Genomic DNA, 56,306 nt, shown 5'->3' with positions numbered 1-56,306 from the left:
CCTCCTCAGCGTCGGAGAAACCTAGGAACACCGGGAACAAAGCGCCGCCACGCTTGAGCGTACGCAGGAAACGACCGGTTGTTGGACCGCCGAGTGTATCGATGACGAGATCAACGTCATGCGCGACGTCCTCGGGAGGGCTCTTGGTGTAGTCGATGAATTCGTCGGCACCGAGCTCGCGCAGGAACGACTCATGCTTGCCCGATGCCACCGCGATGACGTGCGCACCCTTCCATTTAGCCAGCTGCACCGCTAAGTGCCCCACGCCGCCCGCTGCACCATTGACGAGCACCGTCTTGCCGTTGAGCGGTACCGGGCGATGCTTCTCCAGTTGAAACGGGTTCGCTTCATTGTGCCCCAGCTCGATCAGGAACTGCCATCCGGTGAGACCTGCCATCGGCGCCCCTGCGGCGTGCACGTGATCGATGCCTGCCGGCTTGAGTGCAAGATCCGACGCTGGCGCGGCGACGTACTCGGCATAAGCAGCGCTCTCCCCAAGGCTAGGAAAGCGAACCATGCCGAAAACTTCATCGCCGACGGAGAAGCCTTGCACATCCGTGGCTACCGCCTCGACGACGCCCGATACGTCCGACCCCAGAATGAAGGGAAAGGATACCGTCGGCTGCCACTCAGGAGGAAGATCCTTATACCCCTCGCGCAGGTACCAGTCGGGGGGATTGATGCCAACCGCGTGAACGCGGACAAGCACCTCACCTGGCTTCAGCTCGGGAAACGGTGCCTCCTCGTAACGCAGTACCTCAGGGCCGCCGAATTCGTGCAGCCGAATTGCCTTCATCGTATCTATAGACATCTTGTTTTCTCCTCTCATGCAAATGAGTTATACTTACCAGAGCAGTGCTCCACATAAACGGATCACTGTTCTGTTTACAAATTATACGGAGCACCGCTCCGCTTGTCAAGGAGGAAGCATATGCGAGCCGATGCGAAGAAAAACTATGAGCACATACTAGCAGTCGCGAACGTCGTTGTAACCAAGCACGGTGCCGATGCATCGCTGCGCGATATCGCTCGCAGAGCGGGCGTCGGGCTCGGCACATTGTATCGTCATTTCCCGACCAGAGAGGCTCTGCTTGATGCATTGCTCCGCGCAGGCTTCGATGAGCTGACGGCAAAGGCACGTGAGCTCGAAACTGCGAGTTCACCCGATGATGTTCTCGTGTCGTGGCTACGCGACGTCGTTACATTCACGGGCAACTATCAAGGTGTTGTGGCGGCGATGATCGCAGCCATGGAGGACACGGAGTCCGCACTCCATGCTTCGTGCGTCACGTTGCGAACGGCAGGCACGCGGCTTCTCACTCGCGCTCAGGCCGAGGGTCTAGCGCGTACCGATATGAATGGTGATGACCTGTTCTCGCTAGCTGCTGCGCTCGCGTGGCTCGGCGACCAGCCCTCGTCCGCGCCACGAGCTGAACATCTCTTCAGTATTATCACGAGCGCGATCTTAACGAATCGAGCGAGCAGCGATTTCAGGCCGTAGCCATCGACCAACCAACAAAAAGGACACTACAATCGAGTGTCCTCTTTGCCTTTTTTATAATATCAAAGGTCTTATTTTCGCTGAAACGATCGTCAGCAGCCTGCTTACAAAAAATACCAAACGGAAGAGGATTTTGCTAACCGAATAAATGGTGGAAATAATTTTGTTTTTACGAGGGAAGATGGAATCCCTTTACGCTTAGCATATCTTAATGAAAAGCTAAATATTTTAATTAAGAAACACAATCTTCACTCTATAACTATACACGGTTTACGTCACACTCACGCCTCCTTATTATTTGAAGCTGGTGCGAGTATAAAAAAAGTACAAGAGCGGCTAGGACACACTGATATTCAAATGACAATGAATATCTACACCCACGTAACAAATACCCTTAAAGAGCAAACCGCTTCAAAGTTTCAAAAGTATATAGAGTTATGATTGGTGGTCAAATGTGGTCAAAAATTTTTTCGTGGTCAAAATGTGGTCAAAAGTGCTTTTCGGGAATAAAAAAGACCCTTTCCACAGAAGTGAAAAGAGTCTTGAAACGTTGATAATTAACGTTTTGAGAACTGAGGCGCACGACGAGCACCTTTAAGACCGTATTTTTTACGTTCTTTCATACGGGCATCACGAGTTAATAATCCAGCGCGCTTTAATGTTGGACGGAATTCAGGGTCAGCTTGAAGTAATGCGCGAGCAATACCGTGGCGGATTGCGCCAGCTTGACCAGTGTATCCACCGCCGCTTACGTTTACAAGAACATCATAGCTTCCAACTGTTTCAGTAGCTACTAATGGTTGTCTTACAACAACACGTAATGCTTCAAATGGGATATAATCTTCAATTTCACGACTATTTACAATAATTTTACCTGTGCCTGGTACTAAACGTACGCGTGCAACAGAACTTTTACGGCGACCTGTACCGATATATTGAACTTGTGCCAAGTTAATTCCCTCCCTCTTTATTAACCGCGAAGTTCGTAAACTTCAGGTTGTTGTGCTTGGTGCGGATGTTCGCTGCCAGCATATACATGTAATTTTTTAAACATTTGACGGCCAAGAGAATTCTTTGGAAGCATACCTTTAACAGCAAGCTCGATCATTTTCTCAGCATAGTTAGTACGCATTTCTAGAGCAGTTCTTGTTTTTAAACCACCTGGATGCATTGTGTGACGGTAGTAAATCTTGTCAGTTAATTTCTTTCCAGTAAGTTCTACTTTTGAAGCATTAAGAATAATTACATTATCACCAGTGTCAACATGTGGTGTAAAAGTTGGTTTGTTTTTACCACGTAAAATTGATGCTACTTCAGAAGCAAGACGTCCAAGAGTTTTGCCCTCTGCATCAATTACGTACCATTTACGCTCGATAGTGTTGGCATTTGCCATAAACGTTGTACGCATGAGTTTCCCTCCTAATTTAAATCCATAAAAGATTATTGTTTTCGCACTTTTAAAGTAATTAGAGTCCGATTCTGTTCCGGGAATGAACATCTAATACCCTTGTGCGGTTAAGTTTGTATTCATATATTTTCAATCACGATGAAGACTTTCCGGGGCTTTATCGTGGGATTAAAAACACGCACATCTAATATAATAAAACCTGCAGGTCAATATGTCAAGAAAATGTTACACCAGGTAAAGTTGTTTACATCATTTTATTCATAAAAGACTTCCCAAAGATATAACCCATGACCTGGAGCTGTCTTTCCCGATAGCCTCCGGTCTTTATGGGCTAATATAATCGGAATATCTTCAGGACTGCGTTCACCTGATCCCACCTCTAATAAAGTTCCAACTAAAATACGAACCATATTATACAAAAAGCCATTTCCAACAAAACGGATCGTCAGTAACTCATCCTTACGTGTAAAGTCAATCGATTCAATCGTTCGAACTTTATCAACTACTTCCGTCTTTGCCGCACAAAAACTAGTAAAGTCATGTGTACCAAGGAAAAGTTTACTTGCCTCCTCCATCGCCTGGAAATTTAAACGGTATGGATATTGATAAGCAAATTTCCGCTGAAAAGGATCTCTTTTTTGAGATAAATGAAGAACATAGCGATATTCCTTCCCTTTCGCGTCGAAGCGAGCATGAAAGGACTCGGTGACAGTAACAACCTTTAGAACGGAAATATCTTCAGGCAGCATGGAATTCAATGCTTTCTCCCACTTGTCAGCTGGAATCAGTAGTGGTGAATCAAAATGAATAACTTGTCCTTTTGCGTGGACACCGGCATCCGTTCGACCTGAGCCGACGACTTTCACCGTATCACCCTTATGCATTTTTGATAAAACAGCTTCTAATACAGACTGTACGGTTCGCTTATTTGGTTGGACCTGATAGCCGGAAAAGCCCGACCCGTCATAGGAAATAATACATTTATACCTTGCCATGGTTTCGCTCCATTATGAACGTAATAAAAATAGTAGGATCGATAGAAGGACTAATATCCCCATCTGTAAGGAATCCGTTATTTTCCAGGATAATTCCCGGTATTTTGTTCTTCCTTCCCCGCCTTGATATCCTCTAGCCTCCATCGCGATCGCTAATTCCTCCGCTCGTTTAAAGGAACTGACAAACAATGGGATAAGCAGTGGAATGACGGCTTTAATGCGTTCCTTAAAAGGGCCGCTAGCAAACTCAACGCCACGGGCTATTTGCGCCTTCATTATTTTATCCGTTTCCTGCATAAGTGTTGGAATGAACCTTAAGGAAATAGACATCATTAATGCCATTTCGTGGACAGGGAAGCGGACCTTATTTAAAGGATGTAACAGCGTTTCAAGGCCATCGGTAATCTCAATTGGGGTGGTGGTTAACGTCAACAACGACGTCATTAAAATTAAGAAAAAGAATCGCAAGGAAATAAAAATCCCCTGTCTGACCCCTTCCTCGTAAATTTTTACTGGACCTAGTTCAAATAAAAGGGTACCTTCTTTCGTAAAAAAAAGTTGCAGCACCAAGGTAAAAAGAACGAGCCAGATGACTGGTTTAAGACCGCCATATAAAAAGCGTACCGGGACCCGCGACAATCCAAGCATTAAAAAAGTATAAATTCCAATAAGTGAATAGGTTACGACATTGTTTGCTAAAAAAATAACACAAACAAATAGAAAGATGATCATTAATTTTGAACGAGGGTCCATTTTATGAATAATAGAATCTGACGGGACATAGCGCCCAAAAATCATTTTTTCCATCATGAGTGAACACCTCTACTTAATACCTTAGTAACAGCAGCTGACAACTCATCAATGGTTAGAAAAATTTTCTCAAATTTCATGCCAAGTTTCTCCTCAAGCTTCAGTTGAAACCGAACGACCTCAGGAACATCAAGTCCCATTTCAACGAGCTCAGTCGGTGCGGAGAAAATCTCTTCTGGTGTCCCTTTATTGGCAACCTTCCCTTGCTGCATGATCACAATTTGGTCTGCATATCTAGCAGCATCTTCCATACTATGTGTAACAAGAATGGTAGAGAGCTTTCTTTCCTTATGAAGAGAAAAGAACATATCCATAACTTCTTTTCGGCCTCTTGGATCTAAACCCGCAGTAGGCTCGTCCAGGACAATAACATCGGGCTCCATTGCAAGTACTCCTGCAATTGCGACGCGGCGCATTTGTCCACCAGAGAGGTCAAACGGTGATTTATTTAGTATATCTTCCTCTAGACCCACTTGTTTTAAAGCAACCCGTGCCCTTTCCTTTGCTGCTGTTTCAGAAACCCCAAAATTCAACGGCCCAAAAATAATATCTTTTTCCACCGTCTCTTCAAATAATTGGTGTTCAGGAAATTGAAAGACGATGCCAACTTTTTGCCGGACTTTTTTTAAGTTCTTATTTTTTTGCAATGCTTTAATTTCATGTTCGCCAATTGCTACAGTTCCTTTTGTTGGTTGAAGGAGAGCGTTTAAATGCTGTAGGACTGTTGATTTCCCTGACCCGGTATGACCAATAATCGCCATATACACACCTGAAGGAATATCAATAGACACATCCTCAATGGCCAGTCGTTCAAAAGGAGTATTGACTTGATAACGATAATCTACATGTTTGAGCGAGATGTCCATAACTCTTTCACCAACTCTTCTTCCGATAAATAGTGCCTAGATAGATCGATTCCATCATTCCTTAAAGCATTCATCATTTTCACTGAAAAAGGAATATCTAACCCTAACTGAACCAATTGTTCATCCATAGAGAAAATCTCTTCAGGTGTACCCTCCCGGAAGACCTCCCCTTTGTTCATGACGATGATTCGATCCGCCTTAGCTGCCTCTTCTAAATCATGTGTAATCGAGATAACGGTCAATGATTTCTCTTCTTTTAATAATCGGACGGTCTCTAATACCTCTTCGCGGCCTCTTGGATCAAGCATGGAAGTTGCTTCATCAAGTATGATGATCGATGGCCGTAAAGCTAGTACACCAGCTATTGCCACACGTTGCTTTTGTCCGCCTGATAGATGGTGGGGCTCTTGATATAGAAACTTATCCATCTTAACTCTCTTTAACGAATCCTCGACCCTTGTGACCATTTCGTCTCTAGGAATACCGTTATTTTCTAGACCAAAAGCCACATCATCCTGTACTGTCGTTCCAACAAACTGATTGTCAGGGTTTTGAAAGACCATCCCTAATTTTTTACGGATATCCCAAATTGACTCTTCATCCAGCATTATTCCGCAAACTGTAATCTCACCTGTTTGTGGAAATTGCAGCCCATTTAGGAGTTTTGCCATCGTTGATTTTCCTGACCCATTATGACCGACAATCGCGAGCCATTCTCCCTCATATATATCAAAAGAAACATTGTTCAAAGCATAACGTTCTTGTGCGTCATATTGAAAAGATACTCCATTAAGAGATACAATCGAGTTTTTCACAGATAATTCCTCCTCTCAGCTAAACAATTCTCTGCTCATTATTTCTTTTACATATAAAAAAAAGCCTGCACCTCGTCCCTATGCAGTTTCGCTTTAAACTGCGATGTAAGGAATTTCTATAAAAGAAATGAGAGGAGGTGCATGAGCTAGACGAGACGTATTTATTAATTTCAATCTGCGCACCAATAGCTGCGAGATGATAAAAGATACAAGAAATCAAGTCACGTAGAAAAGCTAGATGAAATCAAGTAAAACTTTTAGATTTTCTCCAATGAATTGGAGTTACGCTCATCATAACACTCTTTTTTGGCTTGGGTCATCTTGATATAAGATTCATTTACAGAAAAAGGGCAAAGAACAAGTTTGTTTGTAAACTGTCCAGCGCCCTTGTTGTCTGTTAAAGCTATATTAAACTAACTCGATAATAACCATTGGTGCACCGTCACCGCGGCGTGGTCCAAGTTTCATAATACGAGTGTATCCACCTTGACGCTCTTGATAACGTGGAGCGATATCAGCGAAAAGTTTTTGTATTGCACTTGTATTATTTTCAGCATCAGCAACTTCGTTACGAACATATGAAGCAGCTTGACGACGAGCGTGTAAATCACCACGTTTACCTAAAGTGATCATTTTTTCAACAGTCACACGAATTTCTTTCGCACGAGTTTCTGTTGTTTCAATGCGCTCATTGATAATTAAATCTGTAGTTAAATCACGTAGCATAGCTTTACGCTGTGCACTTGTGCGTCCTAACTTTCTGTATGCCATGAAGGGTTCCCTCCTTTGTTGAAGTCATTAAACGGATTAACGCATGTGTATAACGGTAAACAAATCAGTCGTCTTTACGCAAGCCTAATCCAAGCTCTTCTAGTTTTGCCTTCACTTCTTCAAGTGATTTACGGCCTAAGTTACGAACTTTCATCATATCTTCTTCAGTCTTATTAGCTAATTCCTGAACAGTGTTGATTCCAGCACGCTTTAAGCAATTGTAAGAACGAACAGAAAGATCTAGTTCTTCAATAGTCATTTCAAGAACTTTTTCTTTTTGGTCTTCTTCTTTTTCAATCATGATTTCAGCATTTTGAGCTTCATCAGTTAAACCAACGAAAATATTCAAATGCTCGGTCAAAATTTTGGATCCAAGAGCGATCGCTTCTTTTGGCCCAGTGCTTCCATCTGTCCAAACATCAAGTGTGAGCTTGTCGAAATTAGACATTTGACCAACACGTGTGTTTTCTACTTGAAATTGTACACGAGAAACTGGTGTGAAAATGGAATCAATTGGAATAACACCTATCGGTTGATCTTCTCTTTTGTTTTGAACAGCCGGTGTATATCCACGTCCACGTCTAGCAGTCAAACGCATGCGAAGATGACCATTTGCAGCTAATGTTGCAATATGAAGTTCTGGATTTAAAACCTCAACATCACTATCATGAGTAATATTGCCAGCTAAAACCGGACCCTCACCTTGTACATCAAACTCAAGCGTCTTCTCTTCATCAGAGTAGATTTTTAAAGCTAATTTTTTAATGTTTAAAATGATGGATGTTACATCCTCCACGACGCCTTCAATTGTTGAGAACTCATGAAGTACCCCATCGATTTGAATCGATGTAACCGCGGCACCTGGGAGTGAAGATAATAGGATACGACGTAAGGAGTTACCCAAAGTGGTACCATATCCACGCTCAAGTGGCTCTACGATGAATTTGCCATACTTAGCATCATCGTTGATCTCAATCGTTTCGATTTTTGGTTTTTCTATTTCGATCATCAAATAACCCTCCTTCAAAACGTCGAAACTCTAAATCAGCATATTTGCTAATTAAAAGTCCCCATGTATAAGTTCCCGTTTTGTGCACAACAACTGGAATAAATCTTCTGTAAGAGTGCAAAAAATTAGTATCATATCCCATTATAGACGCATGATACAAAATCTATACAGAAAAATTAAACACGACGACGTTTTGGTGGACGGCATCCATTATGAGGAACAGGTGTAACGTCTTTAATTGCAGTTACTTCTAGACCAGCAGCTTGAAGAGCACGGATTGCAGCTTCACGTCCTGCACCAGGTCCTTTAACAGTAACTTCTAAAGTTTTCATACCATGTTCAATGGAAGTCTTAGCTGCTGTTTCAGCCGCCATTTGTGCAGCAAATGGTGTAGATTTACGAGAACCTCTAAATCCAAGCGCACCTGCACTTGACCATGAAATTGCATTACCATGTACATCAGTAATTGTTACAATCGTATTATTAAATGTTGAACGGATATGAGCGATACCAGCTTCAATATTCTTTTTAACACGACGTTTACGTGTATTCGTTTTACGTGCCATTTAAATTAACCTCCTTTACCGATTACTTCTTCTTGTTCGCTACAGTCTTACGAGGACCTTTGCGTGTACGAGCGTTGTTTTTCGTATTTTGTCCACGAACTGGTAAACCACGACGATGACGTAATCCGCGGTAGCAGCCGATTTCCATTAAACGCTTAATGTTAAGAGAAATTTCACGGCGAAGGTCACCTTCAACTTTTAATTTGTCGATGATGTCACGGATTTTGTTTAATTCGTCTTCTGTTAAATCACGTACACGTGTATCTTCAGAAACACCAGCTTCTGCTAGTACTTTTTGTGCAGTATTTTTACCAATTCCATAAATGTAAGTTAAAGAGATAACTACACGTTTTTCACGTGGAATATCTACACCAGCAATACGTGCCATAGAAAATGCGCACCTCCTTCAAAATTAACCTTGTTTTTGTTTATGTTTAGGGTTTTCACAGATAACCATAACTTTTCCGCGTCTACGGATAACTTTACATTTTTCGCAGATCGGTTTAACAGATGGTCTTACTTTCATTATTATCCTAACCTCCTTAGTAGTACGGAGTGCAAGCATTATTTAAAGCGGTAAGTAATTCTTCCGCGTGTTAAGTCATATGGAGAAAGCTCAACAGTCACTTTGTCACCCGGAAGGATCCGAATGAAATGCATTCGTATTTTACCAGAAACATGCGCTAGCACGGTATGACCGTTTTCTAATTCTACCTTAAACATTGCATTTGGCAATGTTTCAATGACTTTACCTTCAATTTCAATTACATCATCCTTGGCCATCGATCTCGTCTCCCTTCTATTTTCAGGATTGCGTTTATTCAAACTAGGTAGAGCAAGCAAAGCTATTCGCTCGTATGTCGTCCTGCAACCTTTCAATTCTAACATATTGAGCAGCATTCTGTCCTCAGTAAATATTACAAATTACCTAAAAGCGGACCAGAATTGATAACAACTATTGAAATCCACACAAAACTTATAATTTGGTTAGGATTTCAAATCCTGCATCAGTGATCGCAACCGTATGCTCGAAATGCGCACAACGCCTGCCGTCAACAGTTACAACTGTCCAATTGTCAGTCAATGTTCTCACATATCGGCTTCCGGCATTTACCATCGGTTCAATAGCAAGTACCATTCCAGGCATAGGACGCGGACCATTGTTTGGTGGACCAAAATGTGGAATATGAGGTTCCTCATGTAAGTCTTGCCCTACTCCGTGTCCTACATACTCGCGTACAATAGAAAAGCCATTTGCTTCCACATACGTTTGAATCGCATGAGAGATGTTCGAGAGTCGCTCGCCCGGTTTTGCTTCGTTTATGCCTAGATAAAGAGATTCCTCTGTTACCTTCAGCAAGTGCTGGGAATTATCATCAATCTCTCCTACAGCATAGGTCCAAGCTGAATCACCATGATAACCTTCATACTTAGCACCGATATCGATGCTAATAATGTCTCCTTCATTGAGGACACGATTACCAGGAATTCCATGAACAAGTCCTTCATTCACACTTGTACAAATGCTGCCGCGAAAACCATTATACCCTTTAAACGAAGGAAATGCATCTTGTGAGAGAATAAATTCTTCAGCAATCATGTCTAATTCCTTTGTCGTAATCCCAGGAGCTACATGTTTTTGTAACTCTTGGTGGGTTAGGGCCACAATCCGCCCGGCCGCGCGCATGATTTCAATTTCCCTAGGGGTTTTGCAAATGATCATTATAAGCCCCCAAGTAATTGCTCGATATCAGCGAATACCTTGTTAATATCCTGCTGACCATCAATCGTGCGAAGATAACCTTTTGTTTCATAAAAAGTTAATAATGGTTCTTGTTGTTTGATATTTACGTCTAAACGATTTTGAACAGTTTCTTCATTATCATCCGCTCTTTGGTATAACTCACCGCCGCAACGGTCGCATACGCCCTCTTGTTTTGGAGGATTAAAAACTAAATGATACGTAGAACCACATTCTTTACAAATACGACGCCCTGTCAAACGCTCCATTAATAAATCCTTATCCACATTAATATTAATTACATAGTTAATTTTTTTATTTAAATCAACTAAAAGATTTTCCAACGCCTCTGCTTGAGGTACAGTTCTAGGAAAGCCATCTAAAAGGAATCCTTTTTGACAATCTTCCTTGCTTAATCGTTCACGAACGATACCGATTGTTACTTCATCAGGAACAAGTTCGCCCTTATCCATGAATGATTTCGCTTGTAAACCTAGTTCTGTTCCTTCTTTCATCGCTGCACGGAACATATCTCCAGTAGAGATATGAGGGATGCCGTAATTTCCGACGATTCTTTCAGCTTGAGTACCTTTTCCGGCACCTGGAAGCCCCATTAATACTAAATTCACACGTGTTCCCCCCTCGTGCTATAAATTGGTTTTAGGGAGCAGTGGCCCCTAAAACCTTTACTTTATAAACCCTTTATAGTGACGTTTAACTAATTGTGCTTCAAGTTGTTTCATCGTATCTAATGCTACACCGACAACGATTAGTAAACTTGTTCCACCGATTTGAGCCGATTGCGGCAGATTGGCTAAATTAATAAATAACATAGGCAATACAGCAATCACTGCTAGGAAGAGTGCACCAACGAAAGTTAAACGATATAAGACGCGTGTTAAGTATTCTTGCGTGCTCTTTCCTGGACGGATCCCTGGAATATAGCCGCTTTGCTTTTGCAAGTTTTCCGCTGCTTGTTCAGGGTTAACTTGGATAAATGCATAGAAATAAGTAAACGCGATAATTAACGCAGCATATAACGTCATCCCGATTGGATGAGAATAGTCAAATACTTTTGTAATCCAAAGTGTTACATCATTAGTTGGAAAAAATGATGCGACCGTTCTTGGTGTTACAATGAATGAAACCGCAAAGATTACAGGAATTACACCCGCAGCATTAACTTTTAATGGCATGTGAGTGGATTGTCCTCCGACAGGATTACGTCCAGCAACCACACGTTTAGCATATTGAATAGGTATCTTACGATTTGCTTGTTGGATAAAAATAACACCAACTACGATAGCCACAACAGCAAGTGCTATTAAGACTACAGTAATAATACGTAAGAATAATGCCTCTCCTGCATTCTCAAATTGCTGTACATAAATTTGATTAATAGTTGATGGCATTCCAGCAACGATACCGGCAAAGATGATAATGGAAATTCCATTACCAACACCTTTTTCAGTAATCTGCTCCCCTAACCACATTAAAAATGCTGTACCTGCAGTTAAGACAACTGCAATAAGCAGATACGTAGCAATACCGGGATTTTCAATCAGTTGACCGCTGGCTAAATTATTAAAGCCATAGGACATACCTAATGCTTGGATAAAACCAAGCACTATTGTGAAATATCGGGTGATTTGAGCAATCTTACGACGACCTGATTCCCCTTGCTTAGACCATTCCGTAAATTTCGGTACAACGTCCATTTGCAGGAGCTGTATAATAATCGAAGCAGTGATATATGGCATGATACCCATTGCAAAGATGGAGAATTGTTTTAATGCTCCACCGCCAAAAGTATTTAAAATACCGAAAACACTAAGCTTATCTTGATTAGCAAGTACATCTGCATTTACATTGGGTACTGGGATAAATGTACCTAATCGAAATACAACTAACATTAAAAGGGTGAATATGATCTTCCGTCTTATCTCACCCACGCGCATAAAATTGGAGATTGTCTGGAACATTAGATCACCTCAGTGTTTCCACCAGCAGCTTCGATCGCTTCCTTAGCAGCAGAGGAGAATTTGTGAGCTTTGACAGTCAACTTTTTCTCTACGTTCCCTTTTGCAAGAATTTTGATTCCTGCTTTTTCGTTACTTACTACACCTGATTCGATAAGAAGTTCTGGAGTAACTTCTGTACCTTCAGCAAAGCGGTTTAAAGCATCAAGATTTACAACTGCATATTCCTTACGGCTGAAGTTTGTAAATCCGCGTTTTGGTAAACGACGGTATAAAGGTGTTTGACCACCTTCAAAACCTAGACGTACACCGCCACCCGAACGAGCGTTTTGACCTTTATGACCTTTACCGGCAGTTTTTCCTTGACCAGAACCGATACCGCGTCCTAGACGCTTACGATCTTTACGAGAACCCTCAGCAGGTTTTAGTTCATGAAGTTTCATATTGGCACCTCCTTATGAAAGAAAAACAATTAATTATTGTTCTTTAACTGTAACAAGGTGAGCAACTTTGGTAATCATACCGCGAATAGCAGCGTTATCTTGATGCTCAACTGTTTGATTTAATTTACGTAATCCTAAAGCTTTAACTGTTTCACGTTGGTCGCCAGGACGGCCAATTACGCTGCGAGTGAGGGTAACTAATAGTTTATTCGCCATTTTATTTCCCCCCGTATCCTAACAGTTCTTCTACTGATTTACCACGTAGTTTAGCTACGTCTTCAGCACGTTTTAATTGTTTTAAACCATCAATTGTTGCACGAACCATGTTAATAGGAGTATTTGTTCCTAATGACTTAGAAAGGATATCAGCTACTCCGCCTAACTCTAGTACAGCACGAACTGGTCCACCAGCGATAACTCCTGTACCTTCTGAAGCAGGTTTTAGAAGAATTTCACCAGCACCAAAACGTCCGATTACTTGGTGAGGAATGGTTGTTCCAACCATAGCTACTTCTACTAAGTTTTTCTTTGCATCTTCGATGGCTTTACGAATAGCATCAGGTACTTCTTGAGCTTTACCAGTACCGAAACCAACGTGACCGTTTTTGTCGCCTACAACAACAAGGGCTGTGAAGCGGAAACGACGTCCACCTTTAACAACTTTCGCAACACGGTTAACCGTGACTACGCGTTCTTCTAGTTCAAGTTTGTTTGGATCAATACGACGCATCTTTTTGTGTCCCTCCTTTGTCTTTTAGAATTGTAAGCCGTTTTCACGGGCAGCATCAGCTAATACTTGAATACGTCCATGGTATAGGTATCCGCCACGATCAAAGACAATAGAAGTGATACCTTTTTCTACCGCACGTTTAGCAACTAACTCACCGATCATTTTAGCAGCTTCAACATTATTAGTTGATTCTAAAGTAAAGTCTTTATCTAAAGTAGAAGCACTTGCTAAAGTTACACCATTAATGTCATCAATTATTTGAGCATAAATATGTTTGTTAGAACGAAACACATTTAGACGTGGACGAGCTGAAGTTCCGCTAAGTTTCGCACGAACACGAGCATGTCTTTTCTTGCGAGTAGCGTTTTTATCAAGCTTCGTAATCATTTACGTCACTCCTTTCGTTTACCTATGAGGCATTACTTACCAGTTTTACCTTCTTTACGACGAACAAATTCACCTTCGTAACGAATTCCTTTACCTTTATAAGGCTCAGGAGGACGAACTCCGCGAATATTCGCTGCTAATGCACCAACACGTTCTTTGTCAGTACCTTTGATAACGATTTTTGTATTAGCAGGCACCTCGATTTCAAGGCCCTCTTCAGGTTCGATCTCAACTGGATGAGAGTATCCAACGTTTAATACAAGCTTGGTACCTTGCTTTTGAGCACGATAACCAACCCCGATTAACTCTAAGCCTCTAGTGAAGCCAGTGGATACACCTTCAATCATGTTCGCAAGCACGGCACGAGTAGTTCCGTGTAATGCGCGGTGTTCTTTTACATCAGAAGGACGAGTGATTGTTACAAGATTCTCTTCCACGTTGATAGTAATATCAGGATGGAAAGTACGAGTAAGTTCACCTTTAGGTCCTTTAACTGTAGCAGTACTATTATTTAAAGTAACTGTAACTCCTGCTGGAATAACAATTGGTTTTTTTCCTACGCGAGACATTTAGTGCACCTCCATTCATTCAAAAGCTCAATTACCAAACGTAAGCTAATACTTCTCCGCCGATTTGTTTTGCACGAGCTTCTTTATCTGTAATAACACCTTGTGATGTTGATACTAATGCGATACCAAGACCGTTAAGAACGCGTGGTACCTCAGTTGATTTTGCGTAAACTCTAAGTCCAGGCTTGCTTATGCGCTTAAGACCAGTAATAACACGTTCGTTACTAGCACCGTATTTTAAGAAGATACGGATGATACCTTGTTTGTTGTCTTCGATGAATTCGACGTCACGTACGAAACCTTCGCGCTTTAAAATTTCAGCAATTTCTTTTTTCGTATTAGAAGCAGGCACTTCTAACTTTTCGTGACGCACCATATTCGCATTACGAATGCGAGTAAGCATATCAGCAATTGGATCTGTCATGACCATTATTTTTACCTCCTTCCCAGACTTGGGTTTTACCAGCTAGCTTTTTTAACACCAGGAATTTGTCCTTTGTACGCTAATTCGCGGAAACAAATACGACAAAGCTTAAATTTACGGTATACAGAGTGTGGACGGCCACAACGTTCGCAGCGTGTATACTCTTGTACTGCATATTTAGGCGTGCGCTTTTGTTTCGCAATCATTGACTTTTTAGCCACGTTTTCGCCTCCATTATTTAACGATTACTTTTGGAATGGCATTCCAAATTGAGTTAAAAGTTCACGAGATTCTTCATCAGTTTTAGCAGTCGTTACGATAACGATATCCATACCACGAACCTTGCTTACTTTATCGTAATCAATTTCAGGGAAGATTAATTGTTCTTTAATCCCTAATGTATAGTTACCGCGACCGTCGAATGCTTTTTTAGAAATACCACGGAAGTCACGTACACGAGGTAAAGAAACTGAAACTAATTTATCCAAGAATTCGTACATGCGCTCACCGCGAAGTGTAACTTTTGCACCGATTGGCATACCTTCACGAAGGCGGAAGCCAGCGATTGATTTTTTCGCACGTGTTACGACTGGTTTTTGACCTGTGATTGTTGCAAGTTCTTCAACTGCAATATCAAGTGCCTTTGCATTTGCAACTGCATCACCAACGCCCATGTTCAAGACGATTTTATCGAGTTTAGGAACTTCCATAACTGATTTATAGTTGAACTTGCTCATAAGAGCAGGAGTAACTTCTTTAACAAATTTTTCTTTTAGGCGGTTCACTTATTGTACCTCCCTTCTTAATTTTAAACTATTTATCTAAAATTTCACCGGATTTTGCTACGCGTACTTTTTTGCCATCTACCGTAGTGGAACCTACACGAGTCGGGTTACCAGACTTAGGATCGATAGGCATTACGTTCGATACATGAATTGGAGCCTCAAAGCTGATGATACCGCCTTGTGGATTCACTTGAGAAGGTTTAGAGTGTTTCTTTGCAATGTTCACGCCTTCTACTAGTACACGGCTTTCTTTAGGATAAGCAGCAAGGATTACTCCTGTTTTGCCTTTATCCTTTCCAGAGATGACTCTTACGTTGTCACCTTTTTTCACATGCATCATTAAGCACCTCCTTAAAGGCATTTGAATTTAAATTATAGTACTTCTGGAGCTAGAGAAACGATTTTCATAAAGTTGTTGTCGCGAAGTTCACGGGCAACTGGTCCGAAGATACGAGTTCCGCGTGGGCTCTTATCATCTTTGATAATTACACATGCGTTTTCATCAAAACGAATGTATGAACCGTCAGGTCGACGAGCACCGCTCTTTGTACGAACAATAACTGCTTTAACAACGTCACCTTTTTTAACAACGCCACCTGGTGTTGCTTGTTTTACTGTACAGACGATAACATCACCAATACCAGCAAACTTGCGACCTGAACCACCAAGAACTTTAATCGTTAGTACCTCACGAGCACCAGAGTTGTCAGCAACTTTTAAACGTGATTCTTGTTGAATCATGTGTGTAACCTCCCTTCGGAATGAAGCTTAATCCGAACAATTAAATAATAACTGCTTTTTCTACAACTTCAACTAAACGGAAACGCTTAGTAGCTGAAAGCGGACGAGTTTCCATGATACGTACTACATCGCCGATTTTTGCTTCGTTTTGCTCATCATGAGCTTTATACTTTTTAGAGTACTTAACGCGTTTACCATATAAAGGATGCTTTTTTTGTGTTTCAACAAGAACCGTTACTGTTTTATCCATCTTGTCAGAAACAACGCGTCCTGTGTAAACTTTACGTTGGTTGCGTTCACTCATTGTGTGAACCTCCCTTCAATTATCACTTGTTAACGTTGATTTCTCTTTCACGAACAACTGTTTTCATACGAGCAATCGCTTTGCGTACTTCACGAATGCGAGCAGTGTTTTCAAGTTGTCCTGTCGCCAATTGAAAGCGAAGGTTGAAAAGTTCTTCTTTTAAAGATTTTACTTTTTGTTCAATTTCAGCAGTGGTTAGGTCACGAAGTTCATTAGCTTTCATTTGATTCACCACCAATTTCTTCTCGTTTAACAAACTTACACTTAACAGGAAGTTTGTGCATTGCAAGTCGAAGTGCTTCACGAGCGATCTCTTCAGAAACGCCAGCAATTTCGAACATGATTTTTCCAGGCTTAACAACAGCTACCCAGCCTTCAGGTGCCCCTTTACCGGAACCCATCCGTACTTCTAGAGGTTTAGCAGTGTAAGGCTTGTGTGGGAAAATTTTAATCCATACTTTACCGCCACGTTTCATGTAACGTGTCATCGCAATACGTGCTGCTTCGATTTGACGATTCGTTATCCATGAAGCTTCTAAAGCTTGTAGGCCGAATTCACCGAATGTTACTTCTGTACCGCCTTTTGCGTTACCACGCATGTTACCACGGTGTTGACGGCGATATTTTACGCGTTTTGGCAATAACATGATTATTTGCCTCCTTCCGCATTTTTCTTCTTAGTAGGAAGGACTTCTCCCTTATAGATCCATACTTTTACGCCTAACTTACCATAAGTAGTATCGGCTTCAGCAGTAGCATAGTCGATATCTGCGCGAAGAGTATGAAGTGGAACAGTTCCTTCGCTGTAATGTTCAGCACGAGCGATATCTGCACCGCCAAGACGACCAGATACTTGTGTTTTAATACCTTTCGAACCAGCACGCATAGCACGTTGAATAGCTTGCTTTTGTGCACGACGGAAAGATACACGGTTTTCTAATTGACGAGCAATATTTTCAGCAACAAGTTTCGCATCAAGGTCAGCTCTCTTGATTTCAAGGATATTGATGTGAACACGTTTGCCAGTTAATTGATTTAGTGCTTTACGAAGTGCTTCAACTTCCGTACCGCCTTTACCAATAACCATACCAGGCTTAGCTGTATGCACTGTTACGTTTACACGGTTTGCAGCACGTTCGATTTCTACTTTAGAAACAGAAGCATCTTTTAAACGCTTCGTGATGTATTCACGAATTTTAAGGTCTTCGTGTAAAAGAGTAGCGAAGTCTTTGCCTGCGTACCATTTAGATTCCCAATCACGGATGATTCCAATACGCAAACCGACAGGATTTACTTTTTGACCCACAGCTTATCCCTCCTTCTTTTCTGATAATACGATTGTGATGTGGCTAGTGCGCTTTAAGATCTGGCTTGCACGGCCCATTGCGCGAGGACGGAAACGTTTCAACGTTGGTCCTTCGTCAACAAATGCTTGTGCAACAACTAGGTTGTTAACGTCCATCTCATAGTTGTGCTCAGCGTTTGCCATAGCTGATTTTAATACTTTTTCCACAATTGGAGAAGCAGCCTTAGGTGTGAGATTTAAAATCGCCACAGCTTCACCAATTTGCTTTCCTCGAATTAAATCTACGACTAAACGTGCTTTACGAGGAGCAATACGAACTGTTCTTGCAACAGCTTTAGCTTGCATTTGGATGCCCTCCTCTCTTAACGTCTTGTTTTCTTGTCATCATTACCATGGCCCTTGTAAGCACGAGTTGGAGCAAATTCTCCAAGCTTGTGTCCTACCATGTCTTCAGTAACATATACAGGCACGTGTTTGCGACCATCATATACAGCGATAGTGTGGCCAATAAATTGTGGGAAGATTGTAGAACGGCGTGACCAAGTTTTAATAACTTGTTTGCTTTCAGTCTCGTTCAACTTTTCTACCTTAACCATTAAATGATCATCAACAAATGGTCCTTTTTTTAAGCTGCGACCCATGAAGGAACCTCCCTTCGTGACTGTTCTACGGTTCTTTCTTTGAACCGTAGGAGAATCACGTTATTTTTTACGACGACGTACGATAAACTTATCTGATTTGTTTTTCTTTTTACGAGTTTTGTAACCAAGAGTTGGTTTACCCCATGGAGACATTGGTGACTTACGTCCGATTGGTGAACGTCCTTCACCACCACCGTGTGGGTGATCGTTAGGGTTCATAACAGATCCACGTACAGTTGGGCGCTTGCCTAACCAACGATTACGTCCTGCTTTACCAATGTTAATTAATTCGTGTTGTTCGTTACCTACTTGACCGATTGTTGCACGGCATTCAGCAAGAATCATACGAACTTCTCCAGAATTTAAACGTACTAGTACGTATTTTCCTTCTTTACCAAGTACTTGTGCGCTTGTTCCAGCAGAACGAACTAACTGGCCGCCTTTACCTGGTTTTAACTCGATGTTGTGTACTACTGTACCAACAGGAATGTTTGTTAGTGGAAGTGCGTTACCCACTTTAATATCAGCCTCAGGGCCAGACATTACTTCCAATCCAACTACTAGGTTTTTAGGAGCTAAGATATAACGCTTTTCTCCATCCACGTAGTTGATTAACGCGATATTTGCAGAACGGTTTGGATCGTATTCGATCGTAGCAACGCGTCCAGGTATGCCATCTTTGTTACGTTTAAAGTCAATTAAACGGTATTGACGTTTATGACCGCCACCTTGATGACGAACAGTTAACTTACCTTGGTTATTACGGCCGCCTTTTCTCTTTACAGGTGCTAATAGAGATTTTTCTGGAGTGCTAGTTGTGATTTCTGCGAAATCAGAAGTAGTCATTCCGCGACGACCATTGGAGGTAGGTTTGTACTTTTTAATCGCCATTTTATTTCCCTCCTCTTCTTGATAGGTTCTTATGCTTCAAAGAATTCGATTTCTTTGCTATCAGTAGTTAATTTTACAATTGCTTTACGACGTTTATTTGTGTAACCACCGAATTTTCCCATACGCTTAAATTTACCTTTGTAGTTCATGATGTTTACTTTCTCAACATCAACGCTAAAGATTTCTTCGATTGCATCTTTAACTTGTGTTTTGTTAGCTCTCACATCAACTTCAAAAGTATATTTCTTTTCAGCCATTAGGTCAGTAGTACGTTCAGTGATAACGGGGCGCTTAATGATATCGCGTGCATCCATTATGCAAGCACCTCCTCTACTTTTTCAACCGCTGCTTTAGTCATGATTAACTTCTCATGATTAACAACATCTAATACGTTAATTCCATCTGCTGTTACTACTGTGATACCAGGAATGTTACGAGCAGAAAGTGCTACATTTTCGTCAAGGTCAGCTGTAACGATTAATGCTTTTTTCTCAACAGAAAGACCGTTTAATACTGTTTTGAAATCTTTCGTTTTCGGAGTATCGATAGCTAAGATATCTAACACTAAAATGTTTTCTTCTAACACTTTAGAAGAAAGCGCAGATTTGATTGCTAAACGACGAACTTTTTTCGGTAATTTATAGCTGTAGCTGCGTGGTGTTGGACCGAATACAGTACCACCTCCGCGCCATTGTGGAGAACGGATTGACCCTTGACGAGCGCGTCCAGTTCCTTTTTGACGCCATGGCTTACGACCACCGCCGCGTACTTCAGAACGAATTTTAGTTTTATGAGTTCCTTGACGTAATGAAGCTCTTTGCATAACAATTGCTTCAAATAATACGTGCTGGTTAGGCTCAATACCAAATACAGAATCATTAAGTTCGATATCACCAACTTGTGATCCAGTTTGGTTTAATAATGCTACTTTAGGCATTCCTTTGTTCCTCCTTTCTTAAAAAGTGACTATGCTTTAATCGCACCTTTAATTTTTAATAAAGCTTTTTTAGCGCCAGGTACATTACCTTTGATTAAAAGTAAGTTACGCTCTGTATCAACCTTTACGATTTCAAGGTTTTGTACAGTGATTTGTTCTCCACCCATACGGCCAGGTAATAATTTACCTTTGAATACGCGGTTTGGAGCAACTGGTCCCATTGAACCAGGACGACGGTGGTAACGTGAACCGTGGGCCATTGGGCCGCGTGATTGTCCGTGGCGTTTAATTACACCTTGGAAACCTTTACCCTTTGAGATTCCTGTTACATCTACGATATCGCCAGCAGCGAAAATATCAACCTTGACTTCTTGACCAACTTCATAGCTTGCTAAGTCATCTCCGCGGAATTCGCGAACGAAGCGCTTAGGAGCAGTGTTTGCTTTAGCAACATGGCCTTTTTCTGGTTTGTTAGCTAACTTTTCACGTTTGTCTTCAAAACCAACTTGAACTGCAACATATCCATCGCTGTCAACTGATTTCTTTTGAAGAACTACGTTTGGAGCTACCTCAACTACAGTTACAGGAATTAAGTTACCGTTACTTGCAAATACTTGAGTCATACCAATCTTTCTTCCTAAGATTCCTTTGGTCATTTAAGTCACACCTCCTAGATTATTTATCATTTATTTTGATTAAAGTTTAATTTCGATATCAACACCAGATGGTAAATCTAAACGCATTAACGCATCAACTGTTTGTGGAGTTGGGTTAACGATGTCGATTAGACGCTTATGTGTCCGTTGTTCGAATTGCTCACGTGAATCTTTGTATTTATGAACCGCACGCAGAATCGTGTAAATAGTTTTTTCAGTCGGTAGCGGAATTGGACCAGATACAGCCGCACCAGAACGTTTTGCTGTTTCAACGATTTTTTCTGCAGATTGATCAAGGATTCTGTGATCATACGCTTTTAAACGGATACGAATTTTTTGTTTTGCCATTATTTTCCCTCCTTTATTCGCCTATTTTCTAAATAGACATTCTCAGTGAAAATTTCCCTCACACACTCGCCATGGCAAAGCGGCCGGGTGTGTCAGCAACCTTCCACATCATCGCAGTCAAAGACCAACATTGTCTATTATACATAAAACATAAAACAAACGCAACACTTATTACGATTTTTTTTTATGCTTCTATTTCGAACACTTTTCCTATTATAGCGGCTGATAAACACTTTATCAACTATTATTATCAATCTCCAGAAATATCCTAATATAAAGGTTGAGTTACAAATATTATGAATATATTTATATAGAAGAAACTCGATCTAAAACCTTTTTAAAAACAATGGCTGTGTTAAACTTGTCTGTTGATTTCCGCTCCAGGCAACAATGCCTTTAACACAGCCAAAACAACAAAAAAGCAGATGGATCGTCACCCATCTGCTCTTTATATGTTTAATAATTATCCACTCAGCACCAAAGTAGCTGCGGTTTCTAATTACTCAGTGATTGTAGTGATTGAACCTGAACCTACTGTACGTCCACCTTCACGAATAGAGAACTTAGTTCCTTCTTCGATAGCGATTGGAGCGATAAGTTCAACAGTCATTTCGATGTGGTCGCCAGGCATAACCATTTCAGTACCTTCTGGAAGCATACAGATACCAGTGATATCAGAAGTACGGAAATAGAATTGTGGACGGTAGTTTGAGAAGAATGGAGTGTGACGTCCACCTTCTTCTTTTGATAATACATAAACTTGTGCTTTGAACTTTGTGTGTGGAGTGATTGACTTTGGTTTAGCCAATACTTGACCACGTTCGATATCTTCACGTGCTACACCACGAAGAAGGGCACCGATGTTGTCACCAGCTTCAGCGAAATCAAGTAACTTACGGAACATTTCTACACCTGTTACAGTAGTAGATTTTGGCTCTTCAGTGAAACCTACGATTTCAACTACATCCCCAACTTTAACTACTCCACGCTCTACACGTCCAGTAGCAACTGTTCCACGGCCAGTGATTGAGAATACATCCTCAACAGGCATCATGAAAGGTTTGTCAGTGTCACGAGTTGGCGTTGGAATCCACTCATCAACCGCAGTCATAAGTTCATTGATTTTTTCTTCCCACGCAGCTTCGCCTTCTAATGCTTTAAGTGCAGAACCTTTGATAACTGGAGTGTCATCGCCAGGGAAGTCGTATTCTGATAATAGATCACGAATTTCCATTTCTACTAATTCAAGAAGCTCTTCATCGTCAACCATGTCACACTTGTTCATGAATACAACAAGGTATGGTACACCTACTTGACGTGAAAGAAGGATGTGTTCACGAGTTTGTGGCATTGGGCCGTCAGTTGCAGATACAACTAGGATACCGCCGTCCATTTGCGCAGCACCAGTGATCATGTTTTTAACATAGTCAGCATGTCCTGGGCAGTCTACGTGTGCATAGTGACGAGCATCTGTTTCATATTCTACGTGTGCAGTAGAGATTGTGATACCACGTTCTTTTTCTTCTGGTGCACCATCGATTTGATCGTATGCACGTGCTTCTGCTTTACCTGATTTAGCAAGTACAGAAGTGATTGCAGCTGTTAAAGTTGTTTTACCATGGTCAACGTGTCCGATTGTACCAATGTTAACGTGTGGCTTTGAACGGTCGAATTTAGCTTTACCCATTAGGAAATCCTCCTCTAAATTATAAAAATTTAAGTTTAGTTTTTTATGTAAGCCGTGAATAGGGTTGCCCAAATTCACGGCTTCCACTGCTTACAATTGTAGTTATACTTTATCAAAAGGTGAAAATCAATTATTCACCTTTACTTTTTTTAATAATTTCTTCCGAAATTGATTTTGGTACTTCTTCATAGTGATCAAAGTGCATAGAGAATACACCACGACCTTGTGTACTTGAACGAAGAGATGTAGCATAACCAAACATTTCAGATAGCGGAACCATTGAACGAACTACTTGAGCGTTACCTCGTGCGTCCATTCCTTCAACACGACCACGACGAGCTGTGATTTGCCCCATGATATCTCCTAAATATTCTTCAGGGATAATAACTTCAACCTTCATGATAGGTTCAAGTATTACTGGACTACATTTAGAAGCAGCATTTTTTAATGCCATTGAAGCAGCAATTTTAAAAGCCATTTCAGATGAGTCAACATCATGGTATGATCCATCAAATAGTCTTGCTTTAATATCCACTAAAGGATATCCAGCAAGAACACCGCGATCAAGTGAATCTTCAAGACCAGCTTGTACTGCAGGAATGTATTCACGAGGAACAACACCACCAACAATACCGTTTACAAACTCGAATCCTTTACCTTCATCATTAGGTGAGAATTCAATCCAAACATGTCCATACTGTCCACGTCCACCAGATTGACGCGCGAACTTGCCTTCAACTGATGCAGAAGAACGGAAAGTTTCACGATATGCAACCTGCGGAGCACCTACATTAGCTTCAACCTTAAATTCACGACGCATACGGTCAACGATAATATCTAGGTGAAGTTCACCCATACCAGCAATAATGGTTTGTCCAGTTTCCTGGTCAGTATGCGCACGGAAAGATGGGTCTTCTTCTTGTAGTTTTTGCAGTGCATTAGACATTTTATCTTGGTCTGCTTTTGATTTTGGTTCAACTGAAAGTTGAATTACAGGCTCTGGGAACACCATTGACTCAAGGATAACAAGGTTTTTGTCATCACAAAGTGTATCACCAGTAGTCGTATCTTTCAAACCAACAGCAGCAGCAATATCTCCAGCATAGACTTTTGAAATTTCCTGACGGCTGTTTGCATGCATTTGTAGGATACGTCCAACACGCTCACGCTTGCCTTTAGTCGAGTTTTGAACATATGATCCAGACTCTAAAGTACCAGAGTAAACACGGAAGAATGTTAATTTACCAACATAAGGATCAGTCATAACTTTAAATGCAAGTGCAGAGAATGGCTCTTCGTCACTTGAGTGACGCTCAATTTCTTCATCCGTATCTGGTAGAGTACCCTTAATAGCTGGTACATCTAATGGAGATGGAAGATAATCAATTACTGCATCAAGCATTAACTGAACACCCTTGTTTTTGAAAGCTGACCCGCAAATGACTGGGTAGAATTCAACATTAACAGTACCTTTACGAATCGCTGCTTTTAGCTCTTCTTTAGTGATTTCTTCGCCACCAAGGTATTTTTCCATTAATTCTTCATCTAACTCTGCCACAGCTTCAACTAACTTTTCACGGTATTCATCAGCTTGAGCACGATATTCTTCAGGAATTTCACGTACTTCAATGTTTTCACCTAAGTCGTCTGCGTAGAATACAGCATTCATTTCCACAAGGTCAATGATTGCTTCAAACTGATCTTCAGCGCCGATAGGTAATTGTACCGGATGTGCATTTGCACCAAGACGTTCATGTAATGTCTTTACAGAATATAAGAAATCTGCTCCGATTTTGTCCATCTTGTTAACAAAAACTACACGTGGTACACCGTAAGTCGTTGCTTGACGCCAAACTGTTTCAGTTTGCGGTTCAACACCTGATTGTGCATCTAGTACAGCTACCGCACCATCGAGTACACGAAGTGAACGTTCAACTTCGATTGTGAAGTCTACGTGTCCTGGTGTATCGATAATGTTTACACGATGGCCATGCCATTGTGCTGTTGTTGCAGCGGAAGTGATTGTAATTCCGCGTTCTTGTTCTTGCTCCATCCAGTCCATCTGAGAAGCACCTTCATGTGTTTCACCAATCTTATGGATACGACCAGTGTAATAAAGAACACGCTCAGTGGTAGTCGTTTTACCGGCATCAATGTGAGCCATGATACCGATATTACGAGTGTTTGCTAAGGAGAACTCTCTTGCCATTGGGTCTTTCTCCTTCCTAGTTTGAAAGTTTTTATATTGAAGGTTAGATTACCAACGATAGTGAGCAAACGCTTTGTTTGCTTCTGCCATTTTGTGTGTATCTTCGCGCTTTTTAACAGATGCACCTGTGTTGTTTGCTGCATCCATGATTTCATTAGCTAAACGCTCTTCCATCGTTTTTTCTCCACGGTTACGTGAATAATTCACCAACCAACGAAGACCTAGAGTTGAACGGCGGTCAGGACGCACCTCAACTGGAACTTGGTAGTTAGCACCACCTACACGGCGAGCTTTAACTTCAAGTACAGGCATGATGTTTTTAAGCGCTGCTTCAAAAACTTCCATCGGCTCTTTGCCAGTACGTTCGCGAATTGTATCGAACGCAGAGTAAAGAATTTCTTGTGATTTACCTCTTTTACCGTCAACCATCATTTTGTTGATTAAACGAGTAACTAATTTCGAGTTATAAAGTGGATCTGGTAACACGTCTCTTTTTGCTACAGGACCTTTACGTGGCATTATATTTCCTCCTTTCAAAGAAGCTTCTATTTAAGTTGTTTTATTTCTTAGCAGCTTTTGGTCTCTTTGTACCGTATTTAGAACGTCCTTGCATACGGTTATTTACACCAGCTGTATCAAGTGCTCCACGTACGATGTGATAACGTACCCCTGGTAAGTCTTTTACACGTCCTCCACGGATAAGAACAACGCTGTGCTCTTGAAGATTGTGTCCAATACCAGGAATGTATGCTGTTACCTCAATACCATTAGTCAAACGTACACGCGCATATTTACGTAACGCTGAGTTTGGTTTCTTTGGTGTCATTGTACCAACACGAGTACATACACCGCGTTTTTGTGGTGATGATACATTCGTTTGTGATTTTTTGAAACTGTTATAACCTTTATTTAACGCAGGTGATTTTGACTTTTCCTCTTTAGATTGACGAGGCTTGCGCACTAATTGGTTAATAGTTGGCATTTGTGTTTCCTCCCTTCATTATTTGTAAGCCCACACATCCAGGTGGTTCATTTTTTCGCAAAAACAAAGTTTTTGCAGACTCGCTATCTACAAAAACGCTTTTAGCTGATAATTGCAACAGTTGAAGCACCAACTTCAATCCCGCATGCCTTCCCGAGTTTTTTCATCGAGTCAACATATAGGATAGGAACATTTATATCAAGAGCTTCTTTAACAACTTCTGCTGTTACTTTCGCATCAGCATCACTTGCTATGATCAACTCTCGCACATTACCATCTTTAAGTGCTTTGACTGTTTGTTTTGTTCCTATAACGAACTTTTGTGCCTGCAATACTTTTTCATAAGACATAATTCATATCCTCCAAAGTATCAGGTGAATAGGAGCACCTTTGATATAGTACCATCTTTACAAATAGATGTCAACACGACTTTGAAAAATTTCTTAAAATAAGGAATCTGCTAGTTAGCAGATCCCTTATTATCATTAATCAATAGTAACTGTTTCTTCAGAAGTGGTATCACGGAGTACAGGCTCAGCTTTACGATAACGCGGCATTCCTGTTCCAGCCGGAATCAGCTTTCCGATAATAACATTTTCTTTTAGACCTAGTAATTCATCACGTTTACCTTTGATGGCTGCATCGGTAAGAACTCTTGTTGTTTCTTGGAACGATGCTGCAGATAGGAATGAATCAGTTTCAAGCGACGCTTTGGTAATACCAAGTAATACTGGACGACCTGTAGCCGGTAATTTGCCAGCTAACAATGCCTTTTCATTCGCATCAGTAAACTGATGGACATCAAGAAGCGTTCCTGGAAGAACATCTGTTTCACCAGCATCACCCACACGAACCTTGCGCAGCATTTGACGGACCATTACTTCAACGTGCTTATCACCAATTTCTACCCCTTGCATACGGTAAACCTTTTGTACTTCTTTTAATAGGTACTCTTGAACAGAGGTAACATCTTTTACTCTGATTAACTCTTTCGGGTCAATCGAACCTTCAGTTAGTTCTTCACCACGAGCGACATGATCATTTACTGCCACTTTCAAGCGTGCTGTATATGGAGCATTGTAGGTGCGTGATTCAACTTCACCTTGAACAACAATTTCATGTTGGCGATCACGGCCTTCATTAATTCCAACAACAACACCTTCAATTTCAGTGATAACTGCTTGACCTTTAGGGTTACGAGCTTCAAAAATCTCTTGGATACGCGGTAAACCTTGAGTAATATCGTCTCCCGCAACACCACCTGTATGGAAAGTACGCATTGTTAACTGTGTACCCGGCTCACCGATGGATTGCGCTGCAATAATACCTACAGATTCACCAACCTCAACCTCTTGACCAGTTGCCAAGTTGCGGCCATAACACTTCTTACATACACCATGACGGGTATTACATGTAAACGCGGACCGGATTTTTACTTGTTCAATACCTGCTTCGACAATAATTTCTGCTAAATCCTCAGTAATCAGGCCATTTTCAGGAACAAGTACTTCCTTGGTTTCTGGATGTCTAATCGCAGTTCGTGCATGACGGCCAATTAGACGTTCATCCAATCCTTCAATAATTTCAGTTCCGTCTTTTAATGCACTGATTATAAAGCCACGGTCTGTTCCACAATCATCTTCACGGACAATAACATCCTGTGCAACGTCAACAAGACGACGTGTTAAGTAACCAGAGTCAGCCGTTTTAAGGGCAGTATCAGCAAGACCTTTACGCGCACCATGAGTGGAGATAAAGTACTCTAATACGGTTAATCCTTCACGGAAACTTGATTTAATCGGTAATTCAATAATTCGCCCAGCCGGGTTGGCCATCAGACCACGCATACCAGCTAGCTGGGTAAAGTTAGATGCGTTACCACGGGCACCGGAATCACTCATCATAAAGATTGGATTCGATTTATTCAGGGATTTCATTAGTTTACCTTGAATGGTGTCTTTTGCGGCACTCCAGATCGCAATAACACGATCGTAACGCTCATCTTCAGTAATTAGACCACGTCTGAACTGCTTCAAAACGTTATCTACTTTACCTTGTGCTTCTTTAAGAATTTCCTGCTTTTCAGGAAGTACGACAATGTCAGCTACACCAACCGTAAGTCCTGCTTTCGTTGAATGCTTAAAGCCCAAGTCCTTCATGCGGTCAAGCATTTTTGACGTTTCGGTAATTTTAAAACGCTTGAATACTTCAGCAATGATATTTCCAAGGATTTTCTTTTTGAACGGATCAATTAATGGCATTTCTTGAATTTTCGCCTTAATGTCTTCGCCTTTTTCAACAAAATATTTTACAGGTGTTTCTACTTCCAAATTGTGTCTAGTTGGTTCATTAATATACGGGAATGATTTTGGCAGAATTTCATTGAAAATAAGTTTACCAACCGTTGTGATTAATAACTTATTATTTTGTTCTTCTGTGAATGTTTCATTTCCTAATGAGCCCGCATGGACAGCTACACGTGTATGCATGTGAACATAGCCGTTTTGATAAGCAAGTACTGCTTCGTTCGTGTCTTTAAAAATCATTCCCTCACCGACAGCGTCATCTCTTTCCAAGGTTAAGTAATAGTTACCTAAAACCATGTCTTGAGAAGGTGTAACAACTGGCTTACCATCTTTAGGGTTTAAGATATTTTGTGCTGCAAGCATTAATAAACGTGCTTCTGCTTGTGCCTCTGATGAAAGCGGCACGTGAACAGCCATTTGGTCACCATCAAAATCTGCATTGTATGCTGTACATACAAGAGGATGAAGACGAATCGCACGGCCTTCAACAAGTGTTGGTTCAAATGCTTGAATCCCTAATCTATGCAATGTAGGGGCACGGTTTAATAATACCGGATGCTCTCTGATTACATCTTCAAGTACATCCCACACATCTGGAGATACTCTTTCTATTTTACGTTTTGCAGATTTGATGTTATGCGCTAAGCCCTTTTCAACGAGTTCCTTCATAACAAATGGCTTAAATAGTTCTAACGCCATTTCTTTAGGAAGTCCGCACTGATACATTTTTAAGTTCGGTCCTACAACGATAACGGAACGTCCAGAATAATCTACACGTTTTCCAAGCAAGTTTTGACGGAAACGGCCTTGTTTTCCTTTTAGCATATGGGAAAGTGACTTCAATGGACGGTTACCTGGTCCTGTAACTGGACGCCCGCGGCGGCCGTTATCAATCAAGGCATCAACTGCTTCTTGAAGCATCCGTTTTTCATTCTGAACAATAATGCTTGGAGCACCTAAATCTAACAAACGCTTTAAGCGGTTATTACGGTTTATTACACGACGATAAAGATCGTTTAAGTCAGATGTCGCAAATCTCCCCCCATCCAATTGAACCATTGGACGTAGTTCAGGAGGTATAACTGGAAGAACGTCAAGAATCATCCATGAAGGCTCATTTCCAGAACCACGGAATGCTTCCAGCACTTCAAGGCGTTTAATCGCACGCGTACGACGCTGACCTTGTGCACTTTTTAATTCCTCTTTTAAGGCGTCTACTTCCTTGTTTAAATCGATATCAAAAAGAAGTTTTTTAATTGCTTCTGCACCCATGGCAGCTTGGAATTTGTTTCCGTACTTTTCACGGTATGCCCGATATTCTTTTTCAGATAATAGCTGCTTTTTATCAAGAGCTGTATCACCGGATTCCGTCACTACATAAGAAGCAAAGTAGATGATTTCCTCCAAAGCCCTTGGTGACATGTCTAAAACAAGTCCCATTCGGCTTGGAATTCCTTTAAAGTACCATATATGTGAAACTGGTGCAGCAAGCTCGATGTGCCCCATTCGTTCACGACGAACTTTAGCACGAGTTACTTCCACACCACAGCGGTCACATACTACGCCTTTATAACGGACACGCTTGTACTTCCCGCAATGACATTCCCAGTCCTTCGTTGGACCGAAAATTCGTTCACAGAATAAACCATCCTTTTCAGGCTTTAATGTACGATAGTTAATCGTTTCTGGTTTTTTGACTTCTCCGAAAGACCATGAACGGATTTTGTCCGGTGAAGCAAGACCAATCTTCATATACTCAAAATTATTAACATCCAGCAAGGGGCCTACCTCCCTTTTGATATCTCCAGGTTTTACCCTTATTGCGTTATAAAGCGGAAGCGCGCGTCTTAGCCCCGACAAGCATAAGACGAGATCCGCAAGAAGGCGTCTTTTGCCTTCTGGAGGATTTTGGCTTATGACCTCGAGGGGTTGCGCGCTGCAGCTAGGAATCAAGTTTAGTTGGAGTGCAGATTGCACTCCAACTAGCATATATTATTACTCTTTTGAACCGACTTTTTCAGATTCAAATGCTTGCTCAGGAACGATGTTTAACGTATCGACTTGTTGTAAGTCATCGTCATCTTCCGTATCGCGCATTTCAATTTCTTCTTCATCACCAGAAAGAATTTTTACATCCATTCCAAGACTCTGAAGTTCTTTAATTAATACTTTGAATGATTCAGGAACACCAGGTTCCGGAACATTTTCACCTTTAACAATCGCTTCATATGTCTTCACACGACCAACAACGTCATCTGATTTAACAGTAAGAATTTCTTGAAGTGTGTATGCTGCTCCGTATGCTTCAAGTGCCCAAACTTCCATCTCACCAAAACGCTGTCCGCCAAATTGAGCTTTACCGCCCAATGGCTGCTGCGTAACAAGTGAGTAAGGACCAGTTGAACGGGCATGGAGTTTATCATCGACCATGTGTGCGAGTTTAATCATATACATGACACCCACAGAGACACGGTTATCAAATGGTTCCCCAGAACGGCCATCATAAAGGACCGTTTTCGCATCACGAGCCATTCCTGCTTCTTCAATCGTTCCCCAAACATCTTCTTCACGCGCTCCATCAAATACAGGAGAAGCGACATGAATACCTAGGTAGCGAGCTGCCATCCCAAGGTGAAGTTCAAGCACCTGTCCAATGTTCATACGTGAAGGTACGCCCAGTGGATTTAACATGATATCAACAGGTGTACCATCTGGTAAAAACGGCATATCTTCTTCCGGTAAAATACGAGAGATTACCCCTTTGTTACCATGACGTCCCGCCATTTTATCTCCCTCAGAAATCTTACGCTTCTGAACGATATAAACACGGACTAGTTGATTCACACCTGGTGGCAGTTCATCGCCATCTTCACGATTAAAGACTTTTACATCAAGAACAATTCCGCCGCCGCCATGTGGAACTCGTAGTGACGTATCACGAACTTCACGTGCCTTTTCACCAAAGATCGCGTGTAAAAGACGTTCTTCTGCCGTTAATTCTGTAACTCCTTTTGGCGTAACTTTACCAACTAGGAGGTCTCCGTCTTTAACTTCCGCACCCGTACGGATAATTCCACGCTCATCCAAGTTGCGAAGGGCATCTTCACCCACGTTTGGAATATCACGTGTAATTTCTTCAGGTCCAAGCTTTGTATCACGAGATTCTGACTCGTATTCTTCGATATGGATAGATGTGTATACATCATCTTTAACAAGACGTTGACTCATAATAATCGCATCTTCATAGTTATAGCCATCCCATGTCATAAAGGCAACAAGGACGTTGCGTCCAAGAGCTAATTCACCAAGTTCCATTGATGGACCATCAGCAAGAATTTCGCCTTTTGTTACGCGGTTGCCCACAGCAACGATTGGACGTTGGTTATAACATGTTCCTTGATTGGAACGGATGAATTTTAACATACGGTACTTATCAAGATTACCTTTAACCTCTTGACCATCAACAACATTAATGCGACGCACCCATACTTCACGTGATTCTACATGCTCAACAATACCTTCGTGCTTACAGATAACCGCAGCACCTGAGTCTTTACCGGATACGTATTCCATACCCGTTCCAACTCTAGGAGCTTCTGGCTGCATAAGCGGTACTGCTTGACGCTGCATGTTCGCACCCATAAGGGCACGGTTGGAGTCATCGTTTTCAAGGAATGGGATACACGCTGTTGCCGCAGACACAACCTGCTTTGGCGATACATCCATATAATCAATTCGTTCACGTTTAACTACCGTGTTTTCACCACGGAAACGAGCAACAACATCTTCATCGACGAATGAACCATCATCACTTAGACGAGAATTCGCTTGGGCTGTAACATAGTTATCTTCTTCATCAGCAGTTAAGTAATCAATCCGACTCGTAACTTTCCCTGTATCAGGGTCGACACGACGGTAAGGTGTTTCAATAAACCCAAAACGGTTTACTTTTGCATAAGATGATAACGAGTTAATCAGACCAATGTTCGGACCCTCTGGCGTTTCGATCGGACACATACGACCATAGTGGGAGTAGTGAACGTCACGAACTTCGAACCCAGCGCGCTCACGCGTTAAACCACCAGGCCCTAGGGCAGATAGACGACGCTTGTGTGTTAATTCAGCAAGCGGGTTGGTTTGATCCATGAACTGCGATAACTGAGAGCTTCCAAAGAACTCTTTAATCGAAGCAATAACTGGACGGATATTGATCAATTGCTGTGGTGTGATTGTTGCTGTATCTTGGATTGACATTCTTTCGCGAACTACACGTTCCATACGGGATAATCCGATTCGGAACTGATTTTGTAGGAGTTCTCCTACAGAGCGAAGACGTCTGTTTCCTAGATGGTCAATATCATCTGTATCGCCTACTCCATGCAATAAATTGAAGAAGTAGCTAATCGATGCAATGATATCAGCAGGTGTAATATTTTTAATTGGTTCGGCCACATAGGCGTTACCTAAGACATTAATTACTTTTTCATTTTCATCGCCAGGAGCATAAATCTTAATGTCCTGAAGAGTAATTTCCTCATCGACTACGCCACCATAAGGATTGAAGCCTTTGAAATTAATATTCTTTTCCAAGGCTGGTAAGACTCTATCCAGGTTTCTCCTGTCTAGAACTGTTCCCTTTTCAGCGATAATTTCGCCCGTTTCAGGATCCGCAAGGGATTCTGCTAAGCGCTGGTTGAATAAGCGGTTTTTAATATGAAGCTTTTTATTAATTTTATAACGACCTACATTCGCAAGATCATATCGCTTTGGATCGAAGAAACGCGAAATTAATAGACTCTTTGCGTTTTCAACAGTAGGGGGTTCACCCGGACGAAGTCGCTCGTAAATTTCTAGAAGCGCTTTGTCAACACCTTCTGTATTGTCCTTCTCTAATGTGTTACGGATGTACTCGTTATCACCGATCAATTCGATGATTTCTTGATCAGAACCGAAGCCAAGTGCACGCAAAAGAACCGTAACGGGCAGTTTCCGAGTACGATCTATTCTCACATATACGACATCTTTGGCGTCTGTTTCATATTCCAGCCAAGCGCCGCGGTTCGGAATGACAGTAGCCGAGTAGCCACGTTTTCCATTTTTATCGAGTTTCCCACTAAAGTAAACGCTCGGAGAACGCACTAATTGTGAAACGATAACACGCTCTGCCCCGTTAATGACAAACGTACCCGTTTCAGTCATAAGTGGAAAATCACCCATAAAAACATCTTGATCTTTTACTTCGCCTGTTTCTTTGTTTACAAGACGTACTTTTACACGTAATGGAGCAGAATATGTAACGTCCCGTTCTTTTGATTCTTCAACAGAATACTTTGGATCGCCAAGGCTGTAATCAATAAATTCTAGTGATAGGTTACCAGTAAAGTCTTCTATTGGTGAAATGTCCTGGAACATTTCACGCAAACCCTCATCAAGAAACCATTGATAGGAAGAGGTTTGGATTTCAATAAGATTTGGTAACTCTAAAACTTCACTGATTCGTGCGTAACTTCTTCGTTGGCGGTGTCGTCCATACTGAACTAGTTGACCTGTCAACTGATTCACCCCTCAAATCAAGCGTTATTATTAAAATCTATAAGCGTTTATGGATCAGAATTTTACTTCCTTTCCAATAAACAAAAAGAAAAAGGGTTTTTTACTAAAAACCACATTTTCACATTTTGACTATTATTTTGTCATCATTTCCTCAATATCCCTTTTTTATACACTGAAATTAAGTATTTAAAGGAATAATTCGGAAATTATTATGATGGCATTTTATAATGCTATCATAGTGACATTTTCAAGTCAACTTTTTTGTGCCTTTATGACAAAATAACCTTTGGATTTGTCAATAGTTTCGACGTGGTTAAATAAATTATTTAATTTTTCAATTGCGGATGGTGCTCCTTGTTTCTTTTGAATGACAACCCAGAGCTCTCCCTGAGATGTAAGATGCTCGAAGCTTTGTTCAAAAATATCATGAACCGTTTTTTTCCCCGCTCTAATCGGTGGATTTGTTAAAATAGCAGCAAACGTGTTTTCTTTTACATTCAGCAAACGATCACTTTCATATATCTTAACGTTCTGTATCCGATTAAGTTCTGCATTTTCCTTCGCCAAAGCAATTGCCCGTTCATTAACATCAATCATATGTATCATACGATCATGGTAAGATTTCGCAATCGAAAGACCAATTGGTCCATAGCCGCAGCCTACATCCAGGAGTAATCCATCTGCATTCGGCATTTCAAAAGACTCAATTAATAAACGTGAGCCGAAATCTACTTCTCTTTTTGAAAAAACACCGTTATCCGTTTTAAAACGGAACTGGTTATTTTTTAAAGTGTAATCCCAAAATTTCGGGTCACTTTCAACCTTCTGCGTTCGAGAATAGTAGTGTTCAGACAACTGACTCACCTCCGAGGAATATTAATAATTGAAGATAAACGAGGACTAAAAATTTAGTTAAGGCAAAAAAAGCCCGCTTATACAGCGAGCTTTTTTATAAGATTATTACTTAACTTCAACGTTTGCTCCAACTTCAGCAAGTTTAGCTTTAACTTCTTCAGCTTCTTCTTTAGAAACGCCTTCTTTAACAGCTTTTGGTGTGTTGTCAACAAGGTCTTTTGCTTCTTTAAGTCCAAGACCAGTGATTTCACGAACAACTTTGATAACCTTGATTTTTTGATCGCCAGCGCTAGCTAGGATAACATCAAATTCAGTTTGTTCTTCAACAGCCGCTACAGCTGCGCCACCCATTGCAACTGGAGCTGCAGCAGTTACGCCGAATTCTTCTTCGATTGCTTTTACTAGATCGTTAAGTTCTAAAACAGTCATAGTTTTAACTGCTTCAATGATTTGTTCTTTAGTCATGATAAATTTCCTCCTTAGTTTTCGTTCAAATTTATTTGATGTGCGTATTCAGGCTAACTTACGCGCCTTGTTCTTCTTTTTGTTCTGCAACTGCTTTTGTAACAAGAGCAAGGTTGCGGATTGGAGCTTGTAGTACGCTGAGTAACATAGATAGTAAACCTTCGCGTGATGGTAGGTCTGCAAGAGCTTTAATTTCTTCGGCTGTTGCAACGTTTCCTTCAATTACACCCGCTTTAAGTTCAAGTGCTTCATGTTTTTTCGCAAAGTCATTCAAGATCTTAGCTGGTGCTACTACATCTTCAGTACTGAACGCAATTGCGTTAGGGCCTGTTAATGCAGCGTTTAATCCAGCAAGTTCAGCAGCTTCAGCCGCACGGCGAACCATTGAGTTTTTGTAAACTTTAAATTCAACGCCTGCTTCACGAAGTTGTTTACGAAGTTCAGTTACTTCTGCAACTGAAAGACCACGATAATCAACAACAACTGTTGATACACTGTTCTTTAACTTATCAGTAATTTCGTTAACGATTAGTTGCTTTTGTTCGATTACACTGCTCATCTTTACACCTCCTGTAGATTGTCTACATTCATACTAGGCAAATAAAAACCTCCATATCAATCGGTGACATGGAGGCAGCATACAACAGCTGAATAATTCAGCCAATTCTATAGCATTACCTCGGCAGGAAATTAAGCGCGCCTAGCGCACCTGCTGTCTTCAGTACAAATGTTATTATTTTAAACAACAAAATAGATTATATAAAATCTATACTAGATTGTCAATTGGTAAAATTTATTTAACTGCTACAGATGAAGGATCAACTTTAACGCCAGGTCCCATTGTTGAAGCAACAGTTACATTCTTCATGTAAGTACCTTTTGCTGCAGATGGTTTCACTTTTACCATAGTTTCAAAGATAGTGTTGAAGTTTTCAACAAGCTTCTCGTTTTCGAAAGATGCTTTACCGATTGGCACGTGAATGTTACCAGACTTGTCAACGCGGTATTCAACTTTACCAGCTTTAATTTCATTAATCGCACGAGTCACATCAAATGTAACTGTACCTGTTTTAGGGTTTGGCATTAAACCTTTAGGTCCTAATACACGACCAAGTTTACCAACTTCACCCATCATATCAGGAGTTGCTACGATTACATCAAATTCAAACCAACCTTGTTGGATTTTGTTGATGTACTCTGCATCACCTACATAATCAGCACCAGCTGCTTCTGCTTCTTTTACTTTTTCACCCTTAGCGAAAACTAGAACGCGTTGCGTTTTACCAGTTCCGTTTGGAAGTACAACTGCACCACGGATTTGTTGGTCAGCTTTCTTAGGGTCAACACCTAAACGGAATGCTACTTCTAGAGTTGCATCAAATTTAGTGAAGTTTGTTTTTTTAGCAAGATCAATTGCTTCTGCAATTGGATATGCCTTTAGGCGATCTACAAGCTTTGAAGCTTCTAAATACTTCTTACCTTTTTTAGCCATTTTTATTTCCTCCTAGATTGTGGTTTTAGCGAATTACTCTCCCACGAATAAAGGTTGCGCAGAAACGCAACCCCACTCATTCAACACGAACAGTTACATGAATTAGTCTTCGATGACGATACCCATGCTGCGTGCAGTACCTTCGACCATGCGCATTGCTGCTTCAACGCTAGCTGCGTTTAGGTCAGGCATTTTTTGTTCCGCAATCTCGCGTACTGTATCACGCTTTACTGTTGCTACTTTATTACGGTTTGGTTCACCAGAACCAGACTGGATTCCAGCTGCTACTTTCAAAAGAACGGCAGCAGGAGGAGTTTTCGTAATAAATGTAAATGAACGGTCTTCAAATACCGTGATTTCAACAGGAATGATCAAACCAGCTTGATCTGCTGTACGAGCGTTAAATTCTTTACAGAATCCCATGATATTAACACCGGCTTGACCTAGTGCAGGACCAACTGGTGGCGCAGGGTTTGCTTTCCCAGCAGGAATTTGTAATTTAACGACTTTAATTACTTTTTTAGCCACGAGACACACCTCCTTAAAGTCCGTGATGTGGTAATAGGAATCCGTTAGGAATCCTCCCACTCAGGCATCTGTCTTTATCTATTGATCATAAAGAACTTGACATAAGTCTTGTCTCACAAGGAGACATACTGACCTATGAAATATTACCACTTTTTAAAAATGATTTCAAGTTTTTTTACAATATAACATTATTTTCTTTGAATATCGCCGCAATTGAGGCGCTTCTGCTTGTCTTAATCTAGCTTCTCGATTTGTGTGAAATCCAGTTCTACCGGGGTATCACGGCCAAACATATTGACAAGAACCTTCAGTTTTGCGCGATCCTTATCCATTTCTTCCACAGACCCAGTAAAGTTCGCAAATGGGCCTTCCTTCACGCGAACTGTTTCACCAATCTCATAATTAGCATCGACGCGATTTTCGGAAACCCCCATGCGTTTTAAAATAACGACAACTTCTTCCGGAAGCAATGGAGTAGGCTTCGATCCACCACCAGATGAACCAACAAAGCCGGTTACACCCGGCGTATTCCGAACCACATACCAAGAATCATCAGTCATTACTATTTCAACTAATACATAACCAGGGAACACTTTGCGCTTTACTACTTTTGTCTTGCCATTTTTGATCTCAGTCTCTTCTTCTTCAGGGACAACCACTCTGAAAATCTTATCTGTCATACCCATCGATTCGACTCGTTTTTCTAAATTCGCTTTTACCTTATTTTCATAACCTGAGTAAGTATGTAAAACATACCAATTTTTTTCCATTTAAGAGGACTTGAACGTCCGTCCCTCCCTATTTCTTATTCAAAAACAAAAGGCGCAAGCGCCCGTTTAGCTGCGTATGGACTGGAGCACTCCAACTGAGATAAAGGAAACACGGAGAGCGTTAGCGATTCGATGTTGACTTATCGTAGGGCGGAGAGCGAAGTCCACTAGCCGCTGGGCGCTGGAGCTGGATTCAGAGAACTATTCCAAGATATCCATAATAATTACTTCATGATTTCCAAACAAACAAAAAACCCGTGAAACGGGCTTTAGATAAAAATTCCTTTATTAATCACCATTATACCATGAAAGTGGATTTATTATTCAAGAATTAAGCGAATCAATTTTGAAATCCCTAAATCTAGAACCGCAAAGAACGCTGCAAAAAAAACAACGGTCGATAGTACAGTAAGTGTCGAGCGAGTTAGTTCCCCACGTTTTGGCCAGCTAACTTTTCTCATCTCACGGAGAATATCACTGAAGAATTTAGTTATGCGCTGCATTTCTGTAACCCCCAAAATCTATAAATATCTGCAAAAATCTATGATCATTATTTCGTTTCTCTATGAATGGTATGGGTGGTGCAGGTTTTGCAGAATTTTTTCAATTCTAATCTCTCTGTTTGTGTCTGCTTGCTGATCGTCGAATAATTTCGCGAGCCGCAATCAGCACAGGAAAGGATTACTTTTTTACTCATAGTCGACACCTTTACCCAATTTTCTATTATATCCTTAAAAATGTAACATGAGTCCTAATTATTGTCAATAACCCTTGGAAACGGTTCAATTATATGACATATTTAATCATCAAAGTGAAAATTCACGAAGTTCTAAATATCTTTCCAGCTTTCTTTTGACACGCTGCAGAGCATTATCAATTGATTTCACATGGCGGTTTAGCTCTTCAGAAATCTCTTGGTATGATTGACCATCTAAGTAGAGAGCCAATACCTTCCTTTCTAAATCACTTAATAATTCAGTCATTTTCACTTCGATATGGTCAAATTCTTCCTGATTAATAATCAGTTCCTCTGGGTCAAGAACCTTTGTTCCTGACAAAACATCCATTAATGTTCGGTCCGATTCTTCATCGTAGATTGGCTTGTCCAATGAAACGTATGAATTTAATGGGATATGCTTCTGCCTTGTGGCGGTTTTGATTGCTGTAATGATTTGACGAGTTATACAAAGCTCTGCAAATGCCTTGAAGGAGGTAAGCTTGTCCTCCCGAAAGTCACGAATTGCCTTATACAGTCCAATCATACCTTCTTGGACAATATCTTCCTTATCTGCACCGATTAAAAAATAGGACCTTGCTTTTGCACGTACAAAATTACGATACTTATGGATTAAATAATCCAATGCTTCACTATCACCTTGGTGCACTAAATCAACAATTCCTTCGTCTTCCATTATCAGGAACTGCTGGTTGTTCTTTATTCCGAAGTCCGTACTCAAAGTAGATCCCCTCCACCGAACAAGCATAGATAGTAATAGTATACATGACAATTTTTTATTAGTCCACGTTCACTTTTGTCCTCTGCGCCACTTTTCGAAAATTTCTGCCATTTCCGCACTCATCTTTATTTTAGAAACGGGTCTTTTTTCTTGAATGGTTTTCACTTTCTTTTCGATGCCTCTTTCAATCGAAGACATTTCAATGAGCAATTCACGTGCAGACTTCCTTAATGCCCCTTGTCCAAAAATAGCCCATTGCTCTGTAAAGTCGGAAGTCGCTACATGAATTTGTGTTCTTCGATTACTTAAACTAATGGCCATTTTTTCAATCCGCTCATCTGCCGTCTCATTTTCTTTCGTAAAGATAACTTCTATTTTATGATTTTTATACTTCTTTTCCGTCCCTTGTACATAATAGGCATCGAATACCACAATCACACGGAAGCCTGAATAGGCTTGGTATTCAGCCATTCTTTCCACTAAGCGGTCCCGTGCAGCAGGTAAATCATGATCCTTTAAAGCTCTTAGTTCAGGCCAGGCTCCGATGATGTTGTAACCGTCCACAAGCAGGATATCCATTACTATCCCTCAAGTGTGTGTCGTTTTCGATATACCTCATACATCAGTAAAGCCGCCGCAACAGAAGCATTTAACGAGGTTACTTTACCAACCATTGGCAAATGGATGAGAAAATCACATTTATCGCGGATCAGTCTTCCCATTCCTTTTCCTTCACTGCCAATCACCAAGCCTAGTGGCAGCGTCCCGTCTAATCTTCGGTAATCATCTTTGCCTTTTGCATCTGTTCCGGCAATCCAAACACCTCGTTCCTTAAGTTCATCGATGGTTCGCGCCATATTAGTGACACGGACCACTGGGATATATTCAATCGCACCTGTCGAAGCTTTGGCAACTGTTGCTGTTAGGCCGACAGCTCGACGCTTTGGAATAATGATGCCATGAGCACCGACTGAATCCGCCGTTCTCATGATCGACCCAAGGTTATGAGGATCCTCAATTTCGTCCAGCAATAAAAAGAATGGCGGTTCATTTTTCTTTTCTGCTGCTGCAAACAAATCATCCATTTCCGCATATTGATAGGCAGCAACATAGGCAAGAACTCCTTGATGATTTTCATCCGCGATTTGGTCAATTTTTTTCTTAGGAACAAATTGAACAATCACATTTGCTTCTTTGGCTAATTGCGTAATTTGCTGCATTTGGCCACGCTGCGATCCTTCGGCAATTAATATTTTATTAATATCCCTTTCTGATTTAAGCGCTTCGATGACTGGATTTTTGCCAACAATATATTCTTGTTGTTCCATCCTAGCGTTCCTCCTTTCTTTGCTCCACATATGAAAATGCCCTGCTAATAAGCTCTTCTAAACGTTCTTTTTTACCCGTTAAATACAGATAACCCATCAATGCTTCAAATGCTGTACTATAGTGATAAGTTTGGACATCTGTATTTTTAGGAACAGTGCCTGATTTCGCATTTCTACCGCGCATAACCACCGCTAATTCTTCTTCATCAAGCAGTTTATGATCCATCATTTGAAAGAGAATTTTGCTTTGAGCCTTTGCTGACACGTAACTGGTTCCAGTGCGGTGTAAGTGATTCGGTCTTACCTTACCGCTATAGAGGAGGTGGCGCCTTACATAGGTTTCATAAATCGCATCACCCATGTAGGCAAGAGCGAGACTATTCAATTGTTTAACATCCACTGTATTTTCATATTCAAGCATGAATTAGCCTCTTTTCCACCTTGTACCCTGCGGTGTATCTTCTAAAATAATATTCATTTCCTTTAGCTGATCTCTTATTTGGTCAGACAATTGGAAATTACGGTCTTTTCGAGCTTGGATTCGCTTTTCAATCAGCGCATCGATTTCTTCATCGAGCATTTCTTCTTTTTCAAATGTCAGCCCTAAGACATGGAATAACTTTTCAAAATGTTTTGTAAAGGAATCAATGACTTCTACAGCTGTATTTTTCTCTAAAAGATAATAATTAGCCAGTTTTGAAAGGTCGAATAAAACGGAAATCGCTTTAGCTGTATTGAAATCATCATCCATTGCCTCAATAAATTCTTCTTGCCTTTTTGCAATACTTTCAAGCCATACCTGATTCGAACTTGTTAAGTCAGTACTCGCTTCTTTCCGATGCTTTAAGTTTTGATAAGAGGTGGTTATGCGTTCAAATGCTGCTTTCGTACTCTCCAGTAATTCCTCGCTGTAATTAATCGGATTGCGGTAATGAACGGATAACATAAAAAACCGTAACACTTGCGGATTATGTTTTTTAATAATGTCATGAACAAGGACAAAGTTTCCTAATGATTTAGACATTTTTTCATTATCAATATTGATATAGCCATTGTGCATCCAGTAACGAGAAAATAACTTTCCTGACAGTGCTTCTGATTGGGCAATTTCATTTTCATGATGTGGGAAGGTCAAATCCTGTCCACCGGCATGAATGTCAATGGTTTCGCCAAGATACTTTTTCGCCATTGCCGAGCACTCAATATGCCAGCCCGGCCGGCCAAGTCCCCACGGACTCTCCCAGAAGATTTCGCCTTCCTTGGCCGCTTTCCATAAGGCAAAGTCTAAGTCGTCTTGTTTCCTATCACCGACTTCAATTCTTGCACCTACCTGCAGGTCATCAATGGATTGATGCGATAGCTTACCATATTCATCGAATTTTCTTGTCCGGAAATAAACATCCCCTGCAGATTCATAAGCGTAGCCTTTTTCGACTAATTGACTAATAAAATCAATGATAATGTCCATGTTTTCCATTACCCGTGGATGAACATCTGCCTTTTGGCAGCCTAATGCCGTCACATCTTCAAAATAAGCATTGATAAATCGGTCCGCAATCGCCGGAACACTTTCTCCTAATTGATTGGCAGCACGAATCAATTTGTCATCGACATCGGTAAAATTGGAAACATATTGAACATCATAGCCGCGATATTCCAAATAGCGCCGAACCGTATCAAAAACGATTGCCGGACGTGCATTACCAATATGAATATAATTATAGACCGTCGGACCGCAAACATACATTTTCACTTTTCCTTCTTCAAGCGGTACAAAGGTTTCCTTTTTGCGCGTTAGTGTATTATAAAGTTGAATGGCCATTGACTTTTATCCTTTCTCCTTTTAATTCTTCGAGTTCGTGCATTAACTTATCCAAATCATTTTGCATTTCTCTTAAGCGGTCGGCAACAGGGTCTGGTAAGTCACAGTGATTCAAGTCTCTTGTAATTCTTCTACCATCCTGGATCACCACTCTCCCTGGAATCCCAACTACCGTTGAGTTAGGGGGGACTTCTATTAATACTACTGAGCCACCGCCAATTTTGGAGTTTTCTCCCACGGTTATCGAACCAAGTACCTTTGCACCTGTGGCAATCAGGACATTATCCTTAATCGTCGGATGCCGCTTTCCTTTCTCTTTACCCGTTCCACCAAGTGTTACCCCTTGATATATAGTTACATTATCCCCAATTTCGCACGTTTCCCCTATAACAACGCCCATACCATGGTCAATAAAAAATCTTCTGCCTATTTTTGCCCCAGGATGAATTTCAATTCCGGTAAAAAAGCGGCTTACTTGTGAAATAACCCTGGCTAGAAAATAGAATTTCCGATTAAAGAGTGCATGCGCGAGTCGATGTGACCAAATGGCATGCAAGCCTGAATACGTTAAGATGACTTCTAAATAACTTCTTGCCGCAGGATCTTGTTCAAAAACAACCTCAACGTCCTCCCTCAACTTCTTGAACATTACCATTCTCCCCCTTTTGTTTGGTAAACAAAAAAGCGCCTCTGTCTTAACGACAGAGACGCTTATGCGCGGTTCCACTCTGATTAGACCGAAAAAGCTCGTTTTGGTAACGGAAAGCTTATTATGGGTCTCACTCTACCTGTTAACGGATAGGTTCCGCCCATTTCTACTAGAAGTTGACTCTTTTCGAAACAGGGCTCAGAGGTGCATTTCAAAAAACGAGAGGCTTAAACCACTTTCAGCCGGTGATGGTTTTCTCTTTAAAGCATCCTTTTTTTACTTATCCTCTTCTACACTTTAGTAACTATATAATTGTTTACTCTACTATATTACATTTCTTCCCCAATGTTAACTAATAATTTTATTAATTCTCGTTTGAACCTTATCTTTACCTAAAAGTTCAATTGCCATTGGCAGGTCTGGTCCATGTGTTTGACCTGTTACCGCAGCACGAATTGGCATAAATAGATTTTTCCCCTTTTGACCGGTTGACTTTTGAACTGCCTTCATGGCTGCCTTTATACCATCAGCGCGGAAATTTTCCAGTTGGTCAAGTTCATGTGAAAATGCCCTTAACACTTCTGGAACAGTTTCCCCGGTTAATATTTCCTTTGCATCCTCTTCATAGATGGCATCCTCTTGAAAGAACATATCTGATAATTCCACGACTTCAGCACCAAAGCTCATTTTTTCCTGTAAAAGAGCTACAAGTCCTTGAAGCCATTGATACTGTTCATCTGTCATGCTTTCACTTATTCGGCCTGCCTTAATTAAGTGAGGCATAGCCAGATCAACTACACGGTTCATCTCAATTTTTTTCATATATTGATTATTCATCCACAACAGCTTTTGCTTATCAAATAATGCTGGCGATTTGGATAGGCGATTCGCGTCAAATATTTCAATAAACTCATTCTTAGAGTAAATTTCTTCTTCACCTGCCGGCGACCAGCCGAGTAGTGTAATAAAGTTAAATAATGCTTCTGGGATATAACCCAATTCTTCATATTGTTCAATAAACTGAATGATGGACTCATCACGCTTACTTAACTTTTTGCGGCTTTCATTGACAATCAAAGTCATGTGTCCAAAAATTGGCGGCTCCCAGCCTAATGCTTCATAGACCATCAATTGCTTTGGCGTGTTAGAAATATGATCATCGCCACGGAGCACATGAGAGATTTTCATTAAATAATCATCAATCGTTACAGCAAAGTTATAGGTCGGGGTGCCATCCTTTTTTATGATGACCCAATCACCCATCCCTTCCGATTCAAATGAAACGCTGCCTTTGACCATATCATCAAACGTATAGGTTTTCCCTTCAGGTACGAGGATGCGGATGCTTGGCTGACGGCCTTCGCTTTCAAAATGACGGCGCTGTTCATCGGTTAAATGGCGGCATTTACCGGAATAATGAGGTGTTTCTCCTCTTTCGCTCTGGGCCTCCCGCTCGGCTTCGATTTCAGCTTCTGTACAATAACATTTATAGGCATGGCCATTTGCTAATAATTGGTTGTAGTAGGTTTCATAAATATCATTACGCTCAGATTGGCGATATGGACCGTATTCGCCGCCAACGTCAACACCCTCGTCCCAATCCATCCCAAGCCATTTTAAATATTTTAACTGGCTTTCTTCTCCGCCCTCAATATTCCGCTTTTTATCGGTATCTTCAATTCGGATAATAAATTTCCCGCCATGATGGCGTGCAAATAAATAATTAAATAATGCAGTACGGGCGTTTCCAATATGTAAATGTCCCGTTGGACTTGGAGCATATCTTACACGAACTTCGTTTGACATAACTATAATGCCTCCATTCTCGAAAAGCAAAAGCCCCTAGGCGCTGGAGCTAGACAGCTTTACCATATGTTTTTATCTGATTTATTGTATCATTGTGCCGTTCACTGTAAAAGGTTAATTGTTAACCTTTTTTAACAATACAACTACCTGGGAGGCAATGCCTTCCCCTCTGCCAGTGAAGCCTAGCTTCTCTGTTGTTGTCGCTTTTACATTGACTTGTTCAGGTGCTGCCTCTAGTAATTCCGCAATCCTACCGCGCATTTGCTCAATATAGGGTGCCATCTTGGGCTGTTGCGCAATAATTGTACAATCGGCATTCACAAGCTCGTACCCTTTATTTTTCACCAATTGCCATACATGCTCCATCAGCTTCGCGGAGTCAGCATCTTTAAAATTTGGATCGGTATCTGGAAAGTGTCTGCCAATATCGCCTTCCCCAATCGCACCAAGGCAGGCATCGGAAACCGTATGTAATAACACATCAGCATCCGAATGACCTAGCAAACCCCTTTCATAAGGGATTGTAATCCCACCAATGATTAGCGGGCGCCCTTCTGTTAATTGATGAACATCAAAGCCCTGACCAATTCGAAACATCATTAAAAACCCCTTTTTTCCTATTGTCTAGCTACACAAGAATAAGCTTCGGAAACAAAGCATCGCACGAAGGAAAAGCGATAGCTTTTTCGAGGAGCGCCTAGGAAAAAATGAACTACTTTTTTCCCTGATTAAGGCGCTTCCGCTTTTCTATTATCGCTTCAGCAAAGAACAAATCTTCTGGTGTCGTTAATTTTATATTATCGTAATCGCCTTCTACCACCTCAACAGGATAGGGAAGCCGCTCAACCAAACTAGCATCATCGGTTCCCAGAAAGTGATCCTTTTCAGCCTTTTCGTACGCTTCCTTAAGCAGCAAAATGCGAAAAGCTTGTGGGGTTTGAACAGCCCACAAGCTTGAACGTTCGACAGTTTCAACTACCACACCATCATTTATCTTTTTCATGGTGTCTTTTGCCGGCACACCCAAAATGGCTGCACCTGTTTCTTCAGCCATTTCAGTTAAACGGTGGATATGTTCTTTTAAGATAAAAGGACGCGCCGCATCATGCACAAGAATAATCCCGTCGGTTTCGACTGATTTAAGAGCATTATAAATGCTATCCTGACGTTCATTTCCACCCGGTACTAAGTTGATAACCTTCGTCACACGATACCGATCGAGTAACACTTGAAATTCTGGTTTATCCTGTGGGTGAATGGCTAAAATAATCCCGCTGCAAGCTTCATCCTGTTCAAACACCCTTAATGTATGGATTAGAACAGGAATACCGTTAAGTTCCAATAAAAGCTTATTTTTCCCTGCTCCCATTCTTTTTCCCTGGCCCGCTGCCGGGAGAATGACTTGGTAGGTCATATCATTACCCCACTCTATCTAATATCAAATCTAGCTCCATAAGATTATGCTTCGGAGCGAAGCCTCGCACGAAAGAAAAGCGTTAGCTTTTCTGAGGAGCGCCTAGGGGCTCTATGGTCTACAGCCAATCCAGCGGGAAGGTCAAAGAACGACCTTCCCGCCGGCTCGTCTTATGCTTGTCGCCCCTGAGCAAGGCGCTTCCGCTTTTTAAGCTACAGTGCTTTTTCTAATAATTTGGGCTTGGCAAATATCATTCGTCCTGCCGATGTCTGGAGAACACTCGTTACGAGAACCTCGATTCTTTTCCCGATATATTCTCTACCTTCCTCGACCACAATCATCGTACCGTCATCTAAATAGGCAACGCCCTGATGATATTCTTTTCCATCCTTAATGACCTGAACGGTTAATTCCTCACCAGGAAGGACAACTGGTTTGACGGCATTTGCTAAATCATTGATGTTTAACACAGATACATTTTGCAATTCACAGACTTTATTCAGATTAAAATCATTCGTGACCAAGATGCCATTGGTTATTTTAGCTAATTTAACGAGCTTTGAGTCCACTTCACTAATTTCCTCAAAGTCGCCTTCATAAATTTCTACCTTTATGGCGAGTTCCTTTTGAATTCGGTTTAATATATCCAAGCCTCTGCGGCCGCGATTTCGTTTCAACACATCGGAAGAATCGGCAATATGCTGTAATTCCTCAAGGACGAACTGTGGAATAACAATCGTTCCTTCTAAAAATCCGGTCTGACAAATATCAGCAACGCGCCCATCAATGATAACGCTCGTATCTAATATTTTCAAAGGATGATTAACTTCCTTATCATTCTCTTCATCACTGGTTTTTTTCTTGTTACCGCGGTTTCCAAAAAGACCTAAAAGTTCATCTCTTTTCTTGAAGCCCACCTGAAAGCCGAGATAACCAAACAAAATGGTTAGTAATATCGGAGCCACAGCATTTAATATTGGAACTTGCACGGCATTCAGGGCAAAGCCGATTAAAAACGCAACCAACAATCCAAAGATTAGACCTACACTACCAAAAAGAACATCTGTTACAGGAACTTTCACTAAAGAATCTTCAGTCCATTTAATAAAGTTAAAGACATAATCTACTGCCCAAAAGGTAATAAGATAAAAAATAATAGCACCTATAATAGCAGTGATATACGAGTTGTTAATTAAGGGAATGTCATTGATATGAAGTAAATTGAACAATTCCGGTAATAACAAAATACCAAGCGTACCACCTATAATGAGGAAGCAAGCCTGCACAATACGTTTTAACATTCCTTCACCTCCTCTATTCATTATAAACATATTCATGGAAATGAAACCTTAATTTGCAGATTATTTTTCGATTACAAAACGTATTAAATTTAGTTTGTTAGTGAAAATTAATAGGTTGAAGATTCTCCCCATAGGGTAGCATCGGAAAATTTTTGTGTCAAACAATTGGATTTTTTTAACTTTTAGGAACCTAGATATAATTGCTTTTATAGATGGCGATCGGTGTATAACCGATCTTTGATCAATTTAAAGCCTTCCTTAATCTTTTTGGCACGAACTTCCCCGATTCCTTCCACATCATCAAGTTCTTCCACTGTTGCGGTTATTATTTTTGAAAACTCACCAAAACTGCTGATGAGATTTTCAATAATGATGGATGGAAGTCTTGGAATTTTATTAAGAATTCTGTAGCCGCGCGGACCTTTATTCTCATCAAGGTGCACATAGCCAAGGTATCCCATCAATTTTAATAAGACCATATCCTCAATGGTACCACTCGTAGCCATGGCCTGCATCCGTCCAATCACTTCTCTGGCCTTGATGTCTCTGTCGAAGGCATAATCTTTAATAATGAGCATGGTCTCATCTTCGAGATCTGTTAATATTTCGTTCAATTGTAAACGAATGAGACGACCTTCTGTTCCTAACTCATGTAAATAGGTTAGAAGTTCATTCTTAATCTTTAAGACCATTTCAAAACGATGGAGAACCAGTAAAAAATCGTTATAGGTTACAGACTCCTCGAACTCTAGGATACTCAAATTGCTGATACTTTGTTCCAAAACGGTTTTATACTTCTCAAGCGTCTGAATGGCTTGATTGGCTTTAGTTAAAATTACCGCAATATCTTTTAATGCATAGCGAAAATTCCCTTGATACAGGGTAATGACATTTCTTCTTTGGGAAATGGCAATCACTAGGGCTTTTGTTTGTTTCGCTACCCTTTCTGCTGTGCGGTGCCGCATCCCTGTTTCAGAGGAAGGTATATCGGAATCAGGGGCTAACTGGGCATTGGCAAAAAGAATTTTATTTCCTAATTCATTGAGGAGGATGGCCCCGTCCATTTTCGCTAATTCATATAAAAAGCTGGGCGAAAATGGGCAATTGATTTCAAAGCCGCCGTCAACGATACTTTTTACCTTTTCGTTAAAACCAATGACAATAAGGCCGCCTGTGTTCGCACGGAGCACATTGTCGATTCCCTCGCGAATGGGTGTACCAGGTGCAAGGAACTGTAAAACTTCACTTACGGTATGTTCACCAAGCTTTTTACTCTCCATCTGCTACCCTCCTAACGCTGCTTTTAATGCTTCGCTCACTGACTTCACACCAATGAGTTCAACTCCGTTTGGGCCCTTCCAGCCGCCAAGATTATTAGCAGGGAGAATGACTCGCTCAAATCCTAGCTTGGCCGCTTCCTGGACACGCTGCTCAATCCTTGAAACCCTTCTTACTTCACCGGTTAACCCGACTTCTCCGATAATACAATCGGTTGGTCTTGTGGGTTTATCTCTAAAGCTGGAAGCAATACTGACAGCCACGGCTAAATCAATTGCTGGTTCATCCAATTTTACGCCACCAGCAACTTTTAGGTATGCATCCTGATTCTGAAGGAGCATCCCAACCCGCTTTTCTAAAACTGCCATCAAAAGTGGCACACGGTTATGATCAATTCCAGTTGCCATTCTTCTTGGGTTCCCAAAGCTAGTGGGGGAAATTAACGCTTGAATTTCAACGAGGACCGGTCTTGTCCCTTCCATCGATGCGACCACCGTTGAGCCAGCAGCGCCCCGTGAACGCTCTTCTAGAAATATCTCGGAGGGATTTGCCACTTCTTCAAGACCGAATTCTTTCATTTCAAAAATTCCCATTTCATTGGTTGAACCAAAACGGTTTTTAACTGCCCGTAAAATTCGATAGGTATGATGTCTTTCTCCTTCAAAATAGAGGACGGTATCCACCATATGCTCTAACAGTCTAGGGCCGGCTATCGATCCTTCTTTCGTTACGTGTCCAACAATAAAGATTGCAATCCCTTTGGTTTTCCCTATTCTCATTAATTCCGAGGTACACTCACGCACCTGTGAGACACTCCCAGGTGCGCTTGTTACATCTGGATGAAATACAGTTTGGATAGAATCAATGATGACAAAGCTTGGATTTGTACTATCGATGGTCCGGTTAATTTCCTCAAGATTCGTTTCAGAGTAAACGAGGAGATTTTCAGAGGATATTCCTAATCGCTCCGCACGAAGCTTTGTTTGCCGTAATGATTCTTCACCAGATATGTATAAAACCTTATTTCCTTTATTCGCTAATTGCGATGATACCTGTAACAGAAGCGTTGATTTACCGATTCCAGGGTCTCCGCCAATCAGCACTAAGGATCCCTTGACCACACCCCCGCCAAGTACCCGGTTTAATTCACTTAAGTCCGTTTGAATCCTTGGTTCATTCTCCATTTCAATGGAATTGATCGGCATTGGTTTGGTTAATAGTCCTGATCCGCCTTGGGAATGGGCGAATGCCCCTCTTCTTGTTGCACCAGTTACTTCAACTTCCTCAACCATCTTATTCCATTCACCGCAGCCAGGGCATTTCCCCATCCACTTTGGAGATTCATAACCGCACTCCTGACACATAAACTTTGTCTTTCGTTTTGCCATTCTACTTCGATCCTCTCGTTGAAACATTACAAATAATTAAAAAAAGAGGTACACGGTTTAGCTTTATTCACGTGTACCTCTCATGGTATTGCATCAATTGATTACATTTCTATTTTACCAAACTTGTTTTCTCTTCCATTCGAACAATAAATTCTCCATTATCTACATCGATCACCGCATGCTGACCTGTTAATAATGTTCCTTTTAATAGTTCTTCTGAAAGTCTGTCTTCAATATGCTTTTGAATCGCACGACGCAATGGTCTTGCCCCATACTCAGGGTCATAACCTTCCTGAGAAATTTTTTCCTTCGCTGCAGAGGTTAATTCTAGAGAAATATTTTGTTCTTTTAAGCGTTTAATTAACTGCTCTGAAAGTAAAGTTACAATTTCTTCAAGATGCTTTCTCTCCAACGCATGGAAAACAATAATTTCATCAATACGGTTCAGGAATTCAGGGCGGAAGGCTTTCTTTAATTCGCCCATTACTTTCCCCTTCATGTCTTTATAATCCTGATCGCCATCCTGAATATTAAAGCCCACATACTTGTTCCGTTTTAAGGCTTCAGCACCCACATTTGATGTCATAATCAAGACGGTATTACGGAAATCTACTGTTCTTCCTTTTGAATCAGTCAAACGGCCATCCTCTAGAACCTGCAAAAGGATATTAAATACGTCTGGATGTGCCTTTTCAATTTCATCAAGTAAAACAACGGAATATGGCTTTCTGCGAACCTTCTCTGTTAATTGTCCGCCTTCCTCATAGCCTACATATCCTGGCGGAGAACCAACTAGACGAGAGGTAGAATGCTTCTCCATATACTCGGACATGTCAATCCGAATCATCGCATCCTCGTCACCAAACATGGCTTCAGCAAGGGCACGGGCTAATTCTGTTTTCCCTACACCAGTCGGTCCTAAGAAAACGAAGGAGCCAATTGGCCGTTTTGGATCTTTTAATCCTGCTCTAGCACGACGGACAGCCTTAGATACGGCCTTAACAGCTTCCTCCTGGCCAATCACACGAGAATGGAGAACTTCCTCTAAATTAAGCAGCTTGGTCATCTCAGTTTGAGCTAGCTTGGAAACAGGGACACCGGTCCAACTTGAAACAACACTTGCAATATCTTCAACTGTTACTTCATTGTTTTCTTTCCCTTGCTTTTCCTTCCAGTTCTTCTTTGTTTCCTCTAGTTGTTCACGCAAACGCTGCTCCGTATCCCGTAAAGAAGCCGCTTTTTCAAATTCTTGACTCTGGACTGCAGAATCTTTTTCCTTGCGTACTTCCTCAAGCTTCACTTCTAATTCTTTTAAATTAGGTGGAGTGGTAAAGGAACGAAGCCGTACCTTGGAACCTGCTTCATCGATTAGATCAATCGCTTTATCCGGCAGGAAGCGATCAGAGATATAGCGGTCTGACAGTTTAACAGCTGCCTTAATCGCTTCATCTGTAATGGAGACACGGTGATGGGCTTCATAGCGGTCACGTAAACCTTCTAAAATCTGGATCGATTCTTCCGCTGTTGGTTCATCAACACGAATTGGCTGGAAACGTCGTTCTAAAGCGGCATCTTTTTCGATATATTTTCGATATTCATCAAGTGTGGTTGCTCCAATACATTGGAGTTCTCCACGAGCAAGCGATGGCTTTAAAATATTAGAAGCATCAATAGCCCCTTCTGCACCACCCGCACCAATCAATGTATGCAACTCATCAATGAAAAGAATAATATTTCCTGCTTGGCGAATTTCATCCATGACTTTTTTCAAACGATCTTCAAATTCACCACGGTATTTTGTCCCTGCTACGACTGTCCCCATATCAAGCGTCATTACTCGTTTATCACGCAGTATTTCAGGTACTTCATTATTGACAATTTGTTGGGCGAGTCCTTCTGCTATGGCTGTTTTACCTACACCAGGCTCTCCAATTAATACCGGATTATTTTTAGTCCGCCGGCTTAATACTTCAATCACACGTTGAATTTCCTTACCGCGTCCAATAACTGGATCCAGGCTACCTTCGCGGGCGATGGACGTTAGATCCCGTGCAAGGCTATCCAGCGTCGGCGTGTTAGCACTTGCTGATGCCCCGCCTTGATGCCCGCCAGACTCATTACTTCCTAATAGTTGAAGCACTTGCTGTCTTGCCTTATTTAAACTAACTCCCAAATTATTAAGTACTCGGGCAGCAACCCCTTCTCCTTCTCGGATTAAGCCAAGGAGAATATGCTCGGTCCCTACATAGGAATGTCCTAATTTTCGTGCTTCATCCATCGATAATTCAATGACCTTTTTAGCCCTTGGAGTATAGTGAATGGTTTGAGAAGCATCCTGTCCTTTGCCAATTAAATTTTCTACTTCTTTTTGGATTTTTTCAGAACCTAAACCAAGTCCATAAAGGGCTTTCGCAGCAATCCCTTCACCTTCCCGAGTTAACCCCAATAAAATATGCTCTGTTCCAATATTGTTATGACCAAGACGAATCGCTTCCTCTTGTGCTAAAGCTAGAACTTTCTGCGCTCTTTCAGTAAAACGGCCGAACATCATATTCTCTTCCTCCCCACCTATTTTTCTTGCTCCATTTTTATTCGTTCCCTAATTAATGCTGCCCGTCTGATGTCTCTTTCATGTGGTCTTAATGAACCCCCAGCATATTGCTGTAAGAATCCTGGCTGGGTCAGTATCATTAATTCATTTAAGATTGTCTTAGGCATTTTATCAATATAACCCATATCTATTCCAAGCCGAACATCCGATAAACATCTAGCTGCTTCTTTCGATTCAATAATTCGGCTATTAGATAACACACCTAACGATCTGAATACTCTGTCTTCTAATTGTATGTTCGAAGTTTTTCGTAATGCTTCACGGGCCGACCTTTCTTGTGAAATGAGTTGACTTACAACCCCTCTTAGGTCACGGCCAATGTCCTCTTCTGATTTACCAAGTGTGATTTGATTAGAAATTTGAAATATATTACCTAATGCTTCGCTGCCTTCACCATAAATTCCTCTAACAACAAGACCTAATTGGTGAATTGCAGGAATAATTTTATTAATTTGCTGTGTTAACATTAACCCTGGCAAGTGCATCATGACCGAAGCACGGAGACCTGTTCCAACGTTTGTAGGACAACTGGTTAAATAACCGTGTTTTTCATCAAATGCGTATTGAATATTACTCTCAAGCCAATCATCGATTTCATTCGCAGCATCCAACGCTTCAGATAATTGCAAACCTGGATACAAGCATTGAATCCGGATATGATCCTCTTCATTAATCATAATACTAACTTCTTCATTTTCGGTTAATATAACTGCCCCATATGGTGAATCTTCAGCTAGATGAGGGCTTATTAAATGTTTTTCAACTAAAACTCTTTTTTGGAGCGGCTGTAATTCTTCAACTTTCAACAATTCCATTTGGCCAAACTTTTGAATAGGAGACTGTTTTAAAATTTCTTCCATATTTTCAATAATCAATTTTGCTTCTTCATGTGAAAAAAGGGTTGGAAATTTATAATCATCAAAGTTACGAGCCAAGCGAATACGGGAGCTAAGGACAATATCTGAATCCGGTCCTTCCGCACTCATCCAGGAGCTGACAGCTTGATTTAGAAATCGTTCAAGCGACATGTTATTCCCCTCCCTCGTGGCTGGCTGCTAAATTTTTCTCCAACTTTCGTATTTCATCACGAATCTCTGCCGCCTTTTCAAATTCTTCATTTTGGATGGATTCCTTTAGATTACTTTTCAATTCTTCAATTTGTTTACGAAGATGGATTCCTCCGCCAATTCTCTTCGGTATTTTCCCATTATGTGTCCAGTTCCCGCTATGAAGTCGTCTTAAAACTGGTATAAGTTGTTCTTTAAACGCTTCGTAACAATGGGAGCATCCAAAGCGACCTACCTTTAAAAACTGTGGAAAGGTCATTGAACAAGAATTGCATTGAAGAATCTCCTCCTGGTGGAAGGGACTTTGGCTAGGCTTTTGAAAGTTCGGATCAATATTTAATAATCCTGCTAATAAATTATTAAAAGCAAAACCAGATTCCCCATTAAAAATGAACATTTCTCCCTTTTCCTGAGCACACTTTTCACAAAGATGCACTTCAGTCTTTTCACCATTAATGATTTTTGTAAAATGAAGCGCTGCAGGTCTTTGATTACATTCTTGGCAAATCATACTTTCACCTCTTACTCAGAAAAAAATTTATTTATATTTTAAAGATGTTAACATCGCTTTTAGCATTCTTGCTCTTAATTCATCTCGGTATGGAAGATCAATATAAAGAACGGAACGATCGATTACACTTAACATAATTTTCGCTTCCCGCTGTGAAATAATTTCTTCTTGTACGAGCCTTAAAATGACATCTTCTGCACTTGTTTGACTAACCCTGCCTTGTATAAGTGAGAGCAATTGATCAATTAAATGGGCCAAGTCATGGGATTGAACCTTCATAATCCTTATATACCCGCCACCGCCCCTTTTACTCTCCACAATATATCCTCTTTCAATTGTAAAACGGGTATTGATTACATAATTTATTTGAGATGGTACACATTGAAATTTATCAGCGATTTCACTTCGTTTAATTTCAACAAGATCCTTTTCACTTAATTCCAATACTTGTTTAAGATATTTTTCAATAATATCAGAGATGTTTCTCATCTTCCCACCCCCATTCTCTGACTTTGACTATATTTGACTAAATTATACTGAATTTTTTATGTAGATGCAACGATTCACTACTAATGATTTTCTCCAAATCTCGTCATTGTGAAACGTACATTAGTTAAAATATGTAGGGATGAAATTAAGAACACAAAAAAGACAACCATTACTGGTTGCTTTTGAATTGTGCTGGCTATGAACTGCTTTCATAGGGGTTGGGAGCGGCCCTGCTTTGTTACCGTCGATGGTCTTTTTCTTCTTCTTCGGTAACATTAGGTCCTCCTATGTTACCGTCCATGGCTTTTTTTCAGTTGTATGGGCACAATTATTCCTTTTTGTGACCAGTCGAGGCTTTTTTCCTCTTCCATGGGCACAATTATTCTTTTTTGTGACCAGTCCAGGCTTTTTTCCTCTTCCATGGGCACAATTATTCTTTTTTGTGACCAGTCCAGGCTTTTTTCCTCTTCCATGGGCACAATTATTCTTTTTTGTGACCAGTCCAGGCCTTTTTCCTCTCCCATGGGCACAATTATCATTTACTGATCTCCATACATTAATCTTCAAAAACACAAAAAAACAACCATTTCTGGTTGTCTTAGAATTGCCTGGCAACGTCCTACTCTCACAGGGACGCGTGTCCCAACTACCATCGGCGCTGAGAAGCTTAACTTCCGTGTTCGGTATGGGAACGGGTGTGACCTTCTCGCCATTG

71 protein-coding genes, 1 rRNA gene, 1 pseudogene and 2 other annotated features (1 of these 75 running past the window's edge) are annotated in these 56,306 nt (G+C 41.0%); of the genes and pseudogenes, 2 read left to right on the top strand and 71 right to left on the bottom strand.

Translation table 11 applies throughout. The features are described from left to right. Positions 1–811 carry the 5' portion of an NADP-dependent oxidoreductase gene (locus J7E63_RS01350; RefSeq protein ID WP_215009942.1) on the bottom strand. Its footprint begins 200 nt before the window's first position, so the window shows 811 of its 1,011 coding nt (coding positions 1–811); it begins with the start codon at positions 809–811; the stop codon falls past the left edge of the window. A 120-nt stretch (positions 812–931) separates the two neighbouring features. On the opposite strand from J7E63_RS01350, the gene J7E63_RS01345 reads away from it, so the two are divergent. Both J7E63_RS01345 and J7E63_RS01340 read left to right on the top strand, forming a co-directional pair. Beyond that, positions 932–1,501, top strand: coding sequence for a TetR/AcrR family transcriptional regulator (locus J7E63_RS01345; protein WP_215009941.1), 570 nt, complete (start codon positions 932–934; stop codon positions 1,499–1,501). Between the two features lie 108 nt (positions 1,502–1,609). Continuing rightward, positions 1,610–1,942 (top strand): annotated as a pseudogene (locus J7E63_RS01340) (tyrosine-type recombinase/integrase); the annotation flags it as partial. Between the two features lie 116 nt (positions 1,943–2,058). Here the strand turns inward: J7E63_RS01340 and rpsI are convergent. From rpsI to rrf, 70 genes are all read right to left on the bottom strand, one after another. Then, a complete protein-coding gene (gene rpsI / locus J7E63_RS01335; protein WP_088085009.1) occupies positions 2,059–2,451 on the bottom strand; it encodes a 30S ribosomal protein S9 in 393 nt (130 codons plus the stop codon). A 20-nt stretch (positions 2,452–2,471) separates the two neighbouring features. Further along, positions 2,472–2,909 (bottom strand): 50S ribosomal protein L13, encoded by a 438-nt coding sequence (gene rplM, locus J7E63_RS01330; protein WP_088085008.1) that lies wholly within the window; start codon positions 2,907–2,909, stop codon positions 2,472–2,474. A 254-nt stretch (positions 2,910–3,163) separates the two neighbouring features. After that, positions 3,164–3,904 (bottom strand): tRNA pseudouridine(38-40) synthase TruA, encoded by a 741-nt coding sequence (gene truA / locus J7E63_RS01325; protein ID WP_215000126.1) that lies wholly within the window; start codon positions 3,902–3,904, stop codon positions 3,164–3,166. Positions 3,905–3,916: 12 nt separating this feature from the next. Further along, positions 3,917–4,714: an energy-coupling factor transporter transmembrane component T family protein gene (locus tag J7E63_RS01320; RefSeq protein WP_215009940.1), complete on the bottom strand. Its 798-nt coding sequence runs from the start codon at positions 4,712–4,714 to the stop codon at positions 3,917–3,919. Further along, positions 4,711–5,580, bottom strand: a complete 870-nt coding sequence (locus tag J7E63_RS01315; protein WP_215009939.1) for an energy-coupling factor ABC transporter ATP-binding protein — start codon at positions 5,578–5,580, stop codon at positions 4,711–4,713. The genes J7E63_RS01320 and J7E63_RS01315 overlap by 4 nt, the downstream gene beginning before the upstream one ends. Further along, positions 5,556–6,395: an energy-coupling factor ABC transporter ATP-binding protein gene (locus J7E63_RS01310; RefSeq protein ID WP_215009938.1), complete on the bottom strand. Its 840-nt coding sequence runs from the start codon at positions 6,393–6,395 to the stop codon at positions 5,556–5,558. The genes J7E63_RS01315 and J7E63_RS01310 overlap by 25 nt, the downstream gene beginning before the upstream one ends. Positions 6,396–6,803: 408 nt before the next feature. Further along, the gene (gene rplQ, locus J7E63_RS01305; RefSeq protein WP_168241513.1) at positions 6,804–7,166 is read right to left on the bottom strand and encodes a 50S ribosomal protein L17; all 363 of its coding nucleotides are present in this window, start codon (positions 7,164–7,166) and stop codon (positions 6,804–6,806) included. 64 nt (positions 7,167–7,230) lie between these two features. After that, positions 7,231–8,175, bottom strand: a complete 945-nt coding sequence (locus tag J7E63_RS01300) for a DNA-directed RNA polymerase subunit alpha (protein ID WP_088085002.1) — start codon at positions 8,173–8,175, stop codon at positions 7,231–7,233. A gap of 176 nt (positions 8,176–8,351) precedes the next feature. Beyond that, positions 8,352–8,741 carry a 30S ribosomal protein S11 gene (gene rpsK / locus J7E63_RS01295; protein ID WP_075689916.1) on the bottom strand — a complete coding sequence of 130 codons (390 nt, stop codon included), beginning with the start codon at positions 8,739–8,741 and terminating at the stop codon, positions 8,352–8,354. Positions 8,742–8,763: 22 nt separating this feature from the next. After that, entirely contained in the window at positions 8,764–9,129 is a 366-nt protein-coding gene (rpsM, locus tag J7E63_RS01290; protein WP_026565543.1) for a 30S ribosomal protein S13, read from the bottom strand. Positions 9,130–9,153: 24 nt separating this feature from the next. Continuing rightward, positions 9,154–9,267 carry a 50S ribosomal protein L36 gene (gene rpmJ, locus J7E63_RS01285; protein ID WP_000868344.1) on the bottom strand — a complete coding sequence of 38 codons (114 nt, stop codon included), beginning with the start codon at positions 9,265–9,267 and terminating at the stop codon, positions 9,154–9,156. A 38-nt stretch (positions 9,268–9,305) separates the two neighbouring features. Beyond that, on the bottom strand, positions 9,306–9,524 hold the full coding sequence (gene infA, locus J7E63_RS01280) for a translation initiation factor IF-1 (RefSeq protein WP_007085268.1): 219 nt from the start codon (positions 9,522–9,524) through the stop codon (positions 9,306–9,308). A gap of 193 nt (positions 9,525–9,717) precedes the next feature. Further along, positions 9,718–10,464 (bottom strand): type I methionyl aminopeptidase, encoded by a 747-nt coding sequence (map, locus tag J7E63_RS01275; protein ID WP_215009937.1) that lies wholly within the window; start codon positions 10,462–10,464, stop codon positions 9,718–9,720. Continuing rightward, the gene (locus tag J7E63_RS01270) at positions 10,464–11,111 is read right to left on the bottom strand and encodes an adenylate kinase (protein ID WP_215009936.1); all 648 of its coding nucleotides are present in this window, start codon (positions 11,109–11,111) and stop codon (positions 10,464–10,466) included. The genes map and J7E63_RS01270 overlap by 1 nt, the downstream gene beginning before the upstream one ends. A 57-nt stretch (positions 11,112–11,168) precedes the next feature. Beyond that, positions 11,169–12,464, bottom strand: a complete 1,296-nt coding sequence (gene secY, locus J7E63_RS01265) for a preprotein translocase subunit SecY (protein ID WP_215009935.1) — start codon at positions 12,462–12,464, stop codon at positions 11,169–11,171. Then, entirely contained in the window at positions 12,464–12,904 is a 441-nt protein-coding gene (gene rplO / locus J7E63_RS01260) for a 50S ribosomal protein L15 (protein ID WP_168241509.1), read from the bottom strand. The genes secY and rplO overlap by 1 nt, the downstream gene beginning before the upstream one ends. A gap of 33 nt (positions 12,905–12,937) precedes the next feature. Next, positions 12,938–13,120, bottom strand: coding sequence for a 50S ribosomal protein L30 (rpmD, locus tag J7E63_RS01255; RefSeq protein WP_088084997.1), 183 nt, complete (start codon positions 13,118–13,120; stop codon positions 12,938–12,940). Between the two features lies 1 nt (position 13,121). Beyond that, entirely contained in the window at positions 13,122–13,634 is a 513-nt protein-coding gene (gene rpsE, locus J7E63_RS01250; RefSeq protein ID WP_215009934.1) for a 30S ribosomal protein S5, read from the bottom strand. Between the two features lie 24 nt (positions 13,635–13,658). Further along, positions 13,659–14,021, bottom strand: a complete 363-nt coding sequence (rplR, locus tag J7E63_RS01245) for a 50S ribosomal protein L18 (protein ID WP_088084995.1) — start codon at positions 14,019–14,021, stop codon at positions 13,659–13,661. Between the two features lie 32 nt (positions 14,022–14,053). Then, positions 14,054–14,590: a 50S ribosomal protein L6 gene (rplF, locus tag J7E63_RS01240; protein ID WP_088084994.1), complete on the bottom strand. Its 537-nt coding sequence runs from the start codon at positions 14,588–14,590 to the stop codon at positions 14,054–14,056. A 31-nt stretch (positions 14,591–14,621) separates the two neighbouring features. Next, positions 14,622–15,020: a 30S ribosomal protein S8 gene (rpsH, locus tag J7E63_RS01235; RefSeq protein ID WP_215009933.1), complete on the bottom strand. Its 399-nt coding sequence runs from the start codon at positions 15,018–15,020 to the stop codon at positions 14,622–14,624. Positions 15,021–15,049: 29 nt separating this feature from the next. Then, complete coding sequence (locus J7E63_RS01230; protein ID WP_034676107.1) at positions 15,050–15,235, bottom strand: type Z 30S ribosomal protein S14; 186 nt, start codon at positions 15,233–15,235, stop codon at positions 15,050–15,052. A gap of 24 nt (positions 15,236–15,259) precedes the next feature. Next, positions 15,260–15,799 (bottom strand): 50S ribosomal protein L5, encoded by a 540-nt coding sequence (rplE, locus tag J7E63_RS01225; protein WP_215009932.1) that lies wholly within the window; start codon positions 15,797–15,799, stop codon positions 15,260–15,262. Positions 15,800–15,827: 28 nt separating this feature from the next. Then, positions 15,828–16,136, bottom strand: coding sequence for a 50S ribosomal protein L24 (gene rplX, locus J7E63_RS01220; protein WP_098933856.1), 309 nt, complete (start codon positions 16,134–16,136; stop codon positions 15,828–15,830). A 35-nt stretch (positions 16,137–16,171) separates the two neighbouring features. After that, positions 16,172–16,540 carry a 50S ribosomal protein L14 gene (rplN, locus tag J7E63_RS01215; RefSeq protein ID WP_026565532.1) on the bottom strand — a complete coding sequence of 123 codons (369 nt, stop codon included), beginning with the start codon at positions 16,538–16,540 and terminating at the stop codon, positions 16,172–16,174. Between the two features lie 40 nt (positions 16,541–16,580). Continuing rightward, positions 16,581–16,844, bottom strand: coding sequence for a 30S ribosomal protein S17 (gene rpsQ, locus J7E63_RS01210; RefSeq protein WP_088084990.1), 264 nt, complete (start codon positions 16,842–16,844; stop codon positions 16,581–16,583). A 22-nt stretch (positions 16,845–16,866) separates the two neighbouring features. After that, a complete protein-coding gene (gene rpmC, locus J7E63_RS01205; protein WP_026565530.1) occupies positions 16,867–17,067 on the bottom strand; it encodes a 50S ribosomal protein L29 in 201 nt (66 codons plus the stop codon). Next, positions 17,057–17,491, bottom strand: coding sequence for a 50S ribosomal protein L16 (gene rplP / locus J7E63_RS01200; RefSeq protein WP_026565529.1), 435 nt, complete (start codon positions 17,489–17,491; stop codon positions 17,057–17,059). Before rplP ends, rpmC begins: the two co-directional genes overlap by 11 nt. A 2-nt stretch (positions 17,492–17,493) precedes the next feature. Then, a complete protein-coding gene (rpsC, locus tag J7E63_RS01195; protein WP_214716672.1) occupies positions 17,494–18,150 on the bottom strand; it encodes a 30S ribosomal protein S3 in 657 nt (218 codons plus the stop codon). A 3-nt stretch (positions 18,151–18,153) separates the two neighbouring features. Further along, positions 18,154–18,495 carry a 50S ribosomal protein L22 gene (gene rplV, locus J7E63_RS01190; RefSeq protein WP_088084987.1) on the bottom strand — a complete coding sequence of 114 codons (342 nt, stop codon included), beginning with the start codon at positions 18,493–18,495 and terminating at the stop codon, positions 18,154–18,156. 17 nt (positions 18,496–18,512) lie between these two features. Then, positions 18,513–18,791 (bottom strand): 30S ribosomal protein S19, encoded by a 279-nt coding sequence (gene rpsS, locus J7E63_RS01185; protein ID WP_026565526.1) that lies wholly within the window; start codon positions 18,789–18,791, stop codon positions 18,513–18,515. A gap of 60 nt (positions 18,792–18,851) precedes the next feature. Then, positions 18,852–19,682, bottom strand: a complete 831-nt coding sequence (gene rplB, locus J7E63_RS01180) for a 50S ribosomal protein L2 (RefSeq protein ID WP_088084986.1) — start codon at positions 19,680–19,682, stop codon at positions 18,852–18,854. Positions 19,683–19,711: 29 nt separating this feature from the next. Next, positions 19,712–19,999, bottom strand: coding sequence for a 50S ribosomal protein L23 (gene rplW, locus J7E63_RS01175; RefSeq protein ID WP_174523456.1), 288 nt, complete (start codon positions 19,997–19,999; stop codon positions 19,712–19,714). Further along, positions 19,996–20,619, bottom strand: a complete 624-nt coding sequence (gene rplD, locus J7E63_RS01170; RefSeq protein ID WP_168241503.1) for a 50S ribosomal protein L4 — start codon at positions 20,617–20,619, stop codon at positions 19,996–19,998. The genes rplW and rplD overlap by 4 nt, the downstream gene beginning before the upstream one ends. A gap of 29 nt (positions 20,620–20,648) precedes the next feature. After that, positions 20,649–21,275, bottom strand: a complete 627-nt coding sequence (gene rplC / locus J7E63_RS01165; protein ID WP_098933839.1) for a 50S ribosomal protein L3 — start codon at positions 21,273–21,275, stop codon at positions 20,649–20,651. A 39-nt stretch (positions 21,276–21,314) separates the two neighbouring features. Beyond that, complete coding sequence (rpsJ, locus tag J7E63_RS01160; RefSeq protein ID WP_066094693.1) at positions 21,315–21,623, bottom strand: 30S ribosomal protein S10; 309 nt, start codon at positions 21,621–21,623, stop codon at positions 21,315–21,317. A gap of 499 nt (positions 21,624–22,122) precedes the next feature. Continuing rightward, positions 22,123–23,310 carry an elongation factor Tu gene (tuf, locus tag J7E63_RS01155; protein ID WP_088084983.1) on the bottom strand — a complete coding sequence of 396 codons (1,188 nt, stop codon included), beginning with the start codon at positions 23,308–23,310 and terminating at the stop codon, positions 22,123–22,125. Positions 23,311–23,440: 130 nt separating this feature from the next. Next, complete coding sequence (gene fusA, locus J7E63_RS01150) at positions 23,441–25,519, bottom strand: elongation factor G (protein ID WP_214716671.1); 2,079 nt, start codon at positions 25,517–25,519, stop codon at positions 23,441–23,443. Between the two features lie 48 nt (positions 25,520–25,567). After that, on the bottom strand, positions 25,568–26,038 hold the full coding sequence (gene rpsG / locus J7E63_RS01145; RefSeq protein WP_098933842.1) for a 30S ribosomal protein S7: 471 nt from the start codon (positions 26,036–26,038) through the stop codon (positions 25,568–25,570). A 40-nt stretch (positions 26,039–26,078) separates the two neighbouring features. After that, positions 26,079–26,501 carry a 30S ribosomal protein S12 gene (gene rpsL, locus J7E63_RS01140; RefSeq protein ID WP_026565517.1) on the bottom strand — a complete coding sequence of 141 codons (423 nt, stop codon included), beginning with the start codon at positions 26,499–26,501 and terminating at the stop codon, positions 26,079–26,081. Positions 26,502–26,602: 101 nt separating this feature from the next. Then, positions 26,603–26,851, bottom strand: a complete 249-nt coding sequence (locus J7E63_RS01135) for a 50S ribosomal protein L7ae-like protein (protein WP_215009931.1) — start codon at positions 26,849–26,851, stop codon at positions 26,603–26,605. Positions 26,852–26,986: 135 nt separating this feature from the next. Continuing rightward, positions 26,987–30,586, bottom strand: coding sequence for a DNA-directed RNA polymerase subunit beta' (gene rpoC, locus J7E63_RS01130; RefSeq protein ID WP_215009930.1), 3,600 nt, complete (start codon positions 30,584–30,586; stop codon positions 26,987–26,989). A gap of 216 nt (positions 30,587–30,802) precedes the next feature. Next, positions 30,803–34,360 carry a DNA-directed RNA polymerase subunit beta gene (gene rpoB / locus J7E63_RS01125; protein WP_215009929.1) on the bottom strand — a complete coding sequence of 1,186 codons (3,558 nt, stop codon included), beginning with the start codon at positions 34,358–34,360 and terminating at the stop codon, positions 30,803–30,805. 252 nt (positions 34,361–34,612) lie between these two features. Further along, a complete protein-coding gene (locus J7E63_RS01120; protein WP_215009928.1) occupies positions 34,613–35,215 on the bottom strand; it encodes a class I SAM-dependent methyltransferase in 603 nt (200 codons plus the stop codon). Positions 35,216–35,320: 105 nt separating this feature from the next. Further along, a complete protein-coding gene (rplL, locus tag J7E63_RS01115) occupies positions 35,321–35,680 on the bottom strand; it encodes a 50S ribosomal protein L7/L12 (protein WP_098933846.1) in 360 nt (119 codons plus the stop codon). Positions 35,681–35,738: 58 nt separating this feature from the next. Next, positions 35,739–36,239, bottom strand: a complete 501-nt coding sequence (rplJ, locus tag J7E63_RS01110; RefSeq protein ID WP_088084975.1) for a 50S ribosomal protein L10 — start codon at positions 36,237–36,239, stop codon at positions 35,739–35,741. Between the two features lie 33 nt (positions 36,240–36,272). Next, positions 36,273–36,420: a sequence feature (ribosomal protein L10 leader region), on the bottom strand. 53 nt (positions 36,421–36,473) lie between these two features. Then, a complete protein-coding gene (gene rplA, locus J7E63_RS01105) occupies positions 36,474–37,172 on the bottom strand; it encodes a 50S ribosomal protein L1 (RefSeq protein WP_088084974.1) in 699 nt (232 codons plus the stop codon). A gap of 102 nt (positions 37,173–37,274) precedes the next feature. Beyond that, a complete protein-coding gene (gene rplK, locus J7E63_RS01100) occupies positions 37,275–37,700 on the bottom strand; it encodes a 50S ribosomal protein L11 (protein WP_007085303.1) in 426 nt (141 codons plus the stop codon). A gap of 233 nt (positions 37,701–37,933) precedes the next feature. Continuing rightward, positions 37,934–38,470 (bottom strand): transcription termination/antitermination protein NusG, encoded by a 537-nt coding sequence (gene nusG, locus J7E63_RS01095; RefSeq protein WP_214716665.1) that lies wholly within the window; start codon positions 38,468–38,470, stop codon positions 37,934–37,936. A 320-nt stretch (positions 38,471–38,790) separates the two neighbouring features. Then, positions 38,791–38,973, bottom strand: a complete 183-nt coding sequence (gene secE, locus J7E63_RS01090) for a preprotein translocase subunit SecE (protein WP_215009927.1) — start codon at positions 38,971–38,973, stop codon at positions 38,791–38,793. 47 nt (positions 38,974–39,020) lie between these two features. Next, positions 39,021–39,167: a 50S ribosomal protein L33 gene (gene rpmG, locus J7E63_RS01085; RefSeq protein WP_088084971.1), complete on the bottom strand. Its 147-nt coding sequence runs from the start codon at positions 39,165–39,167 to the stop codon at positions 39,021–39,023. Between the two features lie 109 nt (positions 39,168–39,276). After that, complete coding sequence (gene sigH / locus J7E63_RS01080; RefSeq protein ID WP_215009972.1) at positions 39,277–39,954, bottom strand: RNA polymerase sporulation sigma factor SigH; 678 nt, start codon at positions 39,952–39,954, stop codon at positions 39,277–39,279. A 42-nt stretch (positions 39,955–39,996) separates the two neighbouring features. After that, positions 39,997–40,506: an NYN domain-containing protein gene (locus tag J7E63_RS01075; RefSeq protein ID WP_214716663.1), complete on the bottom strand. Its 510-nt coding sequence runs from the start codon at positions 40,504–40,506 to the stop codon at positions 39,997–39,999. 2 nt (positions 40,507–40,508) lie between these two features. Continuing rightward, positions 40,509–41,255, bottom strand: coding sequence for a 23S rRNA (guanosine(2251)-2'-O)-methyltransferase RlmB (gene rlmB / locus J7E63_RS01070; protein WP_215009926.1), 747 nt, complete (start codon positions 41,253–41,255; stop codon positions 40,509–40,511). Between the two features lies 1 nt (position 41,256). Further along, a complete protein-coding gene (locus J7E63_RS01065) occupies positions 41,257–41,676 on the bottom strand; it encodes a Mini-ribonuclease 3 (RefSeq protein WP_215009925.1) in 420 nt (139 codons plus the stop codon). Between the two features lie 3 nt (positions 41,677–41,679). Further along, positions 41,680–43,077, bottom strand: coding sequence for a cysteine--tRNA ligase (gene cysS / locus J7E63_RS01060; protein ID WP_215009924.1), 1,398 nt, complete (start codon positions 43,075–43,077; stop codon positions 41,680–41,682). Beyond that, a complete protein-coding gene (gene cysE, locus J7E63_RS01055; RefSeq protein ID WP_374193691.1) occupies positions 43,058–43,726 on the bottom strand; it encodes a serine O-acetyltransferase in 669 nt (222 codons plus the stop codon). The genes cysS and cysE overlap by 20 nt, the downstream gene beginning before the upstream one ends. A gap of 51 nt (positions 43,727–43,777) precedes the next feature. Next, positions 43,778–44,028, bottom strand: a binding site (T-box leader). A 46-nt stretch (positions 44,029–44,074) separates the two neighbouring features. Continuing rightward, the gene (gene gltX, locus J7E63_RS01050) at positions 44,075–45,532 is read right to left on the bottom strand and encodes a glutamate--tRNA ligase (RefSeq protein WP_215009922.1); all 1,458 of its coding nucleotides are present in this window, start codon (positions 45,530–45,532) and stop codon (positions 44,075–44,077) included. A 114-nt stretch (positions 45,533–45,646) separates the two neighbouring features. Further along, positions 45,647–46,129: a 2-C-methyl-D-erythritol 2,4-cyclodiphosphate synthase gene (ispF, locus tag J7E63_RS01045; protein WP_215009971.1), complete on the bottom strand. Its 483-nt coding sequence runs from the start codon at positions 46,127–46,129 to the stop codon at positions 45,647–45,649. A gap of 115 nt (positions 46,130–46,244) precedes the next feature. Continuing rightward, on the bottom strand, positions 46,245–46,946 hold the full coding sequence (gene ispD / locus J7E63_RS01040) for a 2-C-methyl-D-erythritol 4-phosphate cytidylyltransferase (protein WP_215009921.1): 702 nt from the start codon (positions 46,944–46,946) through the stop codon (positions 46,245–46,247). A gap of 212 nt (positions 46,947–47,158) precedes the next feature. Next, positions 47,159–48,247 (bottom strand): PIN/TRAM domain-containing protein, encoded by a 1,089-nt coding sequence (locus J7E63_RS01035; RefSeq protein ID WP_215009920.1) that lies wholly within the window; start codon positions 48,245–48,247, stop codon positions 47,159–47,161. Between the two features lie 206 nt (positions 48,248–48,453). After that, on the bottom strand, positions 48,454–49,527 hold the full coding sequence (gene disA / locus J7E63_RS01030) for a DNA integrity scanning diadenylate cyclase DisA (protein ID WP_215009919.1): 1,074 nt from the start codon (positions 49,525–49,527) through the stop codon (positions 48,454–48,456). A 3-nt stretch (positions 49,528–49,530) separates the two neighbouring features. Then, the gene (gene radA / locus J7E63_RS01025) at positions 49,531–50,913 is read right to left on the bottom strand and encodes a DNA repair protein RadA (protein ID WP_215009918.1); all 1,383 of its coding nucleotides are present in this window, start codon (positions 50,911–50,913) and stop codon (positions 49,531–49,533) included. Positions 50,914–51,022: 109 nt separating this feature from the next. Next, the gene (gene clpC, locus J7E63_RS01020) at positions 51,023–53,464 is read right to left on the bottom strand and encodes an ATP-dependent protease ATP-binding subunit ClpC (RefSeq protein WP_215009917.1); all 2,442 of its coding nucleotides are present in this window, start codon (positions 53,462–53,464) and stop codon (positions 51,023–51,025) included. A gap of 17 nt (positions 53,465–53,481) precedes the next feature. Beyond that, complete coding sequence (gene mcsB / locus J7E63_RS01015) at positions 53,482–54,552, bottom strand: protein-arginine kinase McsB (protein ID WP_215009916.1); 1,071 nt, start codon at positions 54,550–54,552, stop codon at positions 53,482–53,484. A gap of 1 nt (position 54,553) precedes the next feature. Next, positions 54,554–55,102: a protein-arginine kinase activator protein McsA gene (mcsA, locus tag J7E63_RS01010; RefSeq protein ID WP_215009915.1), complete on the bottom strand. Its 549-nt coding sequence runs from the start codon at positions 55,100–55,102 to the stop codon at positions 54,554–54,556. 27 nt (positions 55,103–55,129) lie between these two features. Beyond that, positions 55,130–55,591 carry a CtsR family transcriptional regulator gene (locus tag J7E63_RS01005; protein ID WP_088084955.1) on the bottom strand — a complete coding sequence of 154 codons (462 nt, stop codon included), beginning with the start codon at positions 55,589–55,591 and terminating at the stop codon, positions 55,130–55,132. Between the two features lie 120 nt (positions 55,592–55,711). After that, positions 55,712–55,867, bottom strand: coding sequence for a hypothetical protein (locus J7E63_RS01000; protein WP_215009914.1), 156 nt, complete (start codon positions 55,865–55,867; stop codon positions 55,712–55,714). A 14-nt stretch (positions 55,868–55,881) separates the two neighbouring features. Continuing rightward, on the bottom strand, positions 55,882–56,130 hold the full coding sequence (locus J7E63_RS00995; RefSeq protein WP_215009913.1) for a hypothetical protein: 249 nt from the start codon (positions 56,128–56,130) through the stop codon (positions 55,882–55,884). 67 nt (positions 56,131–56,197) lie between these two features. Continuing rightward, positions 56,198–56,306 (bottom strand): 5S ribosomal RNA (rrf, locus tag J7E63_RS00990); the annotation flags it as partial.

This window comes from Bacillus sp. ISL-75 (assembly GCF_018613095.1).
This window is presented reverse-complemented; position numbering and strand designations above follow the sequence as displayed.

What these genes read in the sequence shown, in the direction of transcription:
- J7E63_RS01345 (WP_215009941.1), top strand. Translation starts at nt 932, where the DNA reads ATGCGAGCCGATGCGAAGAAAAACTATGAGCACATACTAGCAGTCGCG.
- rplM (WP_088085008.1), bottom strand. Translation starts at nt 2,909, where the DNA reads ATGCGTACAACGTTTATGGCAAATGCCAACACTATCGAGCGTAAATGG.
- truA (WP_215000126.1), bottom strand. Translation starts at nt 3,904, where the DNA reads ATGGCAAGGTATAAATGTATTATTTCCTATGACGGGTCGGGCTTTTCC.
- J7E63_RS01320 (WP_215009940.1), bottom strand. Translation starts at nt 4,714, where the DNA reads ATGATGGAAAAAATGATTTTTGGGCGCTATGTCCCGTCAGATTCTATT.
- J7E63_RS01315 (WP_215009939.1), bottom strand. Translation starts at nt 5,580, where the DNA reads ATGGACATCTCGCTCAAACATGTAGATTATCGTTATCAAGTCAATACT.
- rplQ (WP_168241513.1), bottom strand. Translation starts at nt 7,166, where the DNA reads ATGGCATACAGAAAGTTAGGACGCACAAGTGCACAGCGTAAAGCTATG.
- J7E63_RS01300 (WP_088085002.1), bottom strand. Translation starts at nt 8,175, where the DNA reads ATGATCGAAATAGAAAAACCAAAAATCGAAACGATTGAGATCAACGAT.
- rpsK (WP_075689916.1), bottom strand. Translation starts at nt 8,741, where the DNA reads ATGGCACGTAAAACGAATACACGTAAACGTCGTGTTAAAAAGAATATT.
- rpsM (WP_026565543.1), bottom strand. Translation starts at nt 9,129, where the DNA reads ATGGCACGTATTGCTGGTGTAGATATTCCACGTGAAAAACGTGTAGTT.
- rpmJ (WP_000868344.1), bottom strand. Translation starts at nt 9,267, where the DNA reads ATGAAAGTAAGACCATCTGTTAAACCGATCTGCGAAAAATGTAAAGTT.
- infA (WP_007085268.1), bottom strand. Translation starts at nt 9,524, where the DNA reads ATGGCCAAGGATGATGTAATTGAAATTGAAGGTAAAGTCATTGAAACA.
- map (WP_215009937.1), bottom strand. Translation starts at nt 10,464, where the DNA reads ATGATCATTTGCAAAACCCCTAGGGAAATTGAAATCATGCGCGCGGCC.
- secY (WP_215009935.1), bottom strand. Translation starts at nt 12,464, where the DNA reads ATGTTCCAGACAATCTCCAATTTTATGCGCGTGGGTGAGATAAGACGG.
- rplO (WP_168241509.1), bottom strand. Translation starts at nt 12,904, where the DNA reads ATGAAACTTCATGAACTAAAACCTGCTGAGGGTTCTCGTAAAGATCGT.
- rpmD (WP_088084997.1), bottom strand. Translation starts at nt 13,120, where the DNA reads ATGGCGAATAAACTATTAGTTACCCTCACTCGCAGCGTAATTGGCCGT.
- rpsE (WP_215009934.1), bottom strand. Translation starts at nt 13,634, where the DNA reads ATGCGTCGTATTGATCCAAACAAACTTGAACTAGAAGAACGCGTAGTC.
- rplR (WP_088084995.1), bottom strand. Translation starts at nt 14,021, where the DNA reads ATGATTACGAAGCTTGATAAAAACGCTACTCGCAAGAAAAGACATGCT.
- rplF (WP_088084994.1), bottom strand. Translation starts at nt 14,590, where the DNA reads ATGTCTCGCGTAGGAAAAAAACCAATTGTTATTCCAGCAGGAGTTACA.
- rpsH (WP_215009933.1), bottom strand. Translation starts at nt 15,020, where the DNA reads ATGGTCATGACAGATCCAATTGCTGATATGCTTACTCGCATTCGTAAT.
- rplX (WP_098933856.1), bottom strand. Translation starts at nt 16,136, where the DNA reads ATGCATGTGAAAAAAGGTGACAACGTAAGAGTCATCTCTGGAAAGGAT.
- rplN (WP_026565532.1), bottom strand. Translation starts at nt 16,540, where the DNA reads ATGATTCAACAAGAATCACGTTTAAAAGTTGCTGACAACTCTGGTGCT.
- rpsQ (WP_088084990.1), bottom strand. Translation starts at nt 16,844, where the DNA reads ATGAGTGAACGCAACCAACGTAAAGTTTACACAGGACGCGTTGTTTCT.
- rpmC (WP_026565530.1), bottom strand. Translation starts at nt 17,067, where the DNA reads ATGAAAGCTAATGAACTTCGTGACCTAACCACTGCTGAAATTGAACAA.
- rplP (WP_026565529.1), bottom strand. Translation starts at nt 17,491, where the DNA reads ATGTTATTGCCAAAACGCGTAAAATATCGCCGTCAACACCGTGGTAAC.
- rplV (WP_088084987.1), bottom strand. Translation starts at nt 18,495, where the DNA reads ATGCAAGCTAAAGCTGTTGCAAGAACAGTTCGTATTGCTCCTCGTAAA.
- rpsS (WP_026565526.1), bottom strand. Translation starts at nt 18,791, where the DNA reads ATGGGTCGCAGCTTAAAAAAAGGACCATTTGTTGATGATCATTTAATG.
- rplB (WP_088084986.1), bottom strand. Translation starts at nt 19,682, where the DNA reads ATGGCGATTAAAAAGTACAAACCTACCTCCAATGGTCGTCGCGGAATG.
- rplD (WP_168241503.1), bottom strand. Translation starts at nt 20,619, where the DNA reads ATGCCTAAAGTAGCATTATTAAACCAAACTGGATCACAAGTTGGTGAT.
- rplC (WP_098933839.1), bottom strand. Translation starts at nt 21,275, where the DNA reads ATGACCAAAGGAATCTTAGGAAGAAAGATTGGTATGACTCAAGTATTT.
- rpsJ (WP_066094693.1), bottom strand. Translation starts at nt 21,623, where the DNA reads ATGGCAAAACAAAAAATTCGTATCCGTTTAAAAGCGTATGATCACAGA.
- tuf (WP_088084983.1), bottom strand. Translation starts at nt 23,310, where the DNA reads ATGGGTAAAGCTAAATTCGACCGTTCAAAGCCACACGTTAACATTGGT.
- fusA (WP_214716671.1), bottom strand. Translation starts at nt 25,519, where the DNA reads ATGGCAAGAGAGTTCTCCTTAGCAAACACTCGTAATATCGGTATCATG.
- rpsG (WP_098933842.1), bottom strand. Translation starts at nt 26,038, where the DNA reads ATGCCACGTAAAGGTCCTGTAGCAAAAAGAGACGTGTTACCAGATCCA.
- rpsL (WP_026565517.1), bottom strand. Translation starts at nt 26,501, where the DNA reads ATGCCAACTATTAACCAATTAGTGCGCAAGCCTCGTCAATCTAAAGAG.
- J7E63_RS01135 (WP_215009931.1), bottom strand. Translation starts at nt 26,851, where the DNA reads ATGTCTTATGAAAAAGTATTGCAGGCACAAAAGTTCGTTATAGGAACA.
- rplL (WP_098933846.1), bottom strand. Translation starts at nt 35,680, where the DNA reads ATGACTAAAGAACAAATCATTGAAGCAGTTAAAACTATGACTGTTTTA.
- rplJ (WP_088084975.1), bottom strand. Translation starts at nt 36,239, where the DNA reads ATGAGCAGTGTAATCGAACAAAAGCAACTAATCGTTAACGAAATTACT.
- rplA (WP_088084974.1), bottom strand. Translation starts at nt 37,172, where the DNA reads ATGGCTAAAAAAGGTAAGAAGTATTTAGAAGCTTCAAAGCTTGTAGAT.
- nusG (WP_214716665.1), bottom strand. Translation starts at nt 38,470, where the DNA reads ATGGAAAAAAATTGGTATGTTTTACATACTTACTCAGGTTATGAAAAT.
- secE (WP_215009927.1), bottom strand. Translation starts at nt 38,973, where the DNA reads ATGCAGCGCATAACTAAATTCTTCAGTGATATTCTCCGTGAGATGAGA.
- rpmG (WP_088084971.1), bottom strand. Translation starts at nt 39,167, where the DNA reads ATGAGTAAAAAAGTAATCCTTTCCTGTGCTGATTGCGGCTCGCGAAAT.
- sigH (WP_215009972.1), bottom strand. Translation starts at nt 39,954, where the DNA reads ATGCTTGTTCGGTGGAGGGGATCTACTTTGAGTACGGACTTCGGAATA.
- J7E63_RS01075 (WP_214716663.1), bottom strand. Translation starts at nt 40,506, where the DNA reads ATGGATATCCTGCTTGTGGACGGTTACAACATCATCGGAGCCTGGCCT.
- rlmB (WP_215009926.1), bottom strand. Translation starts at nt 41,255, where the DNA reads ATGGAACAACAAGAATATATTGTTGGCAAAAATCCAGTCATCGAAGCG.
- J7E63_RS01065 (WP_215009925.1), bottom strand. Translation starts at nt 41,676, where the DNA reads ATGCTTGAATATGAAAATACAGTGGATGTTAAACAATTGAATAGTCTC.
- cysS (WP_215009924.1), bottom strand. Translation starts at nt 43,077, where the DNA reads ATGGCCATTCAACTTTATAATACACTAACGCGCAAAAAGGAAACCTTT.
- cysE (WP_374193691.1), bottom strand. Translation starts at nt 43,726, where the DNA reads ATGTTCAAGAAGTTGAGGGAGGACGTTGAGGTTGTTTTTGAACAAGAT.
- gltX (WP_215009922.1), bottom strand. Translation starts at nt 45,532, where the DNA reads ATGTCAAACGAAGTTCGTGTAAGATATGCTCCAAGTCCAACGGGACAT.
- ispF (WP_215009971.1), bottom strand. Translation starts at nt 46,129, where the DNA reads ATGTTTCGAATTGGTCAGGGCTTTGATGTTCATCAATTAACAGAAGGG.
- ispD (WP_215009921.1), bottom strand. Translation starts at nt 46,946, where the DNA reads ATGACCTACCAAGTCATTCTCCCGGCAGCGGGCCAGGGAAAAAGAATG.
- J7E63_RS01035 (WP_215009920.1), bottom strand. Translation starts at nt 48,247, where the DNA reads ATGTTAAAACGTATTGTGCAGGCTTGCTTCCTCATTATAGGTGGTACG.
- disA (WP_215009919.1), bottom strand. Translation starts at nt 49,527, where the DNA reads ATGGAGAGTAAAAAGCTTGGTGAACATACCGTAAGTGAAGTTTTACAG.
- radA (WP_215009918.1), bottom strand. Translation starts at nt 50,913, where the DNA reads ATGGCAAAACGAAAGACAAAGTTTATGTGTCAGGAGTGCGGTTATGAA.
- clpC (WP_215009917.1), bottom strand. Translation starts at nt 53,464, where the DNA reads ATGATGTTCGGCCGTTTTACTGAAAGAGCGCAGAAAGTTCTAGCTTTA.
- mcsB (WP_215009916.1), bottom strand. Translation starts at nt 54,552, where the DNA reads ATGTCGCTTGAACGATTTCTAAATCAAGCTGTCAGCTCCTGGATGAGT.
- mcsA (WP_215009915.1), bottom strand. Translation starts at nt 55,102, where the DNA reads ATGATTTGCCAAGAATGTAATCAAAGACCTGCAGCGCTTCATTTTACA.
- J7E63_RS01005 (WP_088084955.1), bottom strand. Translation starts at nt 55,591, where the DNA reads ATGAGAAACATCTCTGATATTATTGAAAAATATCTTAAACAAGTATTG.
- J7E63_RS01000 (WP_215009914.1), bottom strand. Translation starts at nt 55,867, where the DNA reads ATGTTACCGAAGAAGAAGAAAAAGACCATCGACGGTAACAAAGCAGGG.
- J7E63_RS00995 (WP_215009913.1), bottom strand. Translation starts at nt 56,130, where the DNA reads ATGATAATTGTGCCCATGGGAGAGGAAAAAGGCCTGGACTGGTCACAA.